General features: G+C 63.3%; 52 protein-coding genes (2 of these 52 only partly in view). 19 read left to right on the top strand and 33 right to left on the bottom strand.

Annotated features, from left to right (window positions below; genetic code table 11):
* The 5 genes from uppS to rpsB all read right to left on the bottom strand — a co-directional run.
* Positions 1-583: the 5' portion of a polyprenyl diphosphate synthase gene (gene uppS, locus AA098_RS06300; RefSeq protein ID WP_003252299.1), read on the bottom strand. Its footprint begins 173 nt before the window's first position; only the first 583 of its 756 coding nucleotides appear in the window; its start codon is at positions 581-583; the stop codon falls past the left edge of the window.
* A gap of 15 nt (positions 584-598) precedes the next feature.
* Complete coding sequence (gene frr / locus AA098_RS06295; RefSeq protein WP_003252296.1) at positions 599-1,156, bottom strand: ribosome recycling factor; 558 nt, start codon at positions 1,154-1,156, stop codon at positions 599-601.
* Positions 1,153-1,896: a UMP kinase gene (pyrH, locus tag AA098_RS06290; protein WP_003252294.1), complete on the bottom strand. Its 744-nt coding sequence runs from the start codon at positions 1,894-1,896 to the stop codon at positions 1,153-1,155. The genes frr and pyrH overlap by 4 nt, the downstream gene beginning before the upstream one ends.
* 181 nt (positions 1,897-2,077) lie before the next feature.
* Positions 2,078-2,941 (bottom strand): translation elongation factor Ts, encoded by an 864-nt coding sequence (gene tsf, locus AA098_RS06285; RefSeq protein ID WP_003252290.1) that lies wholly within the window; start codon positions 2,939-2,941, stop codon positions 2,078-2,080.
* A 185-nt stretch (positions 2,942-3,126) separates the two neighbouring features.
* On the bottom strand, positions 3,127-3,864 hold the full coding sequence (rpsB, locus tag AA098_RS06280) for a 30S ribosomal protein S2 (RefSeq protein ID WP_003252287.1): 738 nt from the start codon (positions 3,862-3,864) through the stop codon (positions 3,127-3,129).
* 346 nt (positions 3,865-4,210) lie between these two features.
* On the opposite strand from rpsB, the gene map reads away from it, so the two are divergent.
* From map to dapC, 3 genes are read left to right on the top strand one after another with little or no spacing between them, the layout of a single operon-like run.
* Complete coding sequence (gene map / locus AA098_RS06275) at positions 4,211-4,993, top strand: type I methionyl aminopeptidase (protein ID WP_003252286.1); 783 nt, start codon at positions 4,211-4,213, stop codon at positions 4,991-4,993.
* Between the two features lie 41 nt (positions 4,994-5,034).
* Positions 5,035-7,737, top strand: a complete 2,703-nt coding sequence (locus tag AA098_RS06270; protein WP_003252283.1) for a [protein-PII] uridylyltransferase — start codon at positions 5,035-5,037, stop codon at positions 7,735-7,737.
* A gap of 30 nt (positions 7,738-7,767) precedes the next feature.
* Positions 7,768-8,964 carry a succinyldiaminopimelate transaminase gene (dapC, locus tag AA098_RS06265; protein WP_004574730.1) on the top strand — a complete coding sequence of 399 codons (1,197 nt, stop codon included), beginning with the start codon at positions 7,768-7,770 and terminating at the stop codon, positions 8,962-8,964.
* Between the two features lie 119 nt (positions 8,965-9,083).
* Here dapC and AA098_RS06260 read toward each other — a convergent pair whose 3' ends face one another.
* Together AA098_RS06260 and AA098_RS29090 are read right to left on the bottom strand one after the other, a co-directional pair.
* A complete protein-coding gene (locus AA098_RS06260; protein ID WP_060546238.1) occupies positions 9,084-10,730 on the bottom strand; it encodes a Na+/H+ antiporter in 1,647 nt (548 codons plus the stop codon).
* Positions 10,731-10,870: 140 nt separating this feature from the next.
* Complete coding sequence (locus AA098_RS29090) at positions 10,871-11,650, bottom strand: hypothetical protein (RefSeq protein ID WP_156747512.1); 780 nt, start codon at positions 11,648-11,650, stop codon at positions 10,871-10,873.
* Positions 11,651-11,918: 268 nt separating this feature from the next.
* Between AA098_RS29090 and AA098_RS06255 the strand changes: the two genes are divergently transcribed.
* The 4 genes from AA098_RS06255 to AA098_RS06240 all read left to right on the top strand — a co-directional run bounded on the left by AA098_RS06255 (position 11,919) and on the right by AA098_RS06240 (position 15,026).
* Entirely contained in the window at positions 11,919-12,266 is a 348-nt protein-coding gene (locus tag AA098_RS06255) for an ArsC family reductase (protein WP_003252272.1), read from the top strand.
* A 31-nt stretch (positions 12,267-12,297) separates the two neighbouring features.
* Positions 12,298-13,332, top strand: a complete 1,035-nt coding sequence (gene dapD, locus AA098_RS06250) for a 2,3,4,5-tetrahydropyridine-2,6-dicarboxylate N-succinyltransferase (RefSeq protein ID WP_004574732.1) — start codon at positions 12,298-12,300, stop codon at positions 13,330-13,332.
* 81 nt (positions 13,333-13,413) lie between these two features.
* Positions 13,414-14,619, top strand: coding sequence for a cysteine desulfurase (locus AA098_RS06245; RefSeq protein WP_064613939.1), 1,206 nt, complete (start codon positions 13,414-13,416; stop codon positions 14,617-14,619).
* Positions 14,616-15,026 (top strand): SufE family protein, encoded by a 411-nt coding sequence (locus tag AA098_RS06240; RefSeq protein WP_003252266.1) that lies wholly within the window; start codon positions 14,616-14,618, stop codon positions 15,024-15,026. The genes AA098_RS06245 and AA098_RS06240 overlap by 4 nt, the downstream gene beginning before the upstream one ends.
* Before the next feature lie 108 nt (positions 15,027-15,134).
* Here the strand turns inward: AA098_RS06240 and tcdA are convergent, their stop codons facing one another.
* Positions 15,135-15,944, bottom strand: coding sequence for a tRNA cyclic N6-threonylcarbamoyladenosine(37) synthase TcdA (gene tcdA, locus AA098_RS06235; protein WP_003252264.1), 810 nt, complete (start codon positions 15,942-15,944; stop codon positions 15,135-15,137).
* A gap of 119 nt (positions 15,945-16,063) precedes the next feature.
* Between tcdA and AA098_RS06230 the strand changes: the two genes are divergently transcribed.
* The 4 genes from AA098_RS06230 to AA098_RS06215 all read left to right on the top strand — a co-directional run bounded on the left by AA098_RS06230 (position 16,064) and on the right by AA098_RS06215 (position 21,142).
* Positions 16,064-18,655, top strand: coding sequence for a glycosyltransferase (locus tag AA098_RS06230; RefSeq protein WP_003252262.1), 2,592 nt, complete (start codon positions 16,064-16,066; stop codon positions 18,653-18,655).
* Between the two features lie 128 nt (positions 18,656-18,783).
* The gene (dapE, locus tag AA098_RS06225) at positions 18,784-19,935 is read left to right on the top strand and encodes a succinyl-diaminopimelate desuccinylase (protein ID WP_004574734.1); all 1,152 of its coding nucleotides are present in this window, start codon (positions 18,784-18,786) and stop codon (positions 19,933-19,935) included.
* Positions 19,935-20,747: a putative RNA methyltransferase gene (locus tag AA098_RS06220; protein WP_003252259.1), complete on the top strand. Its 813-nt coding sequence runs from the start codon at positions 19,935-19,937 to the stop codon at positions 20,745-20,747. Before dapE ends, AA098_RS06220 begins: the two co-directional genes overlap by 1 nt.
* Positions 20,748-20,764: 17 nt before the next feature.
* A complete protein-coding gene (locus tag AA098_RS06215; RefSeq protein ID WP_010952612.1) occupies positions 20,765-21,142 on the top strand; it encodes a hypothetical protein in 378 nt (125 codons plus the stop codon).
* 122 nt (positions 21,143-21,264) lie between these two features.
* Here the strand turns inward: AA098_RS06215 and AA098_RS06210 are convergent, their stop codons facing one another.
* On the bottom strand, positions 21,265-21,474 hold the full coding sequence (locus tag AA098_RS06210; RefSeq protein ID WP_003252255.1) for a cold-shock protein: 210 nt from the start codon (positions 21,472-21,474) through the stop codon (positions 21,265-21,267).
* A gap of 233 nt (positions 21,475-21,707) precedes the next feature.
* On the opposite strand from AA098_RS06210, the gene plsB reads away from it, so the two are divergent.
* From plsB to AA098_RS06195, 3 genes are all read left to right on the top strand, one after another.
* A complete protein-coding gene (plsB, locus tag AA098_RS06205; RefSeq protein WP_004574735.1) occupies positions 21,708-24,194 on the top strand; it encodes a glycerol-3-phosphate 1-O-acyltransferase PlsB in 2,487 nt (828 codons plus the stop codon).
* A gap of 76 nt (positions 24,195-24,270) precedes the next feature.
* The gene (locus AA098_RS06200) at positions 24,271-24,669 is read left to right on the top strand and encodes a YbaY family lipoprotein (RefSeq protein ID WP_003252249.1); all 399 of its coding nucleotides are present in this window, start codon (positions 24,271-24,273) and stop codon (positions 24,667-24,669) included.
* A 33-nt stretch (positions 24,670-24,702) separates the two neighbouring features.
* Positions 24,703-25,389, top strand: coding sequence for a DUF4197 domain-containing protein (locus AA098_RS06195; RefSeq protein WP_003252248.1), 687 nt, complete (start codon positions 24,703-24,705; stop codon positions 25,387-25,389).
* Between the two features lie 180 nt (positions 25,390-25,569).
* On the opposite strand, the gene AA098_RS06190 is transcribed toward AA098_RS06195, so the two are convergent.
* Both AA098_RS06190 and AA098_RS06185 read right to left on the bottom strand, forming a co-directional pair.
* A complete protein-coding gene (locus tag AA098_RS06190) occupies positions 25,570-28,635 on the bottom strand; it encodes an efflux RND transporter permease subunit (RefSeq protein ID WP_047604490.1) in 3,066 nt (1,021 codons plus the stop codon).
* 6 nt (positions 28,636-28,641) lie between these two features.
* Positions 28,642-29,742, bottom strand: a complete 1,101-nt coding sequence (locus AA098_RS06185; protein ID WP_060537764.1) for an efflux RND transporter periplasmic adaptor subunit — start codon at positions 29,740-29,742, stop codon at positions 28,642-28,644.
* Positions 29,743-30,018: 276 nt separating this feature from the next.
* Here AA098_RS06185 and AA098_RS06180 point away from each other — a divergent pair, with 276 nt between their 5' ends.
* Positions 30,019-30,660 carry a TetR/AcrR family transcriptional regulator gene (locus tag AA098_RS06180; RefSeq protein WP_014860594.1) on the top strand — a complete coding sequence of 214 codons (642 nt, stop codon included), beginning with the start codon at positions 30,019-30,021 and terminating at the stop codon, positions 30,658-30,660.
* Positions 30,661-30,775: 115 nt separating this feature from the next.
* On the opposite strand, the gene AA098_RS06175 is transcribed toward AA098_RS06180, so the two are convergent.
* Both AA098_RS06175 and AA098_RS06170 read right to left on the bottom strand, forming a co-directional pair.
* A complete protein-coding gene (locus tag AA098_RS06175; protein WP_240635053.1) occupies positions 30,776-31,738 on the bottom strand; it encodes an RHS repeat-associated core domain-containing protein in 963 nt (320 codons plus the stop codon).
* A 198-nt stretch (positions 31,739-31,936) separates the two neighbouring features.
* A complete protein-coding gene (locus AA098_RS06170) occupies positions 31,937-32,713 on the bottom strand; it encodes a class I SAM-dependent methyltransferase (protein WP_054889491.1) in 777 nt (258 codons plus the stop codon).
* A 104-nt stretch (positions 32,714-32,817) separates the two neighbouring features.
* Here AA098_RS06170 and AA098_RS06165 point away from each other — a divergent pair, with 104 nt between their 5' ends.
* Positions 32,818-33,438: a hypothetical protein gene (locus AA098_RS06165; RefSeq protein ID WP_033725782.1), complete on the top strand. Its 621-nt coding sequence runs from the start codon at positions 32,818-32,820 to the stop codon at positions 33,436-33,438.
* A 2-nt stretch (positions 33,439-33,440) separates the two neighbouring features.
* On the opposite strand, the gene AA098_RS06160 is transcribed toward AA098_RS06165, so the two are convergent.
* The 7 genes from AA098_RS06160 to ppc all read right to left on the bottom strand — a co-directional run bounded on the left by AA098_RS06160 (position 33,441) and on the right by ppc (position 40,765).
* Positions 33,441-34,130 (bottom strand): extensin family protein, encoded by a 690-nt coding sequence (locus tag AA098_RS06160; RefSeq protein WP_064613938.1) that lies wholly within the window; start codon positions 34,128-34,130, stop codon positions 33,441-33,443.
* Positions 34,130-34,960 (bottom strand): oxaloacetate decarboxylase, encoded by an 831-nt coding sequence (locus AA098_RS06155; protein WP_054889489.1) that lies wholly within the window; start codon positions 34,958-34,960, stop codon positions 34,130-34,132. Before AA098_RS06155 ends, AA098_RS06160 begins: the two co-directional genes overlap by 1 nt.
* Before the next feature lie 28 nt (positions 34,961-34,988).
* The gene (locus AA098_RS06150) at positions 34,989-35,858 is read right to left on the bottom strand and encodes a DUF72 domain-containing protein (protein WP_064613937.1); all 870 of its coding nucleotides are present in this window, start codon (positions 35,856-35,858) and stop codon (positions 34,989-34,991) included.
* A gap of 3 nt (positions 35,859-35,861) precedes the next feature.
* Entirely contained in the window at positions 35,862-36,152 is a 291-nt protein-coding gene (locus AA098_RS06145; protein ID WP_064613936.1) for a hypothetical protein, read from the bottom strand.
* Positions 36,153-36,283: 131 nt separating this feature from the next.
* Positions 36,284-36,958 carry a tRNA (adenosine(37)-N6)-threonylcarbamoyltransferase complex dimerization subunit type 1 TsaB gene (tsaB, locus tag AA098_RS06140; RefSeq protein WP_003252230.1) on the bottom strand — a complete coding sequence of 225 codons (675 nt, stop codon included), beginning with the start codon at positions 36,956-36,958 and terminating at the stop codon, positions 36,284-36,286.
* Positions 36,959-37,229: 271 nt separating this feature from the next.
* Complete coding sequence (gene adk / locus AA098_RS06135; protein ID WP_004575467.1) at positions 37,230-37,880, bottom strand: adenylate kinase; 651 nt, start codon at positions 37,878-37,880, stop codon at positions 37,230-37,232.
* A 257-nt stretch (positions 37,881-38,137) separates the two neighbouring features.
* Entirely contained in the window at positions 38,138-40,765 is a 2,628-nt protein-coding gene (ppc, locus tag AA098_RS06125) for a phosphoenolpyruvate carboxylase (RefSeq protein WP_003252227.1), read from the bottom strand.
* 260 nt (positions 40,766-41,025) lie between these two features.
* Between ppc and AA098_RS06120 the strand changes: the two genes are divergently transcribed.
* The 3 genes from AA098_RS06120 to AA098_RS06110 all read left to right on the top strand — a co-directional run bounded on the left by AA098_RS06120 (position 41,026) and on the right by AA098_RS06110 (position 42,902).
* Entirely contained in the window at positions 41,026-41,370 is a 345-nt protein-coding gene (locus AA098_RS06120; RefSeq protein WP_003252225.1) for a hypothetical protein, read from the top strand.
* A gap of 276 nt (positions 41,371-41,646) precedes the next feature.
* On the top strand, positions 41,647-42,060 hold the full coding sequence (locus AA098_RS06115; protein WP_003252223.1) for a DUF4398 domain-containing protein: 414 nt from the start codon (positions 41,647-41,649) through the stop codon (positions 42,058-42,060).
* Between the two features lie 50 nt (positions 42,061-42,110).
* The gene (locus AA098_RS06110; protein WP_003252221.1) at positions 42,111-42,902 is read left to right on the top strand and encodes an OmpA family protein; all 792 of its coding nucleotides are present in this window, start codon (positions 42,111-42,113) and stop codon (positions 42,900-42,902) included.
* A gap of 177 nt (positions 42,903-43,079) precedes the next feature.
* On the opposite strand, the gene AA098_RS06105 is transcribed toward AA098_RS06110, so the two are convergent.
* From AA098_RS06105 to AA098_RS06045, 13 genes are all read right to left on the bottom strand, one after another.
* Positions 43,080-43,406 carry a hypothetical protein gene (locus AA098_RS06105; RefSeq protein ID WP_003252219.1) on the bottom strand — a complete coding sequence of 109 codons (327 nt, stop codon included), beginning with the start codon at positions 43,404-43,406 and terminating at the stop codon, positions 43,080-43,082.
* Positions 43,403-44,326 (bottom strand): alpha/beta hydrolase, encoded by a 924-nt coding sequence (locus AA098_RS06100; RefSeq protein WP_064613935.1) that lies wholly within the window; start codon positions 44,324-44,326, stop codon positions 43,403-43,405. Before AA098_RS06100 ends, AA098_RS06105 begins: the two co-directional genes overlap by 4 nt.
* A complete protein-coding gene (locus AA098_RS06095) occupies positions 44,298-45,575 on the bottom strand; it encodes a flavohemoglobin expression-modulating QEGLA motif protein (RefSeq protein WP_003252215.1) in 1,278 nt (425 codons plus the stop codon). The genes AA098_RS06100 and AA098_RS06095 overlap by 29 nt, the downstream gene beginning before the upstream one ends.
* Before the next feature lie 65 nt (positions 45,576-45,640).
* Positions 45,641-46,189 carry a hypothetical protein gene (locus tag AA098_RS06090; RefSeq protein ID WP_064613934.1) on the bottom strand — a complete coding sequence of 183 codons (549 nt, stop codon included), beginning with the start codon at positions 46,187-46,189 and terminating at the stop codon, positions 45,641-45,643.
* Positions 46,190-46,219: 30 nt separating this feature from the next.
* Positions 46,220-46,924 carry a TetR/AcrR family transcriptional regulator gene (locus AA098_RS06085; protein WP_003252210.1) on the bottom strand — a complete coding sequence of 235 codons (705 nt, stop codon included), beginning with the start codon at positions 46,922-46,924 and terminating at the stop codon, positions 46,220-46,222.
* A 179-nt stretch (positions 46,925-47,103) separates the two neighbouring features.
* Positions 47,104-48,606, bottom strand: coding sequence for a lysine--tRNA ligase (gene lysS / locus AA098_RS06080; RefSeq protein WP_010952588.1), 1,503 nt, complete (start codon positions 48,604-48,606; stop codon positions 47,104-47,106).
* A gap of 93 nt (positions 48,607-48,699) precedes the next feature.
* A protein-coding gene (gene prfB, locus AA098_RS29085; protein WP_098089306.1) for a peptide chain release factor 2 occupies positions 48,700-49,795 on the bottom strand; the annotation gives its coding sequence in 2 pieces (ribosomal slippage) (positions 48,700-49,722 and positions 49,724-49,795; 1,095 coding nt in all).
* A 137-nt stretch (positions 49,796-49,932) separates the two neighbouring features.
* A complete protein-coding gene (wspR, locus tag AA098_RS06070) occupies positions 49,933-50,937 on the bottom strand; it encodes a Wsp signal transduction system regulator diguanylate cyclase WspR (protein WP_004575465.1) in 1,005 nt (334 codons plus the stop codon).
* Positions 50,938-50,988: 51 nt separating this feature from the next.
* Positions 50,989-52,002: a Wsp signal transduction system protein-glutamate methylesterase WspF gene (gene wspF, locus AA098_RS06065; protein ID WP_003252202.1), complete on the bottom strand. Its 1,014-nt coding sequence runs from the start codon at positions 52,000-52,002 to the stop codon at positions 50,989-50,991.
* Positions 51,999-54,296, bottom strand: a complete 2,298-nt coding sequence (locus tag AA098_RS06060) for a hybrid sensor histidine kinase/response regulator (RefSeq protein ID WP_014860540.1) — start codon at positions 54,294-54,296, stop codon at positions 51,999-52,001. The genes wspF and AA098_RS06060 overlap by 4 nt, the downstream gene beginning before the upstream one ends.
* On the bottom strand, positions 54,293-54,958 hold the full coding sequence (locus AA098_RS06055) for a chemotaxis protein CheW (RefSeq protein WP_054889480.1): 666 nt from the start codon (positions 54,956-54,958) through the stop codon (positions 54,293-54,295). The genes AA098_RS06060 and AA098_RS06055 overlap by 4 nt, the downstream gene beginning before the upstream one ends.
* Positions 54,955-56,238: a protein-glutamate O-methyltransferase CheR gene (locus tag AA098_RS06050; RefSeq protein WP_054889479.1), complete on the bottom strand. Its 1,284-nt coding sequence runs from the start codon at positions 56,236-56,238 to the stop codon at positions 54,955-54,957. Before AA098_RS06050 ends, AA098_RS06055 begins: the two co-directional genes overlap by 4 nt.
* Positions 56,235-56,454: the end of a chemotaxis protein CheW gene (locus tag AA098_RS06045; protein WP_004575463.1), read on the bottom strand. Its footprint extends 287 nt past the window's final position; the window shows 220 of its 507 coding nt (coding positions 288-507); its start codon lies beyond the right edge, outside the window; it ends in the stop codon at positions 56,235-56,237. The genes AA098_RS06050 and AA098_RS06045 overlap by 4 nt, the downstream gene beginning before the upstream one ends.

The raw sequence follows: 56,454 nt of genomic DNA, 5'->3' as shown, positions 1-56,454 counted from the left end.
GGTGCTCGCCACCGGTGCGAATACAAAGGTCTGGTAACGGCAGCTCGCCGGTTGCCAGACAGGTCTGCAGCAGGCCCGGCGTGATGTCTTCCGGGCGCAGGTGCCCGGCTTGCACTTCCCGCGCCAGCCGCTGGGCAGCCTGGGCGATGTCCCACTGGCCACCGTAGTTGGCTGCTATCTGCAGAATGAAACGGTTGTTGCCAGCGGTCACCGCCTCGGCCTCGCGCATGGCGGCCTGCAGCTCAGGATGGAAACGCGAACGGTCGCCGATGATGCGCAGGCTGATATTGTTCTCGTCAAGGCGCTTGGCCTCACGGCGCAGCGCCGAGAAGAACAGCTCCATCAGCGCACCGACCTCTTCGGCAGGGCGCTGCCAGTTCTCGCTGGAGAAGGCGAACAGGGTCAGTACCTCGACCCCGGACTTGGCACAGACTTCGATGACCGCGCGAACGGCGTCCACACCCGCCTTGTGCCCGGCCACGCCGGGCAGCAGGCGCTTTTTCGCCCAGCGGTTGTTGCCATCCATGATGATCGCGACATGACGCGGCACCGAGGACGGCGCCGCTGGCTTGGTCTTTTCCATTAAAAAACCCCGGCCTTAGACGGCCATCAGGTCCTTTTCCTTGGCTTTGAAGGCAGCATCGACTTCGGCGACGAACTTGTCAGTCAGCTTCTGGATCTCGTCCGCGGCGCGACGCTCTTCGTCTTCGCTGATTTCCTTGTCCTTGGTCAGCTTTTTCAGGTCAGCCAGGGCGTCGCGGCGCACGTTGCGCACGGCTACCTTGGCATCCTCGGCAACACCGCTGGCCTGCTTGGTGTAGCCCTTGCGGGTTTCCTCGGTCAGGGCCGGCATCGGGACACGGATGGTGGTACCGGCGCTGGACGGGTTAAGGCCCAGATCGGAGGTGAGGATGGCCTTTTCGATGGCAGCGCTGAGGTTCTTGTCGTGAGCGACGATCTTCAGGGTGCGGGCATCTTCGACGGTGATCGCGGCGACCTGGTTCAACGGCATTTCGCTGCCCCAGGCGGTAACCTTGACGCTGTCCAGGATGCTTGGGTGAGCGCGACCGGTGCGGATTGCAGCCAGGTTGCGGGACAGGGCTTCGATGGACTTGCCCATGCGCTCCTGCGCGTCTTTCTTGATGTCGTTGATCATGCTTGGCCTTCCTCGATCAGTGTGCCTTCAGCGCCACCCACCACGATGTTCAGCAGGGCGCCAGGCTTGTTCATGTTGAATACCCGCAATGGCATCTTGTGGTCACGGCACAGGCAGATTGCGGTCAGGTCCATCACACCCAGCTTGCGATCCAGAACCTCATCGTAGGTCAGGTGATCGAATTTCTCGGCATGCGGGTCCTTGAATGGATCGGCAGTGTACACGCCATCGACCTTGGTCGCCTTCAGCACCACGTCAGCATCGATTTCGATGGCGCGCAGGCAGGCCGCGGAGTCGGTGGTGAAGAACGGGTTGCCGGTACCGGCGGAGAAAATTACCACATCCCCGGAGTTGAGGTGACGAATAGCTTTGCGGCGATCGTAATGATCGGTGACACCCACCATGGAAATGGCCGACATGACCAGGGCCGGGATGTTCGAGCGCTCCAGCGCATCGCGCATGGCCAGGCCGTTCATCACGGTAGCCAGCATCCCCATGTGGTCACCCGTGACGCGATCCATGCCGGCTGCGCTGAGCGCGGCGCCGCGGAACAGGTTGCCACCACCGATCACCAGGCCGACCTGGACGCCGATCCCTACCAACTGGCCAACTTCAAGCGCCATGCGATCCAGCACTTTCGGGTCGATCCCGAAGTCTTCCGAGCCCATCAGGGCCTCGCCGCTAAGTTTGAGCAAAATGCGTTTATAGCGAGGTTGGCGACCACTCACCTGCTGAGCCATTGCGAGTCTCTCCTGCGGCGTACTTTTAGAAAATTCGTGCGGGCTGTTTGCAGCCTGCTAACTGTAGCGTGGCACCGCTTCGGTGCCAGCGAAGAGGGAGTCGTATAAACCCCTCTCCGTTTTGACAAAGAGGCTGCGCGCGTGAGCGGGCAGCCTCTTTGGGGCGACAGACGGGGCTGTCTTACTGCTTGGCAGCAGCTACCTGAGCGGCAACTTCAGCAGCGAAGTCGTCGACTGGCTTCTCGATGCCTTCGCCTACTTTGAAGTAGGTGAAGGAAACGATTTCAGCACCGGCTTTCTTGGCCAGCTCGCCAACCTTGACTTCCGGGTTCATGACGAAGGCTTGCTCTTTCAGCGAGGCTTCGGCTTTGAACTTGGTGATACGACCGTTGATCATGTTCTCAACGATGTTTTCCGGCTTGCCGGCGATCTTGTCGGCGTTCAGCTGCAGGAAGACATTCTTCTCGCGCTCGATGGCCTCGGCGGAGATTTCCGACGAATCCAGGAACTCAGGGTTCGAAGCCGCAACGTGCATGGCGATGTTCTTCGCCAGCTCCACGTCACCGCCTTTCAGAACGACGACAGCGCCGATCTTGTTGCCGTGCAGGTAGGCACCGACAACGTCACCCTCAACGCGCACCAGGCGACGGATGTTGACGTTCTCGCCGCACTTGGCAACCAGGGCTTCACGAGCAGCTTCACGCGAGGCGATCAGCGGAGCGGCGTCGGTCAGCTTCTGGGCGAAGGCTTCTTCGAGGCTTTCAGCCACGAAGTTCTTGAAGTCGTCTTGCAGGGCCAGGAAGTCGGTCTGCGAGTTCACTTCCAGCAGGACGGCGGATGTACCGTCGGTCTTGACGGCGATAGCGCCTTCAGCAGCGACGTTGCCAGCCTTTTTGGCGGCCTTGATGGCGCCCGAGGCACGCATGTCGTCAATGGCTTTCTCGATGTCGCCGCCGGCCTTTTCCAGGGCCTTTTTGCAATCCATCATGCCTTCGCCGGTACGCTCGCGCAGTTCTTTTACCAGCGCTGCAGTAATTGCTGCCATTTCAAAATCCTCTTGGAAAGTTTTTCAACCATTCCACCCGTCAATCACGGGCGTTCAATTCTGCAAATCCGCTGTTTTCATTTCAGCAGGCCCATGATGCGGGGCCGATGCTGACAGCAGGATTTCAAGGTGGCAAAAAGGGGGCAAAGCCCCCTTTTTGCGTGCCAAGTAGACGCTAGCGCCTATTACTCAGCAGCAGGTGCAGCCGCTTCTTCAGCGTAAACTTCGGTGCCGCCGGCAACGTTGTTGCGGCCGCGGATGACTGCGTCAGCCATCGAAGTCATGTACAGCTCGATAGCGCGAATGGCGTCATCGTTACCTGGGATGATGTAGTCAACACCTTCCGGGCTGCTGTTGGTATCGACAACGCCGATAACCGGGATACCCAGCTTGTTGGCTTCGGTGATCGCGATGCGCTCGTGATCAACGTCGATAACGAACAGAGCGTCTGGCAGACCGCCCATGTCCTTGATGCCACCCAGGCTGCGATCCAGTTTTTCCAGGTCGCGGGAGCGCATCAGGGCTTCTTTCTTGGTCAGCTTGGCGAAAGTGCCGTCTTCGGCCTGGGTTTCCAGGTCGCGCAGACGCTTGATCGAAGCGCGGATGGTCTTGTAGTTGGTCAGCATGCCGCCCAACCAACGGTGGTCAACGTACGGCGAACCGCAACGAGCTGCTTGCTCGGCGACGATCTTGCCGGCGGAACGCTTGGTGCCGACGAACAGGATCTTGTTCTTGCCCTGGGCCAGGCGTTCTACGAACGACAGAGCGTCGTTGAACATTGGCAGGGTTTTTTCCAGGTTGACGATGTGGATCTTGTTACGCGCGCCGAAAATGTACTTGCCCATTTTCGGGTTCCAGTAACGGGTCTGGTGGCCGAAGTGCACACCGGCCTTCAGCATATCGCGCATGTTGACTTGGGACATGATAGTTCCTTGATAAGTCGGGTTGGGCCTCCACGTATCCCAATGACCAACCCGCGAATTCTGCAACTCGGGGCACCCAGGTCATCGTGTCGACACGTGTGTGGGTTAAGTGCTGACGGGGTCGTCCCCGAAAGCGGCGCATTTTATACCACAGACCGCGAGCGAACGGAACCCGGATACTGTTGCGTCTGTCAGCACTTTTTGCAGCACCCCGGCTTTCGCGCCAGAATGCCAGCTGTAGACAACAGCATGGCCGCCTTTATCCCGACCGATCGGCGCCCTGCTCTGCTAGAATCCGGCCTTTCCCGTTTGTTCGCGCCGTGCACGGCGCCGTAGAGAGCCTGTAATGACCGTCACCATCAAGACCGCAGAAGACATCGAGAAGATGCGCATCGCTGGCCGCCTGGCCGCCGAAGTGCTGGAAATGATCGAAGAACACGTCAAGCCCGGTGTCACCACCGAAGAGCTCGACCGCCTGTGCCACGATTATATCGTCAACGTTCAGCAGGCCATCCCGGCACCGCTCAACTACAAGGGCTACCCGAAGTCGATCTGCACCTCGATCAACCATGTGGTCTGCCACGGCATCCCCAACGACAAGCCGCTCAAGGACGGTGATACGCTCAATATCGACGTCACCGTGATCAAGGACGGCTACCACGGCGACACCAGCCGCATGTTCCACGTCGGTAACGTGCCGGTCTGGGCCGAGCGCCTGTCCAAGGTCACCCAGGAATGCATGTACAAGGCCATCGAGCTGGTCAAGCCGGGCTGCCGCCTGGGCGACATCGGTGAAGTGATCCAGAAGCACGCGGAAAAGAACGGCTTCTCGGTGGTGCGCGAGTTCTGCGGTCATGGCATCGGCAAGGTGTTCCATGAAGAGCCGCAGATCCTCCACTACGGCCGCGCGGGCACGGGCATGGAGCTGAAGGAAGGCATGACCTTCACCATCGAGCCGATGATCAACCAGGGCAAGGCCGACACCAAGGTGCTGGGCGACGGCTGGACCGCCATCACCAAGGACCGCAAGCTCTCGGCCCAGTGGGAACACACTTTGGTGGTGACTGCGACTGGCTACGAGATCTTCACCCTGCGCAAGGACGACACCATCCCGCGCACTTCGGCCTGACCGCACTCCGACAGGCCACCCCACGACAGGAACGTGACGCGATGCCCCAGGTGGATCCCGAGCTGTTCGACCGTGGCCAGTTCCAGGCGGAACTGGCCCTCAAGGCGAGCCCCATCGCCGCCTTCAAGAAAGCCATCCGCCTGGCCGGCGAGGTGCTCGACAAACGTTTTAGCGCCGGCAGCGACATCCGCCCGCTGATCGAGGCCCGCGCCTGGCTCGTCGACAATATCCTGCAACAGGCGTGGAACCAGTTCGACTGGGGCGACCAGAGCGGCATCGCCCTGGTTGCGGTGGGCGGCTACGGGCGCGGTGAACTGCACCCGCACTCGGACATCGACCTGCTGATTCTGCTGGGCGCTGCCGAGCACGAGCAGTACCGCGACGCCATCGAGCGCTTTCTGACCTTGCTGTGGGACATTGGCCTGGAAGTCGGCCAGAGCGTGCGCACCGTCGACGAGTGCGCCGAACAGGCCCGCGCCGACTTGACGGTAATCACCAACCTGATGGAAAGCCGCACCATCGCCGGCCCCGAGGCCTTGCGTCAGCGCATGCTGGAAGTCACCAGCACCGCGCACATGTGGCCGAGCAAGGAGTTCTTCCTGGCCAAGCGCGCCGAACTCAAGGCCCGCCACCACAAGTACAACGACACGGAGTACAACCTCGAACCCAACGTCAAGGGTTCGCCAGGTGGCCTGCGTGACATCCAGACGGTCCTTTGGGTGGCCCGCCGCCAGTACGGGACGCTCAACCTGCATGCACTGGCCGGCGAAGGCTTCTTGCTGGAAAGCGAGAATGAACTGCTGGCTTCGTCCCAGGACTTCCTCTGGAAAGTCCGTTATGCCCTGCACATGCTGGCCGGACGCGCCGAAGACCGCCTGCTGTTCGACCACCAGCGCAGCATCGCCACGCTGCTGGGCTACAGCGATGAAAACCCCAAGCGGGCGATCGAACAATTCATGCAGCAGTACTACCGGGTGGTGATGAGCATCAGCCAGCTGTGCGACCTGATCATCCAGCACTTCGAAGAGGTTATCCTCGCCGATGAGGAAAGTGGCAGCACCCAGCCGCTGAACGCGCGGTTCCGCCTGCATGACGGCTACATTGAGGCCGCCCATCCGAACGTGTTCAAGCGCACGCCATTCGCCATGCTGGAAATCTTCGTGCTGATGGCCCAACACCCCGAGATCAAGGGCGTGCGTGCCGATACCGTGCGCCTGCTGCGCGAACACCGCCACCTGATCGACGACACGTTCCGCACCGACATCCGCAATACCAGCCTGTTCATCGAGCTGTTCAAGTGCGAAATCGGCATCCACCGCAACCTGCGCCGGATGAACCGCTACGGCATTCTCGGCCGTTACCTGCCAGAATTCGGCCTGATCGTCGGGCAGATGCAGCATGACCTGTTCCACATCTATACGGTCGACGCGCATACCCTCAACCTCATCAAGCACCTGCGCAAGCTGCAATACACGCCGGTGTCCGAGAAATTCCCGCTGGCCAGCAAGCTCATGGGGCGCCTGCCCAAACCCGAGCTGATCTACCTGGCCGGCCTGTACCACGACATCGGCAAGGGTCGCCAGGGCGACCACTCGGAAATCGGTGCAGTGGACGCGCAGAAGTTCTGCGAACGGCACCAGTTGCCGGCCTGGGACAGCCGCCTGATCGTCTGGCTGGTGCAGAACCACCTGGTGATGTCGACCACCGCTCAGCGCAAGGACTTGTCCGACCCGCAGGTGATCAACGACTTTGCCCTGCACGTGGGCGACGAGACGCGCCTTGACTACCTGTACGTACTGACCGTGGCCGACATCAACGCCACCAACCCCAGCCTGTGGAACTCGTGGCGGGCCAGCCTGCTGCGCCAGCTGTACACCGAAACCAAGCGCGCCCTGCGCCGCGGCCTGGAAAACCCGCTGGACCGTGAAGAGCAGATTCGCCAGACCCAGTCTTCAGCGCTGGATATCCTGGTGCGCGAGGGCACCGACCCGGATGACGTCGAGCAGCTATGGGCGCAACTGGGCGATGACTATTTCCTCAAGCACACCGCCGCCGACGTGGCTTGGCACACGGATGCGATCCTGCAGCAACCGGCCGATGGCGGGCCGCTGGTGCTGATCAAGGAAACCACCCAGCGCGAGTTCGAAGGCGGCACGCAGATCTTCATCTATGCCCCCGACCAGCACGATTTCTTCGCCGTGACGGTGGCGGCCATGTCGCAGTTGAACCTGAACATCCACGACGCACGAATCATCACGTCGAGCAGCCAGTTCACCCTCGACACCTATATTGTGCTGGACAACGACGGCGGCTCGATCGGCGACAACCCGCAGCGGGTCAAGCAGATTCGCGACGGCCTGACCGAAGCGCTGCGCAACCCCGAGGACTACCCGACCATCATCCAGCGCCGGGTGCCGCGGCAGCTCAAGCACTTCGACTTCCCACCGCAAGTGACCATCCTCAACGATGCCCAGCGGCCGGTGACCATCCTCGAAATCACCGCGCCAGACCGCCCGGGCCTGCTGGCCCGGCTGGGGCGGATCTTCCTGGAGTTCGACCTGTCACTGCAAAACGCCAAGATCGCCACCCTCGGCGAGCGGGTAGAAGACGTGTTCTTCATTACCGATGCCGACAACCAGCCGCTGTCAGACCCGCAGCTGTGCAGCCGCCTGCAGGAAGCCATCGTGCAGCAACTGCAGGCCGGCCAAGGTAGCGACACCAGCCAGACCCGCGTGACCTTTTAACGATTAGACGATTGACGAGACCTTGCGCCGATGAACCATGCCTTGACCCAGCTTCAGCCCTATCCGTTCGAAAAGCTTCGCGCCCTGCTGGGCAGCGTGAAGCCTGCGGCGGACAAACGCGCCATCGCCCTGTCGATCGGTGAGCCGAAGCACGAATCGCCGGCGTTCGTTGCCCAGGCCATGGCCGACAACCTCGACAAGCTGGCGGTTTACCCCAGCACCCTTGGTTTGCCAGCCCTGCGCCAGGCCATCGGCCAGTGGTGCGAACGACGCTTTGGCGTGCCCGCCGGCTGGCTGGACGCCGACCGCCACATCCTCCCGGTCAACGGCACCCGTGAAGCGCTGTTCGCTTTCACCCAGGCCGTGGTCAACCGCGCCGATGACGGCCTGGTGATCAGCCCCAACCCGTTCTACCAGATCTACGAAGGCGCAGCGCTGCTGGCCGGTGCCACCCCGCACTACCTGCCGTGCCTGGAAAACAACGGTTTCAACCCGGACTTCGACGCCGTACCGGCCGAGGTGTGGAAGCGTTGCCAGATCCTGTTCCTGTGCTCGCCGGGCAACCCTACCGGTGCGCTGGTGCCAATGAACACCCTGAAGAAGCTGATTGCCCTGGCTGACGAACACGACTTCGTGATCGCCGCCGACGAGTGCTACAGCGAGCTGTACTTCGACGAGGACGCGCCACCGCCAGGCCTGCTGTCGGCATGCGCCGAGCTTGGCCGCAGCGATTTTGCGCGCTGCGTGGTGTTCCACAGCCTGTCCAAGCGCTCCAACCTGCCTGGGCTGCGCTCGGGCTTCGTCGCGGGCGATGCCCAGATCATCAAGCCGTTTTTGCTGTACCGCACCTACCACGGCTGCGCGATGCCGGTGCAAACCCAGCTGGCCAGCATCGCTGCCTGGCAGGACGAGGCGCATGTGCGCGCGAACCGCGACCAATACCGAGCCAAGTACGATGCCGTGCTGGATATTCTGCAGCCGGTACTGGACGTGCAACGCCCGGACGGCAGTTTCTACCTGTGGGCCAAGGTACCGGGCGACGATGCCGAGTTCACCCGCGACCTGTTCGAAGCCCAGCATGTGACCGTGGTGCCGGGGTCGTACCTGTCGCGTGAAGTGAATGGCGTGAACCCGGGTGCCGGGCGCGTGCGCATGGCCCTGGTTGCACCGCTGGCCGAATGCATCGAGGCGGCCGAGCGGATTCGCACCTTCCTGCAAAACCGCTGATCTGGCAGGGGCCTGTGGGAGCGGGTTACCAGCGCGGCACGGCCGGTGCCATTTACCGCGCTGGATTCTTCGCGGGTAAACCCGCTCCTACAGGGGCTGCAACGCAGCCCTCTTGGGATCTACTTGACTGAACCCAGGTTCGCCTCACTCATATCCAGCTCACCCAGTACTTGCCGCACCACCTCATCCCCCACCAGGTGCTGGCGATGCAGGTTATACAATTCCAGCCGCTGCGCCCTCAGGGCACGCAAGCGTAAACGCCGCTCCAGCAAGTCCATCTGTGCGGCCAGGGCCTTGGCTTCAGCACTGTCGTCGTAGCTTTCCAGCTCATCCCGGTACTCAGCCATCAAGCGCGCCTTCAACTCGGTCGCCAACGTTGCCTGCGCAGCATCCTGCGGTGCGTTGCTGTCGATCACCTCTTCTGCCTCCAAGGCATGAATCGCCGCCTCGGCTGTGCGCCGCCAGGCTTCCTGCACCTCTTGGTGCAAGCGCTCGTCAGGGCTCTTGGTCACCCCGCGCAGTAATATCGGCAGCGCGATGCAGGCGCTGATCAACGACAGCAGGATTACCCCCGCAGCAATGAAGATAAGCAGGTCACGCTCCGGGAACGCTGTACCAGCCCCTATCAGCAACGGGATCGACATGACACCCGCCAGGGTGACAGCGCCGCGCACACCCCCCAAGGTCAGCAACCAGCAGGAACGCGCCGTAGGCATCAGCACCAGTGCCGGCTTGCCGCGCCAGCGACGGACCACACCGATCGAGCGCCAGATACTCTGGACCCAGATGAACCGCAACAGAATCAGTGCGGCAAAGATCGCCACCACGTCCAGGCAGCGGTAGGCCAATGTCGGCCAGAGGGTCGCTTCGTGGCTGACCACGGCCTTGATGATGTCTGGCAACTGCAAGCCCAACAACAGGAAGATCAGGCCATTGAAGGCAAACTCCAGCAACGACCACACACTGCGGTTGAGCAGGCGGGTACTGGTCTGACGCGGCAGCAGGTCGAGCCAGCTCTGCATCATGCCGGCCGCCACTGCCGAGAGAATACCCGAAACGCCCAGGCGCTCGGCCAGCACGTAGGCTGCGAACGGCAGCAGCAACATGAACACCACATGGGTAGCCGGATCGTCCCAGCCCCGGGTGATCATCCACATGCGCAGGCGACCGATCAACCAGCTCAGTACCACGCCCACCGCAAGGCCGCCCAGTGCGACCAACACGAAGCTGAAGCTGGCGTCAGCCAACGAAAACACCCCGGTGATCGCCGCCGCCAAGGCGAACTTGAAGGTTACCAGGCCTGACGCGTCGTTCATCAGCGCCTCGCCCTGCAGCATGTGCATCAGGGGAGTCGGCAGGCGGTCCTGGGCAATGGCCGAAACGGCCACGGCGTCGGTCGGCGAAAGCACTGCGGCCAGGGCGAAGGCCACCGGCAACGGGATGCTCGGCAGCAACCAGTGGATGAAGTAACCGGCCCCGACCACGGTGAACAACACCAGCCCCACGGCCAGCGCCACTACCGGGCCACGAATGCGCCATAACTCACGCTTGGGGATGCGCCAGCCGTCGGCGAACAGCAGCGGAGGCAGGAACAGGAACAGGAACAATTCGGGGTCAAGGGCTACATGCAGGCCCAGCGTCGGCCACGCCAGCAAGGCACCGGCGGCAATCTGTACCAGCGGCAATGGCAGCGGGATCACACGGCCGACCAGCTTCGACAGGCTGACCAGGGTCAGCAGGATGAGGACGGTGTAGGCGGACTGCATCCGGTAAGGCTTCCTTTGTGAACCAGAAACGACAACGGGGCGAAACATCGCCATTGAAACAATATGTTAGCGGCGATCGGCGAGCTGGGGCCGCTGCACGATAGTCGCAGGTGGAGGTTGAATATGTAACATGATGATACTTAGGTTTGATGGTAGGGCCTGCCTTGAGTCTTGTAGCGCCTTTGAGATCGAGCGCCGCCAGGTTCCCGGCTTAAGACATTCAGCGCCTGCGAGAACGAGCGCCGCCCGCGCGGCGCTTCGCGGGTAAACCCGCTCCTACGTTTGTTTCGGGCCAGTATCGCCTGTGCCAGACCCGCGCGACCGCCTTGTTTGTACGACGCGATATCGAGGCGTGCGCCAAGAGATCGAGCGCCGCCAGGTTCCCGGCTTAAGAGATTCAGCGCCTGCGAGATCGAGCGCCGCCCGCGCGGCGCTTCGCGGGTAAACCCGCTCCTACATTTGTTTCGGGCCAGTATCGCCTGTGCCAGACCCGCGCGACCGCCTTGTTTGTACGACGCGATATCGAGGCGTGCGCCAAGAGATCGAGCGCCGCCAGGTTCCCGGCTTAAGAGATTCAGCGCCTGCGAGATCGAGCGCCGCCCGCGCGGCGCTTCGCGGGTAAACCCGCTCCTACATTTGTTTCGGGCCAGTATCGCCTGTGCCAGACCCGCGCGACCGCCTTGTTTGTACGACGCGATATCGAGGCGTGCGCCAAGAGATCGAGCGCCGCCAGGTTCCCGGCTTAAGAGATTCAGCGCCTGCGAGATCGAGCGCCGCCCGCGCGGCGCTTCGCGGGTAAACCCGCTCCTACATTTGTTTCGGGCCAGTATCGCCTGTGCCAGACCCGCGCGACCGCCTTGTTTGTACGACGCGATATCGAGGCGTGCGCCAAGGCGTTCGCGCGCAAATGCCACAGGCATAACTGGCCCGAAACAAACGTAGGAGCGGGTTTACCCGCGAAGCGCCGCGCGGGCGGCGCTCGATCTCAAAGGCGCTGAATCTCTTAAGCCAGGAACCTGGCGGCGCTCGATCTCAAACGCGCTACAAGACTCAAGGCAGACCTAACCACGCCCCACCAACCCCCAAGACTTGCACACCCGTGGCGCTCCCAGTCTCGTTCCCGCATAATCCCGCGACTGACATCGAAAAACGGAGAGATTGGGGCAACCTGTATCCCCAATGTACACAATGACCTACACGCTCTACGGCATCAAAGCCTGTGACACCATGAAAAAGGCGCGTACCTGGCTCGAAGACAAAGCCATCGCCTACGAATTCCATGATTACAAAACCCAAGGCATCGACCGTGACAGCCTGAACCGCTGGTGCGACGAACACGGCTGGGAAGTCATCCTCAACCGTGCCGGCACCACCTTCCGCAAGCTGGACGACGCCAGCAAGGCAGACCTCGACCAGGCCAAGGCCGTCGAGCTGATGCTGGCCCAGCCGTCGATGATCAAACGCCCGGTGCTCGACCTTGGCGCGCGTACCCTGGTTGGCTTCAAGCCCGACCTGTACGCCGCTGCCCTGGCCTGAGCCCCCACCCTATTTCGCACGAGGTAATCACATGTCCAATACCCTGTTCAGCCTGGCCTTCGGTGTCGGCTCCCAGAACCGCCAGGGCGCCTGGCTGGAAGTGTTCTACGCACAACCGCTGCTCAACCCAAGCGCCGAACTGGTTGCTGCAGTAGCCCCTGTTCTCGGTTACGAAGGTGGCAACCAGGCCATCGCCTTCAGCAACGCCCAGGCCGCACAACTGGCCGAAGCCCTGAAGGGCGTGGACGCTGCCCAGGCCGCCCTGCTGACCCGCCTGGCAGAGAGCCACAAGCCGCTGGTCGCCACCCTGCTGGCCGAAGACGCTGCCCTGAGCTCGACCCCAGAGGCCTACCTCAAGCTGCACCTGCTGTCGCACCGCCTGGTCAAGCCGCATGGCGTAAGCCTGGCCGGTATCTTCCCGCTGCTGCCGAACGTGGCCTGGACCAACCAGGGCGCGGTCGACCTGGGCGAACTGGCCGAGCTGCAACTGGAAGCACGCCTGAAGGGCGAGCTGCTGGAAGTGTTCTCGGTGGACAAGTTCCCGAAAATGACCGACTACGTGGTCCCGGCCGGCGTGCGTATCGCCGACACCGCCCGTGTGCGCCTGGGCGCCTACATTGGCGAAGGCACCACCATCATGCACGAAGGCTTCGTCAACTTTAACGCGGGTACCGAAGGCCCGGGCATGATCGAAGGCCGCGTTTCCGCTGGCGTATTCGTCGGCAAGGGCTCGGACCTGGGCGGCGGCTGCTCGACCATGGGCACCCTGTCCGGTGGCGGCAACATCGTCATCAAAGTCGGCGAGGGCTGCCTGATCGGCGCCAACGCCGGTATCGGTATTCCGTTGGGCGACCGCAACACCGTCGAAGCCGGCCTGTACATCACCGCGGGCACCAAGGTGAACCTGCTGGACGAGAACAACGAACTGGTCAAAGTGGTCAAGGCCCGCGACCTGGCCGGCCAGACCGACCTGCTGTTCCGCCGCAACTCGCTGAACGGCGCGGTAGAGTGCAAGACCCACAAGTCGGCCATCGAGCTGAACGAAGCGCTGCACGCTCACAACTGAGAACCCTACCGGGTTTGAGGTGTTAAGATCGGGTCTGGCGCCAATGCACCAGACCCGATTTTCATTCCAGGCCTCGCAAACATGTTCCAGCCCTCTCCCTGGCGTGCCGACTTCCCCGCCATCGCCGCCCTGCAACGGCAGCACCAGACCTATCTGGACAGCGCCGCCACCACCCAGAAGCCGCAAGCCCTGCTCGATGCCCTGGGCCATTACTACGGCCATGGCGCAGCCAACGTGCACCGTGCCCAGCATTTGCCGGGTGCGCTGGCGACCCAGGCCTTCGAAACCAGCCGCGACAAGGTCGCCGCCTGGCTCAATGCCGCAGACTCGCGACAGATCGTGTTCACCCACGGCGCCACCTCGGCACTGAACCTGCTGGCCTATGGCCTGGAGCACCGCCTCGAGGCCGGTGACGAAATTGCCATCAGTGCCCTGGAGCACCATGCCAACCTGCTGCCCTGGCAACAGCTGGCACACCGGCGCAACCTGCGCCTGGTGGTGCTGCCACTGGACGCCCAGGGTCGTATCGACCAGGACCAGGCACTGCAACTGATCGGCCCGCGCACCCGAGTGCTCGCCATCAGCCAGCTGTCCAACGTGCTGGGTACCTGGCAACCGCTGCCAGCGCTGCTGGCCCATGCCCGCGCCCAAGGCGCGCTGACGGTGGTCGATGGTGCCCAGGGCGTGGTGCATGGTCGCCAGGACATGCAGCAACTGGGCTGCGACTTCTATGTGTTTTCCAGCCACAAGCTGTACGGTCCGGACGGCGTCGGCGTGCTCTATGGCCGCGCCCAGGCCCTGGAGCTGTTACGCCACTGGCAGTTCGGTGGCGAGATGGTGCAGCTGGCCGAGTACCACAGCGCCAGCTTCCGTCCCGCGCCCCTGGGCTTCGAAGCGGGTACGCCGCCGATTGCCGGGGTGATCGGCCTGGGTGCAACGCTGGACTACCTGGCCAGCCTCGATGCCCATGCGGTGGCAGCGCATGAAGCCAGCCTGCACCAGCACCTGCTGCGTGGCTTGGGCGACCGCGAGGGCGTGCGGGTGTTGGGCACACCGCAGACGGCCCTGGCCAGTTTCGTCATCGAGGGCGTGCACAACGCCGATATCGCTCACCTGCTGACTGAACAGGGCATTGCCGTGCGTGCCGGTCACCACTGTGCCATGCCACTGCTGAAGGGGCTGGGGCTGGAGGGCGCGATACGGGTGTCGCTGGGTTTGTACAACGACAGCGATGACGTGCAGCGTTTCTTCGACGCGCTGGACCAAGGCCTGGAGCTGTTGCGATGAGCCTGCCGGAACAGGCGCACCAAGCGCTGGAAGCGTTTCAACAGGGCAAAGGCTGGGAACAGCGTGCGCGGCTGTTGATGCAGTGGGGTGACCGCCTGGAGCCGCTGGCAGACGCCGAAAAGACCGAGGCCAACCGGGTGCATGGCTGCGAGAGCCTGGTGTGGCTGGTGGCCGAGCAGATCGAGGGCGTGTGGCGGTTCAAGGCCAGCAGCGATGCCCGCTTGTTGCGTGGGCTGCTGGCGCTGTTGCTGGTGCGGGTGCAGGGACTGGCCAGTGAGGAGCTGGCCGGGATTGATCTGCGCGAGTGGTTTACCCAGCTCGGGCTGGAGCGCCAATTGTCGCCGTCGCGCAGCAATGGGCTGCATGCGGTGTTGCAGCGGATGGCGGAGTTGGCGTCCAACCGCTGAATCGGCGCTGGTTGCTTCGCGGGCCTGCCCGCTCCCACAGGTACGGCATCATGCTTGGAAGAGATGCAATACCTGTAGCGGGCGGGCCCGCGAAGACGCCCACGCGGTCTATTCAGGCTTGACCCGTTCCGACGGCCGGCGCGCTCCAGCCACCAGTTTTTCTATCGCCTTGCTCGCCGCTACCATGCCAAAGGTCGCAGTCACCATCATCACCGCGCCAAAGCCACCCGAGCAGTCCAGCCGCACGCCTTCACCGACAAAGCTTTTCTGCAGGCAAACACTGCCATCACCCTTGGGGTAACGCAGCTGTTCACTGGAGAACACGCACGGCACGCCATAGTTACGGCTGACATTACGCGAGAAGTTGTAGTCGCGGCGCAGGGTGGAACGCACCCGTGAAGCCAACGGGTCGTTGAAGGTCTTGTTCAGGTCGGCGATCTGGATCTGCGTCGGGTCGATCTGCCCACCCGCGCCACCGGTAGTGACAATGGCAATCTTGCGCCGCCGACACCAGGCGATCAGCGCCGCCTTGGCCATGACGCTGTCGATGCAGTCGATCACGCAGTCGAGGTGCTCGGTGATGTACTCGGCCATGGTCTCGCGGGTGACGAAGTCGGCCACCGCATGCACCGTACACCCTGGGTTGATCGCCCGCAGGCGCTCGGCCATGACCTCGACCTTGGGCCGCCCCACCTGCCCTTCCAGCGCATGGGCCTGGCGGTTGGTGTTGCTGACGCAGACATCGTCCAGGTCGAACAGGGTAATCTCGCCCACGCCGCTGCGTGCCAGGGCTTCGGCCACCCACGAGCCCACCCCGCCAATACCGACCACAGCCACATGGGCCTGGCCCAGACGTTGCAGCCCCTGGTCGCCATACAGCCGGGCAACGCCGGCAAAGCGTGGATCTTCTGTGCTCATGTTCATACCCCAAAAAACCGGCGCGCATTATATGCCAGTGAACCCTTGGCCTGCATCGTTAGGAAAGAGACTGCCAACCCTGCTTTAATGTCCTATCACTTCCACATGAATGGACGACGATGTCTTCACGTAAATTCGGCCTGAACCTGGTAGTGGTGCTGGCCATCGCCGCACTGTTCACCGGGTTCTGGGCACTGATCAACCGCCCGGTCTCCGCCCCCGCCTGGCCAGAACAGATCTCTGGCTTTTCGTATTCGCCGTTCCGCCTGGGCGAAAGCCCACAGAAGGGTCAGTACCCCACCGACGACGAAATGCGCCAGGACCTGGAGCAACTGAGCAAACTGACCGACAGCATCCGTATCTATACCGTGGAAGGCACCCAGGCTGACATACCGCGCCTGGCCGAGGAGTTCGGCCTGCGGGTGACGCTGGGGATATGGATCAGCCCGGACCTGGAGCGCAACGAGCGCGAAATTGCCACGGCCATCCAGCTGGCCAACACGTCGCGCAGCGTGGTGCGGGTGGTGGTCGGCAACGAGGCGCTGTTCCGTGAAGAAGTCACACCGGAAAACCTGATCAAATACCTGGACCGGGTACGCGCAGCCGTGAAGGTGCCTGTGACCACCAGTGAACAATGGCACATCTGGAAGGAACATCCTGAGCTGGCCAGGCACGTCGACCTGATTGCCGCGCACATCCTGCCCTACTGGGAGTTCGTGCCGATGAAGGATTCGGTCGAGTTCGTCCTCGACCGCGCCCGTGAACTGAAGCACCAGTTCCCGCGCAAACCCCTGCTGCTGTCGGAAGTCGGCTGGCCGAGCAACGGCCGCATGCGCGGTGGTGCCGATGCCACACAGGCCGACCAGGCCATCTACTTGCGCACCCTGGTCAATACCCTCAACCGCCGTGGCTACAACTACTTTGTCATTGAAGCCTATGACCAACCCTGGAAGGCCAGCGACGAAGGGTCGGTAGGCGCCTACTGGGGCGTCTACAACGCCGAGCGCCAGCAGAAGTTCAACTTCGACGGCCCCGTGGTGGCGATCCCGCAGTGGCGGGCCCTGGCAGTGGCGTCGGTGGTGCTGGCAATGATCGCCCTGATGGTGCTGTTCATCGATGGCTCGGCCCTGCGCCAGCGTGGCCGTACCTTCCTGACGTTCATCACCTTCCTGTGCGGGTCGGTACTGGTGTGGATCGCCTACGACTACAGCCAGCAATACAGCACCTGGTTCAGCCTTACCGTGGGCGTGCTGCTGGCCCTCGGCGCGCTGGGCGTGTTCATCGTGCTGCTCACCGAGGCCCACGAACTGGCCGAGGCGGTCTGGATACACAAGCGCCGCCGCGAGTTCCTGCCCGTGCAGGCCGACAGTGCCTACCGGCCCAAGGTGTCGGTGCATGTGCCGTGCTACAACGAGCCACCTGAGATGGTGAAACAGACCCTGGACGCCCTGGCCGCCCTGGACTACCCCGACTACGAAGTGCTGGTGATCGACAACAACACCAAGGACCCGGCCGTGTGGGAGCCGCTCAAGGCCCACTGCGAAAAGCTTGGCGAGCGCTTCAAGTTCTTCCACGTCGCGCCGCTGGCCGGCTTCAAGGGTGGCGCGCTGAATTACCTGATCCCGCACACGGCAAAGGACGCCGAAGTGATCGCGGTGATCGACTCGGACTACTGCGTCGACCGCAACTGGCTCAAGCACATGGTGCCGCACTTCGCCGACCCGAAAATTGCCGTGGTGCAGTCACCGCAGGATTACCGTGACCAGCACGAAAGCGCCTTCAAGAAGCTGTGCTACAGCGAATATAAAGGCTTCTTCCACATCGGTATGGTTACCCGCAACGACCGTGACGCGATCATCCAGCACGGCACCATGACCATGACCCGGCGCAGTGTGCTGGAAGAACTGGGCTGGGCCGAGTGGTGCATCTGCGAGGACGCCGAACTGGGCCTGCGTGTGTTCGAGAAAGGCCTGTCCGCCGCCTACGCCCACAACAGCTACGGCAAGGGCCTGATGCCCGACACCTTCATCGACTTCAAGAAACAACGCTTCCGCTGGGCCTATGGCGCCATCCAGATCATCAAGCACCACGCCGGCGCGCTGCTGCGCGGCAAAGGCAGCCAGCTGACCCGTGGCCAGCGCTACCACTTCCTGGCCGGCTGGCTACCGTGGATCGCCGATGGCATGAACATCTTCTTCACCATCGGCGCGCTGTTGTGGTCGGCGGCGATGATCATCGTGCCGCATCGGGTCGATCCGCCCCTGATGATCTTCGCCATCCCGCCGCTGGCGCTGTTCTTCTTCAAGGTCGGCAAGATCATCTTCCTGTACCGCCGAGCGGTGGGGGTGAACCTCAAGGATGCCTTCGCAGCTGCGCTGGCCGGGCTGGCACTGTCGCACACCATCGCCAAGGCGGTACTGTATGGTTTCTTCACCAGCAGCATGCCGTTCTTCCGCACGCCGAAGAACGCTGACAGCCATGGGTTGCTGGTGGCGATTTCCGAAGCGCGGGAAGAGCTGTTCATCATGTTGCTGCTGTGGGGCGCGGCGTTGGGCATCTACCTGGTGCAGGGGCTGCCGAGTTCGGACATGCGCTTCTGGGTGGCGATGTTGCTGGTGCAGTCGTTGCCTTATGTAGCAGCGCTGGTGATGGCGTTCCTGTCGTCGCTGCCCAAGCCCGCAGAAAAGGCTGCCGAAGCGCAGCAGGCTTGAAGTTGCCTGGGCTGACCTGTGCAGCCCATTCGCGGGCATGCCCGCGAATGGGCCGTGCTGCCCGAAACCATTTGATATAAGATAACGCCCCTCAGATTTCCCCGCCTTGCCTTGCCCCGGAGTCCCCCATGACGGCCCCTGCCGAGCTCTCGCCTACCCTTCAACTGGCCTGCGACCTGATCCGTCGCCCCTCGGTCACCCCCGTCGACGCCGATTGCCAGGCGCAGATGATGAACCGTCTGGGCGCCGTCGGTTTCCAGCTGGAGCCGATGCGCATTGAAGACGTCGACAACTTCTGGGCCACCCACGGCAGCCAGGACGGCCCGGTACTGTGTTTTGCCGGCCACACCGACGTGGTGCCTACCGGCCCGGTCCAGCAATGGCAGCATGAACCCTTCGAGGCACTGATCGACGCCGACGGCATGCTCTGTGGCCGTGGCGCCGCCGACATGAAGGGCAGCCTGGCGTCCATGGTCATCGCCAGCGAGCGCTTCGTGCAGGACTACCCGAACCACCGCGGCAAGGTCGCGTTTCTGATCACCAGCGACGAGGAAGGCCCGGCTCACCACGGCACCAAGGCGGTGGTCGAGCGCCTGAAAGCGCGCAACGAGCGTTTGGATTGGTGCATCGTCGGCGAACCGTCCAGCACCACCTTGCTGGGTGACGTGGTCAAGAACGGTCGCCGTGGTTCGCTGGGCGCCAAGCTGACCATACGCGGCAAACAGGGCCATGTGGCCTACCCGCACCTGGCGCGCAACCCGATCCACCTGGCCGCCCCGGCCCTGGCGGAACTGGCTGCCGAGCACTGGGACGAAGGCAATGCGTTCTTCCCACCCACCAGCTTCCAGATCTCCAACCTCAATTCCGGCACCGGCGCCACCAACGTGGTCCCGGGCGAGCTGACCGCGCTGTTCAACTTCCGCTTCTCTACCGAGTCCACCGTCGAAGGCCTGCAGGCCCGAGTGTCGGCGATTCTCGACAAGCATGAACTGGACTGGTCGGTCGACTGGGCACTGTCGGGCCTGCCGTTCCTGACCGAACCAGGCGAGCTGCTCGACGCCGTGGCGGCCAGCATCAAGGGCGTCACCGGTCGCGATACCCAGCCATCCACCAGCGGCGGTACCTCCGATGGCCGCTTCATCGCAACCATGGGCACCCAGGTGGTCGAACTCGGCCCGGTCAACGCCACCATCCACCAGGTTGACGAGCGGATCCTGGCCAGCGACCTCGATCTGCTGACCGAAATCTACTACCAGACCCTGGTCCGGTTGCTCGCCTGATGCTTGCCTGCCCGCTTTGCCAGGCGCCGCTGAGCCGGCTCGATAATGGTGTGGTGTGCCCGGCCGGCCACCGCTTCGACCGCGCCCGCCAGGGTTACCTGAACCTGCTGCCGGTGCAGCACAAGAACAGCCGCGACCCCGGTGACAACCAGGCGATGGTCGAGGCACGCCGCGACTTTCTCGACGCCGGCCATTACGCGCCAGTCGCCCGCCGCCTGGCCGAACTGGCCGCCGAGCGCCAGCCTGGCGCCTGGCTGGACATCGGCTGCGGCGAGGGTTACTACACCGCACAGATCGCCCAGGCCTTGCCGGCCGCCGACGGCTATGCGCTGGACATCTCCCGCGAAGCGGTCAAGCGCGCCTGCCGCCGAGCACCGGCGGTCACCTGGATGGTCGCCAGCATGGCCCGCGTGCCGCTGACCGACGCCAGCTGCCAGTTCATCGCCAGCGTTTTCAGCCCGCTGGACTGGGCCGAGGCCAAGCGCTTGCTCAGCCCCGGCGGCGGCCTGATGCGGGTCGGCCCCACCAGCGGCCACCTGATGGAACTGCGTGAAGTGCTCTACGATGAAGTACGCCCTTACGCCGACGACAAGCACCTGGCCCTGGTCCCTGAAGGCATGGCCCACGCCCACAGCGAAACCCTCGAGTTCCGCCTGAGCCTGGCCGCGCCCAAGGCCCGCGCCGACCTGCTGGCCATGACCCCACACGGCTGGCGCGCCAGCGCCGAAAAACGTGCCCGGGTGATCGACCAGCCCGAGCCGTTCGAGGTCACGGTTTCCATGCGTTATGACTATTTCGTGCGCCAAGACTGAGCACACCCGGAGCCCTTATGCGTCAACCTGATATCGAGATCTACCTGAAGGACGCCGACGTCGACCACAAGCAGATTGCCGAGTGGCTCGCCCAGGCAATCGGCCCGTGCACCGAGTGGAAGCAGAAAGGCCATACCTTCAAATGCCAGGCCGGTAACATTCCGGTCACTTGGTTACCCAAGGCTGTAGGGAAATGGAACAGCCTGTACCTGGAAAGCGACCAGACGCCGTGGGCGGATGACGTTGCCTGCGCCCGCGCCGCATTTGCCGCGCTGGGTGTGGAAGTGCGCTGTGCGCCGGGTGGCTGGGTCGAGGAAGACGGGGAAGAAGATGCCGACCGCTGGGTCCGCATCAGCGCCGACGGTGAAGAGGAAATCACCTGGCGTACATCATGAAACGGCAGGCTTGCTCGTTTCTGTAGCAGCGGGCTTACCCGCGAACACGGGCCACGCCCGTGGCAGCCACCGTGGTGGCTGCTTCGCGGGCAAGCCCGCTCCTACGGCTTGAAACCAGAGGCTCAGAGGCCCACTACGTCTTCGGCTTGCAGGCCTTTCTGGCCCTGCACGCAGGCGTACTCCACCCGCTGCCCTTCGACCAGGGTACGATGCCCCTCACCGCGGATCGCCCGATAGTGGACGAACACATCCGCACCACCTTCGCGCTGAATGAAGCCATAACCCTTGGCATCGTTGAACCACTTTACATTCCCAGTCTCACGAGACGACATCTGAACTACTCCGGATTTTTATTGTGAAGATCGCCTTGCAGGCATGAGGTCACCTGCCCCGTGCCAACGCCGCTTGCCGAAATATCCTGCAAGTGGCAGGCCGAGTATATGACACAGAACAAAAAAAATTGATGACGGTCCCGTCGTTGGCCGAATTTTGCTGAACTTACGCCGATACGGCAGACTAAATAGCAGAATACTCACCTGAACATCACACCCAGGGCACACACCCCATGACCCGTTCCCCCCTGCACCGCCTGATATTCGGCGGCCTGCGTCGCCTGTTGTACCTGTGGGTGCGCTCCGAGACCATCAACCAGTCTTCCATGACCCTCAACCTCGACCGCAGCCGGCCGGTGTTCTATGCGCTGCCCTCGCCCGCGCTCACCGACCTGGCCGTGCTCGACCACGAGTGCACCAAGGCGGGGCTACCGCGCCCGGTGCTGCCGGTAGCTGTCGGCCCACTGCAGGAACCCGCCGCGTTCTTCTACCTGACCCCCGACCCGGACTGGCTCGGCCGCCAGGACAAAAGCGGCGCACCGCCCACCCTCGAACGCCTGGTGGCTGCTGTCAGCCAGCATGCTGAAGAAGATGCGCAGATCATTCCTGTCAGCGTGTTCTGGGGCCAGACCCCGGCCAGCGAGTCCAGCCCCTGGAAGCTGCTGTTCGCCGACAGCTGGGCGGTAACCGGGCGCCTGCGCCGGCTGCTGACCGTACTGATCCTGGGGCGCAAGACCCGGGTACAGTTCTCCGCGCCAATCCACCTGCGCGAGCTGGTGCAGCACAACAAAGGCCACGAGCGCACCGTGCGCATGGCCCAGCGCCTGATGCGCGTGCACTTTCGCAACCTCAAGACGGCCGTCATCGGCCCGGACATCTCGCACCGACGCACCCTGGTCAAAGGCCTGGTCCATGCCCCGCAAGTGCGCCAGGCGATTGCCGACGAAGCGCAGCGCGAGAACCTGCCGCTGGCCAAAGCCGAGGCCCAGGCACTGCGCTATGGCAACGAGATAGCCTCGGACTACACCTATACCGCCATCCGCTTCCTCGAAGTGGTGCTCAGCTGGTTCTGGAACAAGATCTACGACGGCATCAAGGTCAACCACATCGAACAGGTGCAGGGTATCGCCCCTGGCCATGAAGTGATCTACGTGCCGTGCCACCGCAGCCACATCGACTACCTGCTGCTGTCGTACCTGCTGTTCCGCAACGGCCTCACTCCGCCGCACGTGGCTGCAGGCATCAACCTCAACATGCCGGTGGTGGGTAACCTGTTACGCCGTGGTGGCGCCTTCTTCATGCGCCGCACGTTCAAGGGCAACCCGCTTTACACGGCGGTGTTCAATGAGTACCTGCATACCCTGTACACCAAGGGCTTCCCGGTCGAGTACTTCGTCGAAGGCGGCCGCTCGCGCACCGGGCGCATGTTGCAGCCGCGCACCGGGATGCTGGCCATTACCCTGCGCAGCTTCCTGCGTTCGTCGCGTACGCCAATCGTGTTCGTGCCGGTGTACATCGGCTACGAGCGCGTGCTTGAAGGCCGTACCTACCTGGGCGAACTGCGCGGCGCCAGCAAGAAGAAGGAGTCGGTGCTGGACATCTTCAAGGTGTTCGGCGCACTCAAGCAGCGCTTTGGCCAGGTCTACGTCAACTTCGGCGAACCCATCCGCCTGGCTGGCTTCCTCGACCAGCAGCAGCCCGGCTGGCGTGAACAGGATCACGGTCCGCAGTACCGGCCGGACTGGCTCAACGCCGCCACCGCCCGCCTGGGAGAAACCGTGGCCCGCCACCTCAACGAGGCGGCGGCCATCAACCCGGTCAACCTGGTGGCCCTGGCACTGCTGTCCACCAGCCGCCTTGCCCTGGACGAGCGCGCCCTGACCCGCGTTCTCGACCTGTACCTGGCGCTGCTGCGCCAAGTGCCCTACTCGCCGCACACCACCCTGCCCGAGGGCGACGGCCAGGCACTGATCGAACATGTGCGCAGCATGAACCTGGTGGCCGAGCAGAAGGATGCCCTGGGCCGCATCCTCTACCTGGATGAAGGCAACGCGGTGCTGATGACCTACTACCGCAACAACGTGCTGCACATCTTCGCCCTGCCGGCGCTGCTGGCCAGCTTCTTCCTCAGCAGTTCCCGCATGAGCCGTGAACTGCTGGGCCAGTATGTGCACGCGCTTTACCCCTACCTACAGGCCGAACTGTTCCTGCGCTGGACGCCAGAACAGCTGGACGAGGTCATCGACCAATGGCTGGTCGCGCTGGTGGAACAGGGCCTGCTGCGCCAGGACAACGACCTGTACGTGCGCCCGGCGCCCAGCTCGCGGCAGTTCGTGTTGCTGACCCTGCTCGCCCGCACCATCACCCAGACCCTGCAGCGCTTCTACATGGCCACCTCGCTGCTGATCAACAGCGGGCAGAACAGCCTCAGCGCCGAAGCGCTGGAAGACCTGTGCGTGATGATGGCCCAACGCCTGTCGATCCTGCATGGCCTGAACGCACCGGAGTTCTTCGACAAGACGCTGTTCCGCCACTTCATCCAGACCCTGCTCCAGCAAGGGGTGCTGCACGCCGATGCGCAAGGCAAGCTGGGTTATCACGACAAGCTCGGCGAGCTGGCCGAGGGCGTGGCCAAGCGAGTGCTGTCGGCCGAGCTGCGCCTGTCGATCCGCCAAGTGGCCCTGCACCGTGACGACGGGTTGGAAACTTCGACCCTCTAACGGTTCATCGGTCGGCAAAATCCGCTAAAGTCCGTGGGGTTGGCCACAAGCCAGCTCCAAGGACACCGGAGATTCCATGAAAAAGCTCTTTATGCTGTGTTGCGCATCCCTGCTTGCAGCCTGCTCCAGCCAAACCCCACCCAACCAGGCCAGCCTGGACGGTGAAGTCTTCTACCTGCAGCGCATTGCCCTGCCGCCTGCCGCCACCCTGAGCGTGGAACTGCAGGATGTGTCGCTGATGGACGCCCCTGCCGTGACCCTGGCGCGCCAGGCCGGCCCGGTCAAAGGCAACGTGCCGCTGCCGTTCCATCTCACCTATGACCCCGCGCAGGTCAAGCCTGGCCACCGCTATGCGGTGAGCGCGCGCATCGAGCTGAATGGCAAGTTGCTGTTCATCAATACCGAACACCACGGTGTCGCGCTTGATGGCAGTGACCCGCAATCGGTACGCATCAAGGTAGATCAGGTTCGCTGATACCCGTACTCATCCGTTTACAAGGAAAGCTTCATGATCCGCACTTCCCTGCGCTTCACCACCCTGTGCGCCGGCCTGCTGCTGTCGGCCAGTGCCCTGGCCCTGTCGCTGGGCGACCTCAGCCAGAAAGACGCCACCGGCGGCCTGAAAGATGCCCTGACCCAAGGTGCGCAGCTGGCCGTCAAGCAACTGAGCACCCCAGGCGGCTTCAGCAACAACCCGGACGTGCGCATCGAGCTGCCAGGCAACCTGGGCAAAGCCGCCAAGGCGATGAAAATGTTCGGCAAGGGTGAACAGGTCGAAGCCCTGGAAACCAGCATGAACAAAGCCGCCGAGGCCGCCGTGCCGCAGGCCCAGGCGATTCTGGTGGATGCCGTGAAGAACATGAGTGTGACCGACGCCAAAGGCATCCTCAGCGGCGGTGACGACTCGGCCACCCAGTACCTGAACAAAAGCAGCCGCGAGCAGATCCGCGCCAAGTTCCTGCCAATCGTCAAGCAGGCCACCGACAAGGTTGGCGTGGCCCAGCAGTACAATGCCTTCGCCGCCCAGGCCAAAGGCCTGGGGCTGGTCAAGGATGACGCCAATATCGAGAACTACGTGACCGAGAAGGCGCTGGATGGCTTGTTCGAGATGATCGGCAAACAGGAGCAGAGCATTCGCCAGAACCCGGCAGCTGCGGCTACCAGCCTGGCCAAGAAGGTCTTCGGCGCGCTGTAGGAGCGGGTTCACCCGCGAAAGGGCCGGGCCTGCTGGCCAATTTTCACCAGCCGCTCACCGTTGCTGCCGCTACCGTATTCGCGGGTAAACCCGCTCCTACACGGCGGCGGGGTTGGACACAGGCCGTCGTAGGAGCGGGTTTACCCGCGAAGGGAGGGCTAAGCCCTCCCCCTGCGGTCTTCAGCCCTTCTTCACCCTGAACCAAGCCGCATACAACGCCGGCAGGAACAGCAGTGTAAGCACCGTGGCCACGATCAACCCGCCCATGATCGCCACCGCCATCGGCCCGTAGAACACGCTACGCGACAACGGGATCATGGCCAGCACCGCCGCCAGCGCGGTCAGCACGATCGGCCGGAAGCGCCGCACCGTAGCCTCGATGATCGCCTGCCAGCGCTCCATCCCCGCTGCGATGTCCTGCTCGATCTGGTCCACCAGGATCACCGAGTTGCGCATGATCATCCCCGCCAGTGCAATGGTGCCGAGCATGGCGACAAAGCCGAACGGCTGGCGGAACACCAGCAGGAACAGGGTCACACCAATCAGCCCCAGCGGCGCGGTGAGGAACACCATCACCGTGCGCGAGAAACTGCGCAGCTGGATCATCAGCAAGCTCAGGACTACCACGATGAACAGTGGCATGCCGGCATTCACCGATTTCTGCCCCCGTTCGGAGTCCTCCACCGTGCCGCCCACCTCCAGCAGGTAGCCATCGGGCAGCTTGGCGCGGATGTCCTGCAGGGTCGGCAGAATCTGCTTCACCAGCGTCGCCGGCTGCTCCTGGTCGTAGATATCGGCACGCACGGTCACCGTCGGCAAGCGGTTGCGGTGCCAGATAATGCCTTCTTCAAAGCCGTATTCCAGGGTTGCCACCTGCGACAACGCCACGCTCTGGCCATTGTCGGTGGGCAACGCCAGGCTACCCAGGTTGCCCAGCTCGCTGCGTTCCTGCCGGGTGCCGCGCAGCAGGATCTCGATCAGTTCGTTGTCCTCGCGGTACTGGCTGACCGTGGTACCGATCAGCGAGCTTTGCAGGAAGCTCGCCAGGTGCGAAGTGCTCACGCCCAGCGCACGGGCGCGGTCCTGGTCGATTTCGAGGAACACCGCCTTGCTGGGTTCCTCCCAGTCCAGGTGCACGTTCACCACATGCGGGTTCTCGCGCACCTTGTCCGCCACTTCACGGGCCAGTGCACGGGCCTTCTCGATATGCTCGCCAGTGACCCGGAACTGCACCGGGTAACCCACGGGTGGGCCATTTTCCAGACGCGTGACCCGGGCGCGCAGGTCGGGGAACTGCTGGTCCACCGTGCTGATCAGCCAACTGCGCAGGCGTTCGCGGTCTTCCATCGACTTGGCCAGCACCACGAACTGGGCAAAGCTGGCTGCCGGCAGTTGCTGGTCCAGCGGCAGGTAGAAGCGCGGCGAGCCGGTGCCCACATAGGCCACGTAGTTGTCGATACCGTCCTGCTGCTTGAGCAGCGCCTCCAGCTGCTTGACCCGCTCGGCGGTATTGGCCAGCGAGGCGCCTTCGGCCAGTTTCAGGTCAACCATCAGCTCCGGGCGCCCGGAGGCCGGGAAGAACTGCTGGGGTACGAAGCGGAACAGCAGGAGGCTGCCGACAAAAGCGGCAACGGTCAGCAGGATTACCGTCTTGCGCCGCCGTACGCACCACTCCACCAGCCGTCGCACGCGCTGGTAGAACGGGGTGGCGTAGGGGTCGGGCGCATGGCCGTCCTTGCCATGGCGCGCGGCATGCAGCTTGGCCAGGTCGGGTAGCAGGCGCTCGCCCAGGTAAGGCACAAACACCACGGCCGCCACCCAAGAGGTCAGCAAAGCGATGGTGACCACCTGGAAGATCGACCGGGTATATTCGCCGGTGCTGGAGGCCGCGGTGGCAATTGGCAGAAAGCCTGCTGCCGTGATCAGCGTCCCGGTGAGCATCGGGAAGGCCGTACTCGTCCAGGCATAGCTGGCTGCCTTGAGGCGGTCATAGCCCTGCTCCATCTTGATCGCCATCATCTCCACGGCAATGATCGCGTCGTCCACCAGCAAGCCCAGGGCCAGCACCAGCGCGCCAAGGGAAATCTTGTGCAGGCCGATGCCGAAGTAATGCATGGCGGCAAAGGTCATGGCCAACACCAGCGGAATGGCCAGCGCCACCACCAGGCCAGTGCGCAGGCCCAGCGAGAAGAAGCTCACCAGCAGCACAATGACCAACGCCTCGACCAGCACCTGCACGAACTCGCCCACGCCGGCCTTCACCGCCGCCGGTTGATCCGAAACCTTGCGCAGCGCCATGCCGGCAGGCAGGTTATGCGCCAGGCGCTCGAACTCGCCTTCCAGGGCCTTGCCCAGTACCAGGATGTCGCCACCGTCTTTCATCGACACCGCCAGGCCAATGGCATCCTCGCCCATGAAGCGCATGCGCGGTGCAGGTGGGTCGTTGAAGCCACGGTGCACCTCGGCGACATCACCAATCCGGAAGGTGCGATCCCCCACGCGAATGGGGAACTGGCGGATCTGCTCGACACTGTCGAAACGCCCGCTCACGCGCAGTTGCAAGCGCTCGCTGGGCGTCTCGAAGAAACCGGCGGTGCTCACCGCGTTCTGTTCTTGCAACGCCTTCTGCACGGCTTCCAGGGGCACGCCGAGGGTGGCCAGCTTGAGGTTGGACAGCTCAATCCAGACTTTCTCGTCCTGCAGGCCGATCAGCTCGACCTTGCCCACATCCTTGACCCGCTGCAGCTGGATCTGGATACGGTCGGCGTAGTCCTTGAGCACCGCATAGTCAAAGCCTTCGCCAGTCAGCGCATAGATATTGCCGAAGGTGGTGCCGAACTCGTCGTTGAAGAACGGGCCCTGGATCTCCGGCGGCAAGGTGTGGCGAATGTCCGCAACCTTCTTGCGGATCTGGTACCACAACGCGGGGATGTCCTTGGAGTGCAGCGAGTCACGGGCCATGAAAGTAACCTGCGATTCGCCGGGGCGAGAGAACGAGACGATTCTCTCGTACTCACCGGTTTCCATCAGCTTCTTTTCGATGCGCTCGGTCACCTGTCGCGACACTTCTTCAGCGCTGGCGCCTGGCCACAGGGTGCGGATGACCATGGCCTTGAAGGTGAATGGCGGATCCTCGCTCTGGCCAAGCTTGGTGTACGACATGGCGCCAATGACGGCCAGCAGGATCATCAGGAACAGGACGATCTGGCGGTTGCGCAGCGCCCAGGCAGAAAGGTTGAAACCCATCGGGACTTACTCCTTGGCCGTCAGGTTCACTACACGGTTGCTGCGGTCCACGGGGCGTACCTCCTGGCCCTCGCGCAGTACATGGCCACCAGCGGCAACCACCCAGTCACCCGGGTCCAGGCCTTCGAGCACCGGCACGCTGTCGCTGCCATAAGCCCCCAGGCGCACGGTCGCCCGCTCCAGGCGGCTTTCCTTGTTCACCCGCCAGACATAGGCCTGACCGTTTTCCGCAGTCACGGCCGACAGCGGTACCGCCAGCGGGATCAGCCCGTCCTTGGCGATGAACACCCGGGCGCTCTGGCCCAGCTCGGCCGGTACGGCGGCCGTGGTAAAGGCGATGCGCGCCGCGAACGTGCGCGAGCGCGGGTCGGCGGCCGGTGACAGCTCGCGAATGCGCCCCTGGAAACGCGCCTGCGGGTGCGACCACAGCTCCACGCTCACCGGTTGGCCCACAGCGAAGCGGGCGAACTGCTGCTCCGGCAGGCCGATGGCCACTTCTCGCTCGCCATCGGCGGCAAGGGTAAACACGGTCTGCCCGGCGGCGACCACCTGGCCCACTTCAACCTGGCGCTTGGCAATCACCCCGGCCTGCGGCGCACGCAATACGGCATATTCGGCCTGGTTGCCCGCCACCTCGAACTCGGCCTTGGCCTGCTTCAGACGGGCAAGGCCGGCGCGGTAGAGGTTTTCGGCGTTGTCGAACTGGGAGTGGCTGACCATCTGCCGCTCCAGCAACTTCTGGTAGCGGTCGCGCTCGGCGCGCACCAATGCCAGATTGGCCTCGGCAGCCGCCAGCTGGGCGCGATTGGCTTCAAGTTGCAGGCGCACGTCCTGCGGGTCCAGCTCGGCCAGCGGCTGGTCGGCCTTGACCCGCTGCCCCTCCTCCACCAGTCGCTTGCTGACCTTGCCGCCAATGCGGAAGGCCAGCTCCGGCTCGAAGCGCGCGCGCACTTCGCCAGGGTAACTGTCGGCAGCGGCTTCGGCAGGCTGTGGCTGCACCACCAGCGCCGGGCGCGGCGCGGCGGGTGGGGCGGCTTCCTGACCACACGCCGCCAGAAGCAGGGCAGCGGCGGCGGGCAGAGCGATGGACAAGGCATGGCGCAACATGATGAATCCTTTCGCGGAGTGCACATTTAATATTTGTACTGGCTGGTATATTAAATCAGCGCAACGATGCCGGGAAGGGTATGCGCGGGTTTTTCGAGGGTGCGGTTTGAGCCCATTACCCCCCCGCGTTTCGCGCCTGGGTGCGCAGTGGGTGGTCAACGGCACCTTCGCAACGACATTCTTGTCAATCAACTGTCCACTGGCAGACAGCAGATAATGCAGCCTGGCTTTAGCCGGATGGCGCGTGACCCGTTAAGATGGTGAACCTTCAACCAGATGCAGACCACAATGTCCAACGACGCACCCATCGGCCCGGGCCGGCCCAAGGACCTGGCCAAGCGCGAGGCGATTCTCGAAGCGGCCAAGGCGCTGTTCCTCAGCCTTGGCTACGCCAACACCAGCATGGATGCGGTCGCTGCGGCGGCAGGTGTTTCAAAGCTCACCGTGTACAGCCACTTCACCGACAAGCAGACCCTGTTCTGCTCGGCGGTCATGGCCACCTGCCAGATCCAGTTGCCTGACCTGCTGTTCGAGTATCCCGAGGGGGTGCCGGTGGAAGACGTGCTGCTGACCATTGCCCGCAACTTCCAGGCGCTTATCAGCAGTGACGAAGCGGTCAAGCTCAGCCGCCTGATCATGGCCCAGGGCAGCCTGGACCCGAGTTTTGGCGAGTACTTCTACGAAGCCGGGCCCAAGCGCGTGCTCGCAGGCATGGAAGCGCTACTGCGCGGGGCACATGAGCGCGGACTGCTGCGCATCGACAACCCCTTGAGGGCGGCGGAGCATTTCTTCTGCCTGGTCAAGGGGGCGCCAGATTACCGCTTGCTGCTGGGTTGTGCGGGGCCGCTAGAGGGCGATGAAGCCGAGGCGCATGTGCGCGAGGTGGTAAAAGTGTTCTTACGGGCGTTTAGGGACTGAGAAAAATCTTCATTAATACTTTTTCAATCACTCACTAGCCAAACTTCTGCCTTCTGCCTTCTACGTGAGTGCACGCAGAAGGCAGCTGATATAGAGCTCATCACACCCAAGCCATTTATGCGGGACGCCTTCTGATCTCTGCTATTAACGCGGCTTGAATCATTAGGTCTCGCGAGGATCCCGCTGCGGACATACGAGCATTAACCGCATCCAAATCACTTAAAAGATCTTTCAAATCACGCGCTTTGATTTCACTTTCGAGCGAGTCCTTGTGTACATTCAACGATTGAGCATAGCGCTTTCCGGCTTCAACATCCGGACCTGAATCATGCGATTGGAAGAATACTTTCTTGCTTTCTGAAGATGTTCTCGTAGGTGCGTTAAACTGCGCAAACAAACGATGCTGCTCAGCGATTTCGTGCGAATTGAATAATGACTCAAATGAAACATCCTCTCCAACCCCTGCTCTACTCTCTGGTATGATACGATCAGCCCCATTACGCTTATAGATTCTTTCCTTCGACACTAGAGAGTTAGACTCCATTACTTTCTGCACGGGTCTATTTGGCCTTGATTGTTTTCTTTGAATTGTCACCCTAACTCCAGCATGCCCCGTCGGGTCAATACGGTTCACAGGATCTCCCACACAATACGCATACGCATTAAAACTACCTGCACCGAATGGGCTCCAACTGTCCGGGCTGCAAAAGCGCATCATGACCGGGCTGAATTGCCTGTAACCATTCCCCAGATGGTAAAGCCCCGAACTCGCATCCAGCCGCTCGCCACTGAAGGCAAGCAACGACAGCAAGCCGCTACCCTGATTGTGATGCCCATAGGGCGAGTAAGCCTGTGATTCCAGGCGTTTCTTTTCATAAATGAATAGGACCGAGCGCTGCTGGTCGGATGCCGCCAGCATGCTGGACAAGCCCGAGGACTGGTGATCTTTCTGAGCCAGCGCCAGGCCATTAGCCTGAAAGAAACGCCAGCGGGCATCGCCATTCAATTCAGCAACTATCTTGCCGTTACAGTAAAAAAACTGGCGGCCAGCTTGCCGGGCATAAGGAGCAGGCGACATCAACATTACCCTCCATCAGGATCAAATGTCCGTTAGGATCGCGCCCTTAGCCAACTAATGACTACTGGCAGAAATAACAGGTCATTGTGGGAGCGAGTTTCCCGCGCAGGAGGCGCCGCAGTGGATGGCACCGGCGTTGCCGGTATTCGCGGCTAAAGCCGCTCCTACAATCGTGCTAGCCGGCCAGATAGGGGCAGGTCAGGCCTTCAAAGCCTTCTTCGGATAGATGTCATACCGGCTCGACTTGCCTTCCAGGCTATGACTGGGCTTCGGCCCATCGATGATCGGTGCCTTGCGTGGGCGCTTCACCACCACACGGTGGCTGGCCAGCGCCAGGGCGGCTTCGAGCAGGGCCGGGGCATCCAGGTCATCGCCCACCAAAGGCCGGAACACGCGCATTTCCTTTTTCACCAGGGCGCTCTTGTCCCGGTGCGGGAACATCGGGTCGAGGTAGATCACCTGCGGCGCCTCCCCTTCCCAGGCGCGCATGCGCTCGATGGCGTTGCCGGTCAGCAGGCGCATGCGCCCGACAATCGGGCCCACCTCTTCATCCGCCCGCGCCCGCGCCAGGCCGTCCTCCAGCAGCGCGGCAATCAGCGGCTGGCGCTCGATCAGGGTCATCTGGCAGCCAAGGCTGGCCAGCACGAACGCGTCCTTGCCCAGCCCCGCCGTGGCATCCAGCACCTGCGGCCGGATACCTTGGGCAATGCCCACAGCCTTGGCGATCATCTGCCCGTTGCCACCGCCAAACTGGCGGCGATGCGCAGCCTGGCCTTCGACGAAGTCTACACGCACCGGCCCGGGCGCTTGCGGGCCAAGCTGCTGAATCTGCAAGCCGTCGGCGCCCACCTGCACCGCGAAGGCGGCGGTATCGTCCTGCAGCGGCAGGCCCAGGCGTTCAGCCCACACCCTGGCCTGTTGCGCATACTCAGCTGTCATCGCCTCGACCCTGATACCCGTGCCTTGCTCTTCCATCGTTCACACCCGAAAAATCAAACCAAGCCCTTAATGAATCGGCAGCCACGGCCGATACAGGCAATATCCCGCTATTCTGCCAGAGCACAGCGCGCACGACTGCCATGTCAGATACTCTTCCCATCGGCTTGACCTATTTGTCGCCTGTCGGCAACTACAGTCAGCACAACACCCAGGCACTTGGGGGCGTCAGCCACCTGTGGCAGGATTTCTTTGCCCGGGCGATGGCCGAGCAGCAGGAAGAGCCCGTAGACGGCGTCAGCCAGTCGTTCGTGCAGTACGACCAGGACAGCGGCGAACCCATCGGCGGCGCCCGTGCACTGGCGTTGATCGACGCCCAGCGCGCCTGCCCGGTGCACGACACCATCGTGGCGCCGCCCGAACCGTTGTTTCTGCCCAAGGCCGAGCTTGAAGCCAAGCTGCTGCCGCCGGCCCCCGAGCCGTTCAGCGCCATGGAACTGATCGAGCAGCAGCGTCAGCTCGACATCAACAACAGCTGGCTGCGCCCGGTGGTGATGAGCCAGGGTCAGCCGATCGCCGAACCCGGCCCTGGCCCCACGCCGCGGTCGCTGTTCCTGCCCATCGCCGAGCTGGAACGCAACCTGCTGGACCCGGCCCCGGAACCGTTCGACGACCCCACCCTGGCCAAGCAGCAGAATGACCTGGCGTTCGACATCCACTGGGCGCGTCCAGTGGTGCTGAACAACGTGCGCGCTCACGCCTGAGGCTAGCGGCACACCTGCCAGCGCCCCATGTCCGGGTGAAAGTGATTGTGGTGAGCCGCGTTGTAGTCCGGCCCCAGCACCGTGCTGAAGCTCTCGCAAGCCGCCCGCTGCACCCGACGCAGGAGTTCGGCCTTCTGCCCACCCGCCTGCCAGTCACGCGCCAGCACGATCCGCTGGCCGTCCTGAAGGCGGAAACCGCTGATGTCCAGGGCATTGGCCGTGGCGTGCTGGCTCAAACGGCCCTGCTTGCGGTGGTAGACATTGCGGCAGGCAAAGCTGCCCAGGTGATCGACCTGCGTCACCGGTTGCCCAAATACCTCCTGCGCCGCCGGCTGCAACCCATGGTTTTCGAACAGTGCATAGGCCACCGCCAACGGGCAACTGGCCAGAAAGCTGCTGCTCAGCCGCGCCAGGCCGCCCTCGATACGCCATACGTTCTGCAGCGGGCAGTTGGCCGACGCCGGGCTGTCGGCTTGTGCCCGGTAACGCAGGTGGCTGGTTTCAAGCGCCTGCCGGCACAGCGCTGGGTCATCGCGCAGGCGCGACAGTTTGTAGGGGGTCAGCAGGTTGGGCGGCTGGCGTACGTCCAGCGGCGCCCAGGGGTTCCATGCGGCAGGCAGGCGCCAGCCGAAGTGCCAGGCCAGGCCGGCCACCGTCAGCAGGCTGGCCAGTAGCGCCAGCAATGCCCTCATCAGCGGCGGAACAGGTCGTTCAGTTGGGCAAACGGCATGGCCTGCTCACCGTAGCCGAACGTGCCCTCACCGCGAATTTCCTGCGCGGCCCGGTACAAGGCCCCGAGCGCAGCACGGGCCAGCGACGAGCCAACGCTGACGCGGCGCACGCCCAGGTCCTGCAACTGGTTGACGCTCAGCGGCACGCCCGCCATGCCCATCAGCACATTCACAGGGCGCGGTGCGACTGCCTGCACCACGGCACGGATTTCCTCCACGGTGCGCAGCCCGGGGGCGTAGAGCACGTCGGCACCGGCTTCGGCATAGGCTTGCAGGCGCAGGATGGTGTCGTCGAGGTCCATGCGCCCGTGCAGCAGGTTTTCTGCACGGGCGCACAAGGTGAACGGGAATGGCAGGCTTCGCGCAGCCTGTACGGCAGCGCGCACGCGCTCCACAGCCAGCCCGAAGTCATAGATGGGCGCATCACTGCGGCCACTGGCATCTTCGATGGAACCGCCCACCAGGCCAATTTCGGCGGCACGCAGAATGGTCTGGGCACAGTCTTCGGGCAAGTCGCCAAAGCCGTTTTCCAGATCGGCGGCCACCGGCAGCGCGGTGGCATCGACGATCTCGCCGGCATTGTCCAGTGTATCGTCCAGGCTCAAGGCGCCTTCGGCGTCTGGCCGGCCCAGGCTGAAGGCCAGGCCTGCACTGGTGGTAGCCAGCGCCTCGAAACCCAGGCTGGCGAGCAACTTGGCGGAGCCGGCATCCCACGGGTTGGGGATGACGAACGCGCCGTCGCGCGCGTGTAACGCCTTGAAGGCCTCAGCTCGCAGGGTTTGCACATCCATGGTTCAACCTCCGGCAGTCAGGGAAAGGTCAGAGTAGCCCCAATTGTTCGACCTCAGGGGCGCGCGGCAATTCCGGCAAAGGTGCCAGACCCGGCAGCCGTGCCATCAGGCGCTGATGGAAACGCTGGGCCAGCGCCGTAGCCAGGCGATTGTCCGAGGTGTGCAGGAAGATATAGGGATTGCGGCCTTCCTCGATCCAGGCGGCGACTTTTTCTACCCAAGGGCTGAGGAAGGTGTGGTTGGCCTCCAGTTCCGGATGGCCAATGAAGCGAACCTGCGGGTGCTGGCTGAAGGCTGCCGGCCGCGGTGGCACCTTGGGCTTCTTCGACTGCGCATGCAGCACGGCAGGGTCGCGCGAGGTACAACTGAACAGCGCACGCGGGTCGAGGCAGATGCGCTCCACACCGCGTTCGTGCAGCAGGCGGTTGAGCAGGCGTTCTTCCTCACCCTTGGCAAAAAAGGCCTGGTTGCGCACTTCCACAGCCACGGGCACGGCAATCTGATCGAGGAAGTGACAAAGCTCACCCAGCCGCGCCGGGCCGAACTGGGCCGGCAACTGCAGCCAGTAGGGTGATACGCGCTGGCCCAGCGGGGCCATCAGCCGGGTGAAATCGAAGGCAGGCTCAAGCTGGTCACGCAGGTCGCCCTCATGGCTGACATCCCGCGGAAACTTGGCAGTGAAGCGAAAGTGCTCTGGCATGACCTGCGCCCAGCGGGCAATGGTGCCGGGAGCGGGACGTGCGTAGAACGTGGTGTTGCCTTCGACGGCGTTGAATACCTGGCTGTAGAAGCCAAGCATTTGATTACTGTTGGCGTCAGCGGGGTACAGGTAGTCGCGCCAGGCGTTTTCGCTCCACGACGGGCAACCGAGAAAGTAAGGCAGTGGTAGGGGATTCATCCATCAAATGTACAGGTCGAGCCCCAGTACTTCCATGTCCCAGTCAGTAAAGCCTGCAGTGCTCAGGTAGCTGGCCAGTGCGGTGGCGGTGCGGCGGTCACGGGCGCGAGGGAAAACCATGTCCTGCTGGCGGGCTGGCAGGCCACCACCAGGGCGGCGGGCGGTGGCTTCCTGCGGGGCGGCTACTGCCTCCTCGATCACCTCGGCGTCGTCGATGGCCTCGTCACGCACCGCTGCTTTGCGCGAGAGGCGCTTGAGCGGGTAGGACTGCGATGAGAAACCGTCGATACGCATGGCATGAGCACTCAGGACCAATGATGGCAATTTAGCAGCATCAGAGTTCCGTCGCTAATGCTTGAGTGATAACTGGACCACAGATCGCGCAAAAGGTTTTAGCGTGTTCGGCGATAATCGACGAACAGCACTCAGTGCTTCTTGGGCGTGGCTACATTATCGCGCAGATAAACCGGTTGCGCCTGCTCGGCGACGATTGCCTCGCCACGGGCCCAGGCAAAGGTGGCCAGGCTGAGGACGTCCAGGGCGTTGGGCAAGGCACCCGGGTTGCTAGCCGCCACCTGTACCGCCAGGCGCTCGGCATAGCCCCATCCGGTACCGGCACCGAACCACTCGCCATTGCTGCCTGCCGGTAGCGCCACCTGCTCGGGCGGCAACACGGCTTCACGGCCGACCAGGCGCATTTCGCCCGCCGTGGCTTGGTAGCAGCCCCAGTACACTTCATCCATGCGCGCATCGATGGCAGCTGCCACCTGCTGCACGCCATGCTCGCGCAATGCACCCTGGGCCAAAGCGGCCAGGTTGGACACCGGCAGCACTGGGCGTTCGAGGGCGAAGGCCAGGCCTTGCACAACCCCGATGGCAATACGCACGCCGGTGAACGCGCCCGGGCCACGGCCAAAGGCAATGGCATCCAGCGCATTCAGTGCCACGCCAGCGTCGGCCAGCAGTTGCTTGATCATCGGCAGCAGCTTCTGGGCATGCATGCGCGGGATCACCTCGTAATGGCTGGTTACCTTGCCGTCATGCAGCAGCGCGACGGAACAGGCTTCGGTGGCGGTATCCAGGGCCAGCAGGGTGGTCATCGAACGGGTATCCAGATGCGAATGAAAAAGAGCGGCAGTATAGAGCAGCAGCGGCGTTGTGTCCCGAGGGGGCCGCTGTGCGGCCCATCACGCTGATTTCAAAGCCTGCACTGGCCCTGGAGGAGCGACCTTGCGTCGCGAAAAGGGCCGCAAAGCGGCCCCAGGGTTTCAGCGGTATCACACCATTGTCTGGGGCTGCTCTGCAGCCCTTTCGCGACACAAGGCCGCTCCCACAGAAGCGGGCCGTTGTCGAGGTGCGTCAGGCGCCGGATCAGCTCAGGGCTGCCAGGACCTTGGCGGTGATGGCTTCAACCGAGCCGACACCTTCGATGTGGCTGTACTTCGGCTTGCCGCCATTGGCAGCCGACAGCTTCTGGTAGAAATCCACCAGCGGCTTGGTCTGGCTGTGGTAGACCGACAGGCGATGGCGAACGGTTTCTTCTTTGTCGTCGTCACGCTGGATCAGGTCTTCACCGGTCTCGTCGTCCTTGCCTTCCACTTTCGGCGGGTTGTACTGAATGTGGTAGGTACGGCCCGAGGCCAGGTGCACGCGGCGGCCAGCCATGCGGCCGACGATTTCTTCGTCGTCCACGGCAATTTCGACCACGGCATCAATGTCGACACCGGCAGCGACCATGGCTTCGGCCTGCGGGATGGTGCGTGGGAAGCCGTCGAACAGGCAGCCGTTGGCGCAATCAGGCTGAGCGATGCGCTCCTTCACCAGGCTGATGATCAACTCGTCGGAGACCAGCTGGCCGGCATCCATGACTTTCTTCAGTTCCAGGCCCAGCGGGGTGCCGGCCTTGACGGCGGCACGCAGCATGTCACCGGTGGAGATCTGTGGAATACCGAACTTTTCGGTGATGAACTTTGCCTGAGTACCTTTACCGGCCCCGGGAGCTCCCAGCAGAATTACGCGCATCTTGTGCTCCTCAAATTTTTGTATGAAATTCAATGGATTCGGCGACCAGGGCCAAGTCCGGATAATCGGGTATGACCATAAATCGGTCAGAAGGCTGCTCAAGATACACAGCGCCCGGCAGCCAGACAAGCGTCCCAAAGTTGCAGGAATGCGCCACTTGCGGCTGACCGGGCAGGCGGTTGCGCCTGGCGCAACCGCCCTCCCCGTCATTGTGCCGGGCCTGTATGGCCGTCACCAGACATGACCCGGGCTTGCCCTTAGCCGGTGTTGCGCAGCCCGGCGGCAATACCCGCCACGGTCACCAGCAAGGCCTGCTCCAACGGGCTGTCCAGAGCGGCTTCGCGGCTGCGCGAGCGGGCCAGCAACTCTGCCTGCAGGCGGTGCAACGGGTCCAGATAGGTATTGCGCAGGCTAATGAATTCCAGTGTCTCGGGGCTGTGCGCCAGTAGCACCGGCTGCCCGGTCAGACCCAGCACGACCTGGCATGACTGCGACAATAGGTCGCGCAGGTGCGCACCTAAAGGACGCAAGTGCGGTTGCACCAGACGTTCGTCGTAGGCCTCGGCAATTTGCGCATCCGCTTTGGCCAGTACCATTTCCAGCATGTCGATGCGGGTGCGGAAGAACGGCCATTGCTCGCGCATTTGCGCCAGCAACTCTCCCTGACCACGGGCCAAGGCATTGGTCAGCGCCGTTTCCCAGCCCAGCCAGGCCGGCAGCATCAGCCGGGTCTGGGTCCAGCCGAAGATCCACGGGATGGCCCGCAGGCTTTCGATGCCCCCGGCACGACGCTTGGCCGGGCGGCTGCCCAACGGCAGGCGCCCCAGCTCCTGTTCTGGCGTCGACTGGCGGAAGTACTCGACGAAATCGGGATTCTCCCGTACCACGCTGCGGTAGGCCTGGACACCATCGGCGGCCAACTGGTCCATCACCTCACGCCAGGCCGGCTGCGGGGGCGGTGGTGGCAACAGCGTGGCTTCAAGCACGGCAGCCAGGTACAGGTTGAGGTTTTGCTCGGCGATGCCCGGCAAACCGAACTTGAAGCGAATCATTTCACCCTGCTCGGTGGTGCGGAAACGCCCCGCCACCGAACCCGGCGGCTGCGACAGGATCGCGGCATGGGCCGGGCCGCCGCCTCGCCCGACCGTACCGCCACGGCCGTGGAACAGCAGCAGCTCGACCTGATGCTCGGCACAGATACGCACCAGGTTTTCCTGAGCCCGGTACTGCGCCCAGGCAGCAGCGGTGGTGCCGGCGTCCTTGGCCGAATCGGAGTAGCCGATCATCACTTCCTGCGGGCCGCGCAGGCCCGCGCGGTAGCCCGGCAGGCCAAGCAGGCGCTGCATGACCGGGCCGGCGTTGTCGAGGTCGGCCAAGGTCTCGAACAGTGGCACCACACGCATGGGGCGGGTCAGGCCGGCTTCCTTGAGCAACAGTTGCACCGCCAATACATCCGAGGCGGCACCGGCCATGGAGATGACGTAAGACCCCAGCGAGGCGGCCGGCGCAGCGGCCACTTCCCGGCAGGTCGCCAGCACTTCGGCGGTGTCCGCTTGCGGCTTGAAATGCGCAGGTAACAGGGGCCGGCGGTTTTTCAGCTCGGCCTGGAGGAACGCGATGCGCTGCTCCTCATCCCAGTCGGCGTAACGCCCCAGGCCCAGGTAATCGGTAATCTCGGTCAGCGCATCACGGTGGCGGGCAGCGTCCTGGCGTACGTCCAGGCGGCCCAGGAACAGGCCGAAGGTCACCGCACGACGCAGGCAGTCAAGCAGCGGCCCCTCGGCGATCACGCCCATGCCGCATTCGTGCAGTGACTGGTAGCACAGCTCCAGCGGCGCGATCAGCTCGCGGTTGTCCACCAGCACGTCTGCACCGGCCGGTTGCTTGCTGGTCAAGGCCGAATGCGCCCATGCGCGTGTCGCACGCAGGCGGTCGCGCAGTTGCTTGAGCACAGCGCGGTAGGGTTCGGCACTGTCGCCAACCTGTTTGCGCAGGGCGTCGTTGGCCTGCTGCATGGACAACTCGGCGGCCAGTGCATCGATGTCGCGCAGGAACAGGTCGGCGGCCATCCAGCGCGCCAGCAGGAGTACTTCGCGGGTGACGGCAGCCGTTACATTGGGGTTGCCATCACGGTCCCCACCCATCCACGAGGCAAAGCGAATCGGCGCGGCCTCCAGCGGCAGGCGCAGGCCAGTGGCCTCCAGCAGGGCCTTGTCGACCTTGCGCAGGTGGCTGGGGATGGCATGCCACAGTGAATGCTCGATCACTGCGAAACCCCACTTGGCTTCGTCTACCGGCGTAGGCCGGGTACGGCGGATTTCCTCGGTGTGCCAGGCCTCGGCGATCAGCCGGCGCAGGCGTTCACGCACTTGCTGGCGTTCTGCCGAGGTCAGGTCACGATGGTCCTGCGCGGCCAGTTGGCCGGCGATCGCGTCGTACTTCTGGATCAGCGTGCGACGGGCCACTTCGGTGGGATGTGCGGTGAGCACCAACTGGATATCGAGCTTGGCCAGTTGCCGGGCCAGGGCATCGTTGCTGTGGCCGGCCTGCTTCAAGCGCCCCAGCAGCTCGGGCAGTACCTGCGCTTCGAACGGCTCGGGCTGGTCAGCGTCGCGGCGGCGGATCAACTGGTACTGCTCGGCCATGTTGGCCAGGTTGAGGAACTGGTTGAAGGCCCTCGCTACGGGCAGCAGGTCTTCTTCGGCCAGGTCCGCCAAGGTTGAGCTCAGCTGCTCACCCGGGCCACGGCGGTCGGCCTTGGCACTGTGGCGGATGTCCTCGATTTTCTGCAGGAACGCATCGCCGTGCTGCTGGCGAATGGTTTCGCCAAGCAGCTCCCCCAACACATGGACATCTTCACGCAAACGCACATCGATATCGGTCACTGGCGCTCTCTCCGTTGCATCCCTCTCAGCCTTGGCGCGCCCTGTGCCAGAGCGGGTTAACCCGTGAAGAGCCCAATGCGGTGCCTGGCACCGGCGTTGCCGGTGTTCGCGGGTAAACCCGCTCCTACAGGGGGGCGGTATCCCCCAAGAGTGCCCACAGCCGGGCGACGATGGCAAGCCGTGATCGGCCAAACCAAACTAAAGTGAAAGCACAGCACTCCCATGCAGTGCAGCCTTTCCAGGCGTCAACAGAGGTCATCATGAAAATCCGTGAACTCGCCCAGCACTGGGAACAGAATGCCGCCGGTACCCTCAGCCGTACCGGCCATGTCCTGCATCTGGACCTGGAGTCCGAAGCGCGCCTGGCCGCGCTGATCGACATGTACCCCAAGCGCACCGCCGAAGAACTGCTCGGCGAACTGGTCGCCGCCGCCCTTGAAGAACTGGAAGCCAGTTTCCCCTATGTGCAGGGCCGCCAGGTCATCGCCACCGACGAAGAAGGCGACCCGCTGTACGAAGACGTTGGTCCTACACCGCGCTTTCTCTCCCTGTCCCGCCAGCACCTGCACAACTTGAGCAACGCGACAGTCGACACCGACAAATAATCCTGCGCCCCAGCATTCCGGGCCTGCTCAAGGCCCGGAATACCGCTCCAGCCTGGGAAAGTTCCAGGTAAATCGCACTGACCGATCAGTCAGAAATAGTTATTCGATTACAGCGCTTTTTTCTGAACTATTCGAAAAACGTTCGAGTCGGAGCCAATAGCCATCACGCTAAAACCCTGCACACTGCCCTCGTGCACCGTTGAGCTGAAGCGCGCGGTTTTGTCAGGGATTGAGCGATGGACTGCTACGGACATCGTCGTTATCAGGAGTGATCCAATGGAGCTGACCACCATGAAGACCCGCACTAGCCAACTGTCATCCACTCATGTGCGCGGGTTCAAGCTGGCCGCGCTGGCGCTGGGCAGTAGCCTGGTCCTGGCCGGCTGTGCGGGCAATCCGCCCACCGAGCAGTATGCCGTTACCCAGTCCGCCGTGAACTCCGCCGTCAGCGCTGGCGGTACCGAGTTCGCCGCCGTGGAAATGAAAGCGGCTCAGGACAAGTTCAAGCAAGCCGAAATCGCCATGCATGACAAGAAGTACGACGAGGCCAAGCGCCTGGCCCAACAGGCCGAATGGGATGCACGCCTCGCCGAACGCAAGGCCCAGGCAGCTAAAGCCCAGAAGGCCGTGCAGGATGCCCGCCAGGGCGTTCAGGACGTACGTGAGGAAGGCCTGCGCAGCGCTCAATAAGCCCTGCCCCGCCAACCTTAGCCTTCGCACACGATCAAAGGATGAACACTATGCGCAAACACGTCATGATTCCCGCCCTGCTGGCCCTGAGCGTCGGTCTTGCTGCCTGCTCGCACGATCCGAATGCCAACCTGGAATCGGCCCGCACCAACTTCTCTTCGCTGCAGAGCGACCCGCAAGCGAGCAAAGTCGCGGCACTGGAGACCAAGGACGCTCAGGACTGGCTGAACAAGGCCGACAAGGCCTACATGGACCGTGAAGACGAGAAGAAAGTCGACCAATTGGCCTACCTGACCAACCAGCGCGTCGAAGTGGCCAAGCAGACCATTGCCCTGCGCACCGCCGAAGCTGAACTGAAGAATGCCTCGGCCCAGCGCGCCCAGGCCAAGCTGGATGCCCGCGACGCGCAGATCGCCAAGCTGCAGGACAGCCTCAACGCCAAGCAGACCGACCGCGGAACGCTGGTGACCTTCGGCGACGTGCTGTTCGACTTCAACAAGGCCGAACTCAAGAGCAGCGCTTACCCGAACATCACCAAGCTGGCCCAGTTCCTTCAGGAAAACCCGGAACGCAAGGTGATCGTCGAGGGCTACACCGACAGCGTCGGCTCGGCCAACTACAACCAGACCCTGTCCGAGCGCCGTGCCAACAGCGTGCGCATGGCACTGGTGCGTGCCGGGGTAGATCCGGCGCGTATCGTTTCCCAGGGCTATGGCAAGGAGTACCCGGTAGCGGACAACTCGAGCAACTCGGGACGTGCGCAGAACCGTCGGGTGGAGGTGACCATCTCCAACGACAACCAGCCGGTGGCACCACGCTCGGTGAGCCAGGTTCAGCGCTAAGGCTGGCTAGCTGAAAGGACAAGCCCCGCGATCGACGCGGGGCTTTCTTTTGCCTGTTCGGGCCTCTTCGCGGGCACGCCCGCTCCCACAGGTACGGCGCCAGTTTCGAGTTTTGCGCGACCCTGTGGGAGCGGGCGTGCCCGCGAAGAGGCGAGTTCAGGCAGCAGGGATAATGGCTCACTGCACCTGCTGCGGTGTTTCCTCGCCCATGCAGCGCACCGCGCGCTTGCGGTTGTCCACCAGCACGCCGGTCAGGCCTTTCTGCTGGGTGTCGAACAGCACCAGCACGCCGTCGACGCACTGGGCCACTTGCGGCGCCGGGTCCAGCGATACCTTGTAGTCCTCGCCGGGGATGGTCTTGAGCATGGTGAAATCCTGCAGCAGCAGGGCATCTTCGGGCTTGGCGAAATGCAGGTAACCGTAATACCACAAGGCCCCCACCGTCACGATGATGCTGCCGACGCCGGTCAGGATCAGCGGGATGGCGTTGCGTTCTTCACTCATTGCTTGTTCTTCTCGTCAGGGAAATTGGGCACTTCGGCAAGCCGCCGCAGGCCGTTGAAATGGCTGGGGTCATCGAGGAACCGCAGCATCACCTGGCGCCAGGTAGGGTCGGCGAAGGTCTGCACGTGCCCCCCCCGGGTCAGTTGCAGCACCCGCGGTGGTGGCGCGTGCTGATACAGGCGGATGCCGTTGTCCATCAGCACCAGGTTGTCGTCGATGCTGTGGAAAAACAACTTGGGCGGGCTGCTCAATCGCTCGATCGAGTGGATCGCGCTGTCGCCGTCCGGCACTAGCCACGACAGCGGAACCTGCAATGGCCAGGTCATCCAGGAGGTGCTGAGCGCAAAGCGCCCCACCGCGCGGTAACTGGCCGGCACGCCATCGAACACCAGGGCGCTGAAGCGCTGACGCTGCTCGGGGTGGGCCGCCAGGTAATGAATGGCCATGGCACCGCCCAGGCTCTGCCCCAGCAGTACCAGCGGCTTGCCCTTGACCTCGGGCGCCTGCTGCAGCCAGGCCATGGCTGCAGCAATGTCCTGGTACACCTCCGGCAGGCTCGGCTGGCCCTGAGACAAGCCATAGCCGCGGTAATCGATCATGAACACCTGGTAGCCCTGCTCCGGCAACCAGTAGCTCCCCCCCAGGTGCCCTGGCAGGTTACCGCCGTTGCCGTGCAGGTGCAGCACCGTGCCCTTGACCTCGACCCCGGCCTTGGCTGGCAGCCACCAACCGTGAAGGCGGATGCCATCAGCAGTGGTCAGCGTGACATCGCGGTATTCCAGCTTGGCACGCTCAGGGGTGAAGGCCTGACCACGCTCGGGGTAGAACAACAGGCTGCTGCAGCCGCCAAGGCTCACCAGGGCCAGGCCGAGGACGAGCAGGCGGCAGTGCTCAGAGAATGTTCGCGTAGTCGGCTTCAATGCGATCCAGGCTCAGGTGGTTGAGGAAGTTGGAGAAGCACATCCAGGCCGACAACGCACTCAGGTCGCGGAACTGTTCAGGCAGGTACTTGGGCGGCTCGACCAACCCTTCCTCGACAAGTTGGCGCAGGGTGCGCATGTCTTCCAGCGTGGTCTTGCCACAGAACAGCAACGGGATCTGTTCCAGTTTGCCCTTCTTCACGGCCAACTGAATGTAGTTGTAAACCATGATGAAGCCCTTGAGATAGGACAAGTCCTTGGTGAATGGCAGGCCGTTGGGTACCGACCCGCGGAACACCCGGCTGGCGTTGCTGTAGCTCTGCGCCATCTCAAAGCCCTGCTCGCGGAAGAAACCGTAGACCTGCATGAAGTCTGCACCCTCCTCGACCATGTGGATGGCACGGGTGCGGTTGGTGAGCTTGCGCAGGCGGCTGGGGTAGGAGGCAAAGGCGATCACCTCCATGAGAATCGCCAGGCCCTCCTGGGTTACCGTCGATGAGGGCGGGCCTTTGGCCAGGAAGGTGCAGATCGGCTGGTTCAGGCCATTGAGCGTGGTGCCGACATGCACCAACCCTTCATGCACCTCCAGGGCGCGCACATCGCGGGCGTTGAACATGGCATCGGCACGCACCTTGATGTAGTCGGCACCGGCTGCGGCATCGGCGACGATACCGTCGGACTCGAACACGCGAATGGTCCCTTCAGCCTCGCCGAACACGTTGTTCAGCCGGTGCTGGAGGATCTCCACCGCCTCCTTGGCGGTGAGATTCTTTGGCTCATCCTTGAGGTCACCACGGCCATCGATGTTGTTCAGGTAGTCCGACAGCATCAGGCCAAGGTCGGCCAGGGTCGGATCACCGGCGTGGAAAGCATCCGAGGCGGCGCCGTACAGCTCCTGGGAGATCAGGCCGAAGTCCTCGGTACCGCGCGCTTCAAGCATGCGCACCACCATGCGGTATTCGCGGCACATGCGCTTCATGATCTGCCCGACCGGGTTGAACTGGCCCAACTGGCGAATGATGTCGCGCTCGATGCCCTGGAACTCGGCCTTGACCGCGCTGGAGTCGAACGACAGCGGACGCGATTGGTAGTAGGCTCGATCAACCGCCGGCGGCTCCTTGCCCTTGGCCTTGAGAAAGCCCTGGCGGATGTTGTCGTCCCACTTCACCGCGTCCAGGACCCGGATAGGCGTCTGTGCCGCGACGATGCGGTCGGACAGGGCGCGGATGGTTTGCTGGTATTCGTCCACCGGGGACTCCTTTCTAGTACACGAAACCTGTACCGGCCTGCCCGCAAAGAGGCCGGTACAGGCAACTACTTGCCGGAACGCTGGAACCGCGCCACTTCGACGAACAGGTCGGAGTTGGCCGGGTCGTCCAGGTAGGCCAGCACCCTCGCCGCCGGGCTGTCGATCAGCACGCCGTCGCCGTTGTCCTCCGGCACCTCGGTACTGCGACCAATCAGTTCCTTCTTGTCCACCGCCTGCTGTACCTGCTCGACATCCAGGTTGTAGACCACCAGTTCCTTGCCATCGACGATATCGAAGCCGCCAATCAGGAAATTGCCACCCAGGCGCTTGGGCACGCCGGCCGACAAGTACCAGCGGTTGCCGTGACGCGACACGGTGAACACGTATTCTTCAGGGGCCTTGCCCTTGGCCGTGGCCACCGCCTTGTAGGCGTCGCCACCGCTACGGCTGATCACCAGTTTCAAAGGCTCTCCCCAGGCGTCCTTGCTACTCCACTTGCCGAGCAAGGCCTTGGGAGCTGCCTGGTTGCTGGGCAAGGGCTCATGGAAAGTCACCAGACAACCGCCCAGCAGCAGGAATGACAAAGTCAACAACACCACACGCCAGGCTTTCATCAGGTTCTCCTTGAAAAGGTCGTTCTCGGCTCAGGCCGATGCCAGCACCAGCTGCAGGTATCGGGTAAGCATAGCGAGCATCTGCCCATCGGCTTGCGCATTCGCTTGCTTGAGCAGGCCTTGATATTCCAACTGCTCGATAATCGCCGTCAACATCTGTGCATCCTGCTCCGGCTGCCGCGAGCCCACGACCTGCAGCAATTGCCGGGTGCCGTGCAGCAGGATCTGCTCATGAGCGCACACCAGCTCAGCCAGTCGCGGGCACAGCAATGCTTCCTGGCGGAAAGCCTGCTCGGCCATCAGGAAGTCACGGCGGTTCAGCAGTTGCCGCTGAACGTAGTCGGCGGTCATGCGCGCCACCTCGTCAGCCAGCCGCGCCCGGGCCTGCGGGCTGCCATCGCCCTGTGCCAGCAACTGGCGCAACACCACCTCGGTGTTGGCCCACAGCTTGGCCATGTAAGCCGCACTGCGCTCGACGTACTGGGCAAAGGTATCGGTGAGCAGGTCCTCGATGTCCTTGAAGTAGTAGGTGGTGGCCGACAATGGCACGCCGGCCTCGGCGGCCACTGCCCGGTGGCGCACACCGCGCACGCCATCGCGCACGACAATGCGCATGGCGGCATCGAGAATCAACTGGCGACGCTGTTCGCTGCCTTGGCGGGCAGTCTTGCGGCCTTGGTATTGCACGCTTTCGGCGACGGCGGTGGCGATGCCGGCGGCGCCTTGGTCAGGCATGGCGGGTGTCACAGGGGATACCTCATGGGCGGTGTTTCGTCAGTGCTGGCCCCTTCGCGGGTAAACCCGCTCCTACAAGGCCTTTGTAGGAGCGGGTTTACCCGCGAAGAGGCCGGTACTGACAACATAAAGCTTCAGGCAAGAAAAAGCCGCCTCGAAAGGCGGCTCGTTCAGCTCACTCAGGCCTGCGGACGCATGTGCGGGAACAGGATGACGTCGCGGATCGACGGCGAGTTGGTCAGCAGCATCACCAGGCGGTCGATGCCGATACCTTCACCGGCGGTCGGCGGCATGCCGTACTCCAGCGCACGAACGAAATCGGCGTCATAGTGCATGGCTTCATCGTCACCCGCGTCCTTCTCGGCCACCTGGGCCAGGAAGCGCTCGGCCTGATCTTCGGCATCGTTGAGCTCGGAGTAGGCGTTGGCGATCTCGCGGCCACCGATGAACAGCTCGAAACGGTCGGTAACGGCCGGGTTGTCGTCGTTGCGACGGGCCAGCGGCGACACTTCGAACGGGTACTCGGTAATGAAGTGCGGCTGTTCCAGCTTGTGCTCGACCAGCTCTTCGAAAATCATCACCTGCAGCTTGCCCAGGCCTTCATGGCCCAGCACCTTGGCGCCAGCCTTCCTGGCAATCTCACGGGCGCGGTCGACGTCCTGCAGGTCGGCGGCGGTCAGCTCCGGGTTGTACTTGAGGATCGAGTCGAACACCGACAGGCGTACGAACGGCTCGCCGAAGTGGAAGACCTTGTCGCCGTACGGTACGTCGGTAGAGCCCAGTACCAGTTGCGCCAGCTCGCGGAACAGTTCCTCGGTGAGGTCCATGTTGTCGCGGTAGTCGGCGTAGGCCTGGTAGAACTCGAGCATGGTGAATTCAGGGTTGTGACGAGTCGAAACGCCTTCGTTGCGGAAGTTACGGTTGATCTCGAACACTTTTTCGAAGCCACCCACGACCAGGCGCTTGAGGTACAGCTCCGGCGCGATACGCAGGAACATGGCCATGTCCAGGGCGTTGTGGTGGGTTTCGAACGGCTTGGCAGCGGCGCCGCCCGGGATGGTCTGCAGCATCGGCGTTTCGACTTCAAGGAAGTCACGCTCGATGAGGAACTTGCGGATGTGCGAGATCACCTGCGAACGCACACGGAAGGTGTGGCGGGTTTCTTCGTTGACCATCAGGTCGACGTAGCGCTGGCGGTAGCGCTGCTCGGTGTCGGTCAGGCCGTGGTGCTTGTCGGGCAGCGGGCGCAGCGACTTGGTCAGCAGGCGCACGTTGGTCATTTCGACGTACAGGTCGCCCTTGCCGGAACGGGCCAGGGTGCCTTCGGCGCTGATGATGTCGCCCAGGTCCCAGGTCTTGACCGCGGCCAGGGTTTCTTCCGGCAGGGTCTTGCGGTTGACGTAGACCTGAATACGGCCAGTCATGTCCTGGATCACCATGAACGAGCCACGGTTGAGCATGATGCGGCCGGCTACCTTGACCGGGATCGCGGCTGCTTCCAGCTCTTCCTTGGTCTTGTCCGCGTATTGCTTCTGCAGGTCGTTGCAGTAGCTGTCGCGACGGAAGTCGTTGGGGAAGGCATTGCCCTTGGCACGCTCGGCGGCAAGTTTTTCCTTGCGCAGGGCGATCAGGGCGTTTTCTTCCTGTTGCAGGTCTTGCGATTCGGTCTTCAGGTCGCTCATGTCGTCATTCTTTCCATCAGGTATTCGTTGCCCGTTCCGGGCAGGGCACGCGCTACCGGCGGCTGGCCAGGTAGCGCGGCATGGGTGTGCGGCTTACAGGCCCTGCTTGAGGCTCGCTTCCAGGTACTGGTCAAGGTCGCCATCGAGGACCTTCTGGCAGTCGCTGCGTTCGACGCCGGTACGCAGGTCCTTGATGCGCGAGTCATCCAGCACGTAGGAGCGAATCTGGTGGCCCCAGCCGATGTCCGACTTGCTGTCTTCCAGCGCCTGCGAAGCGGCGTTGCGCTTCTGCATTTCCAGCTCGTACAACTTGGCCCGCAGCATTTTCATGGCGGTGTCCTTGTTGGCGTGCTGGGAGCGTTCGTTCTGGCAGGCCACCACGGTGTTGGTAGGCACGTGGGTGATACGCACCGCAGAGTCGGTGGTGTTCACGTGCTGACCACCGGCACCCGAGGAGCGGTAGGTGTCGATACGCAGGTCGGACGGGTTGATGTCGATCTCGACCTTGTCGTCGATCTCAGGCGACACGAACACCGCCGAGAACGACGTGTGACGACGGGCGCCGGAGTCGAACGGGCTTTTGCGCACAAGGCGGTGCACGCCGATCTCGGTGCGCAGCCAGCCGAAGGCGTACTCGCCCTTGATGTGCACGGTGGCGCCCTTGATACCGGCGACCTCGCCTTCGGAAAGCTCGATGATGGTGGCGTCGAAACCACGCTTGTCGGCCCAGCGCAGGTACATGCGCAGCAGGATGTTGGCCCAGTCCTGCGCCTCGGTACCACCGGAGCCGGCCTGGATGTCCAGGTAGGCGTTGTTCATGTCCATCTCGCCGCTGAACATGCGACGGAACTCAAGCTGGGCCAGGTTTTCTTCCAGGCCTTCCAGCTCGGTCACGACGTCGCCGACGGCGCTTTCGTCATTTTCCTCGACGGCCATGTCGAGCAGGTCCTGGCAGTCACCCAGGCCGTTGGACAGCTTGTCCAGGGTCTCGACGACCTGGGCCAGCATGGCACGCTCGCGGCCCAGTGCCTGGGCGTACTCAGGCTTGTTCCAGACGTTGGGGTCTTCCAGCTCGCGGTTGACTTCGATCAGGCGGTCATGCTTGTGATCGTAGTCAAAGATACCCCCGAATTGACTGGGAACGTTCGGTGAGGTCCTTGATGGTGTTCAGGATCGGTTGGATTTCCATGGGCTGGCTACTCGCGCGAATTCGGTGAAAAGCCCGCGAGTATAACCGAGTCCGCAGCATGGCGGCAGACCCGCCGGGCGGTCGTATGTAGATAGGGCAACCTGCGCTCCCACACAGGCCGCGCCGTCTCCAGGAGCTCAGGCGATGCCGACTTGGTTACGCCCACCGTTCTTGGCCAGGTAAAGACCTTTATCGGCCGCCGAAATCAGCTGCCGGCAATGGCTGCCGATAGCCGGAGTCTGGGTGGCCAGGCCGATGCTCACGGTCAAGAACGTATCAGCCGTCGGCGCAGTATGGGGGATGCCAAGGCCCAGCACGGTCTGGCGCAGTTTTTCAGCCACCAGCCGCGCCCCGCCTGGCGAGGTATTGGGCAGCACCAGGGCGAACTCTTCGCCGCCATAGCGCGCCGGCAGGTCGGTCGGCCGCGAGCACGAGCTACGGATGGCTTCGGCGACCTGGCGCAAGGCCTCGTCACCGGCCAGATGGCCAAAGCTGTCGTTGTAGACTTTGAAGTAATCCACGTCGATCATCAGCAACGACAACTGCTGCTGTTCACGCATGGCCCGGCGCCATTCCAGCTCCAGGTATTCGTCGAAGTGCCGGCGGTTGGACAGCCCGGTCAGGCCATCGGAGTTCATCAGCCGCTGCAGCATCAGGTTGGAATCAAGCAACTGCTGCTGGCTGACGCGCAGGGCACGGTAGGCCTCGTCGCGCTGCAGCAGGGTCAGGTAGGAACGCGAGTGGTAGCGGATGCGGGCCACCAGTTCGATGGTGTCAGGCAGCTTGACCAGGTAGTCGTTGGCCCCGGCGGCAAATGCCGCACTCTTGACCAGCGGGTCTTCCTTGGTCGACAGGACGATGATCGGGATGTCCTGGGTGACCGGGTTGTTGCGGTACTCGCGCACCAGGGTCAAGCCGTCTAGGCCAGGCATGATCAGGTCTTGAAGAATGACCGTGGGCTTGATGCGCATGGCCTGGGCCACCGCCTGGTGCGGATCGGCACAAAAGTGGAAGTCGATGTTGTCTTCATCGGCCAAGCCACGCCGCACCGCTTCGCCGATCATGGCCTGATCGTCGACCAGCAGCACCATCGCCGAGTTCTCATTGGTGGTCGCGAAACCTTCGATCGGTAAATCATTCATCATTGTTCACCCGATCACTACCGGCCTGGCGGCGTGATTCAATACATTTCGTCATTTTGCGAAAAATTCAGTCAAGCGCCCGGCTATGCGTTCCAGCGGGCGAATTTCCACCGCGGCATCAATAGCCGCAGCAGCCTTGGGCATGCCGTACACCGCGCTGCTGGCCTGGTCCTGGGCAATGGTCAGAAAGCCCTGCTGACGCATCAGCTTCAGGCCTTGGGCACCGTCGCGGCCCATGCCGGTGAGCAGCACGCCCACCGCATCACCATTCCAGTAACGTGCCACGCTCTCAAAGAACACATCGATCGAGGGCCGGTAGATTTCATTCACAGGTTCGGCAGTGTAGGCCAGTTGGCCGCCCTGTAGCAGGCGAATGTGGTGGTTGGTACCGGCCAGGAGTACCTGCCCTGGCTGCGGCGGTTCGCCTTGACGGGCCAGGCGCACCGGCAGGCCTGCCGCGCTGCTGAGCCACTCGGCCATGCCTGCGGCAAACACCTGGTCCACATGCTGGACCAGCACGATGGCCGCCGGAAACGCTGCCGGCAAGCCCTTGAGCAATACTTCGAGTGCTGCAGGGCCACCTGCCGAAGACCCGATTGCCACCAACCCGCGGCGCTGGGAAGCCTCGCGCAGCGGCGCAGCGACCGACCTTGCGGCAGGTGCCCGCTGCTGGCCGACCAGCCAGCCAATATTGAGGATCTTGCGCAGCAATGGCGCCGCTGCTTCGCGGGCATCGCCAGCGCCGAGCGCAGGCGTGTCGACCACATCGAGAGCGCCATGGCCCATGGCCTCGAATACCCGGTGTACGTTCTGTTTACGGTCGACCGTCACGATGACGATGGCGCACGGGGTTTCGGCCATGATCCGCCGGGTCGCCTCGACACCGTCCATCACCGGCATGATCAGGTCCATGAGGATCAGGTCCGGTAACTGCTCGGTGCAGCGCTGCACCGCCTCGGCACCGTTGCTGGCCACCCACACAACCTGGTGTGCGGGCTCCAGGGCGACCGCCCGGCGCAACGCTTCGACGGCCAGGGGCATGTCATTGACGATGGCGATCTTCATCCCTGAGCACCTCCGATCAGCTCCACCACAGCATCCAGCAACGCATCGTCGTGGAAGCTGGCCTTTGCCAAATAGTAGTCGGCGCCAGCGTCCAGCCCGCGCCGTCGGTCTTCCTCACGGTCTTTATAGGACACCACCATCACCGGCAACGACTGCAGGCGCTGGTCGCGACGCACCAGGGTAACCAGCTCGATACCGTCCATGCGCGGCATGTCGATGTCGGTGATCAGCAGGTCGAAGTCCTCACTGCGCAGGGCGTTCCAGCCGTCCATGCCATCCACCGCCACCGCCACGTCGTAGCCACGGTTGCCCAGCAGCTTGCGCTGCAGTTCGCGCACGGTCAGCGAGTCGTCGACCACCAGGATGCGTTTGCGGACTGCGCCACGGGCTCCGCTGCTGCCGCGTTCGATGCGCTCCAGGCTGCCGGTGCTGAGCAGTTTTTCCACCGAGCGTAGCAAGTCTTCGACATCGACAATCAGGACCACCGAGCCATCATCGAGCAAGGCGCCGGAGGAAATGTCCTGCACCTTCCCCAAGCGTGGGTCGAGCGGCATCACGACCAGCACCCGCTCCCCCACCAACCGCTCCACGGCCACCCCGTACAGCTGCTCGCGCTCACGAATCACCACTACCCGCAAGCTGGCTTCGTCGCTTTGCCCCGCCGGGCGATTGAGCAACTGGCTGGCCGCCACCAGGCCAATATGCCGGCCTTCGTGCCAGAAGTGCTGGCGCCCTTCGATCTGCACGATCTGTTCGGCGGTCACTTCCAGCGTGCGTTCGATATGCGCCAGCGGGAAGGCGTAAGCCTCCCCGCCCACCTCGACCACCAGGCTGCGAACGACCGACAGGGTCAGCGGTACCTGAAGATGGAAGCGACAACCCTGCCCTGCCACCTGGGTCAATTCGATCGAGCCGCGCAGCTCGCGGATCAAGTGCTGCACCGCATCCAGCCCCACACCGCGGCCGGACACTTCGGTAACCTTGTCACGCAGGCTGAAACCGGGCAGGAACAGGAACGTCAGCAGCTCCGCCTCACTCATCCGCGTCACCGTGTCAGCGGGCGACAGGGCGCGCTCGACGATGCTGCTGCGCAGGCGCTCCAGGTCGATACCGGCGCCATCGTCGACCAGCTCCAGGCTGAGCATGCCCGCCTGGTGCGAAGCCCGCAGGCGGATCACCCCCTCGTCCGGCTTGCCCGCCAGCAGGCGCCGCTCGGGCAACTCGATGCCGTGGTCGACGGCATTGCGCAACAGGTGGGTCAGCGGTGCTTCGAGCTTTTCCAGCACATCGCGGTCGACCTGGGTCTTCTCCCCTTCCACCACCAGCCGCACCGGCTTGCCCAGCGAACGGCCCAGGTCGCGGACCATCCGGCTTTGCCCGGTCAGTACGTCGGCAAACGGCCGCATCCGACAGGCCAGGGCGGTGTCATACAACAACTGCGCACGCTGACTGGCCTGCCAGCCGAACTCATCCAGGTCGGCTGCCTGCTGCTGCAGAATCTGCTGGGTCTCTGCCAGCAGGCGCTGGGTCTGTGCCAAGGCTTCGAGCACCTCACTGCCCTGCCCCGTGCCTTCCAGTTGCATGCGCAAGCCGTCAAGCGCCTGCATACCTTGGCCGTGCATGCGCTTGAGGCGCTGAAGGGTAGCCAGGTATGGCTTGAGCCGCTGGGTTTCCACCAGCGACTTGCTGGACAGGTCAAGCAGGCTATTAAGGCGGTCAGCTGTGACACGCAGTACCCGCTCAGCACCTTCGCCAGCGCGCTTGCCAGCCTTGCGCCGCAGGGCGGGTTCGGGCTCTGGTTCCCGCGGTCCGGCTGGCATTACCACAGGTGCAGGCGGCAGGGTTGCCAGCGGCGGCTCCGGCGGCACGGATGCAGCCAGCGGCACCACAGGCATGGCAGAGGCGCCCGGGTCGAGCAGGCTGGCCATTTGCGCAAGAAACACCGGCAAGGTCGCCTGCGCACCGGCATCGCCGGGCGTGGCAATACGCATCAACAGGTCGGTACCTTGCAACAGCGCGTCAATATGCTCGGCGGTCAGCCGCAGTCGGCCTTCCTGGGCCGCCACCAGACAGTCTTCCATGACGTGGGCGACACTGACGCCAGCATCCACCCCGACAATGCGCGCTGCCCCCTTGAGCGAGTGGGCAGCGCGCATGCAGGCCTCGAGCTGGTCGGCCTGAGTAGGGTTGCGTTCCAGTGCCATCAGGCCGGCACTGAGCACTTGGGTCTGCGCCTCGGCCTCCAGGCTGAACAGTTCGAGCAACGATGCGTCGCGCATTTGCTCTGGGGTCATGACAGGCTCCGCTGCACGGCAGACAGTAAATGTTGATCGTCCAGAACCCGCACGCTGCGGCCGCGCCACTGCAAGACTGCGGCGGTGAAGCGTGTGGCGTCCCGGCCACTGCCCAGCAACTGCGGGTCGAGCCGGTGAATACCGTCGATTTCCTCGACAGCCATCACCACCGGCCCGCCTTCGGCGGCCAGAATCAGCATACGGGGCATCGCCCGTGCGCTGCGTTGCTCGTTGGAGCCGGCCTGCACCCCCAGCAAATCAGCCAGTGACAGGCACGGCACCAACGCACCGCGCACATTGGCAACCCCATGCAGCAGCCGCGAGCGCTGGTGCGGCAATGAATGCACCGCCTGCAGCGGGGCGATTTCGGCCAGGCAGGCGGTAGCCAGCGCCAGCCACTCTTCGCCCAGACGGAACAGCAGCATGGAGCGACCGGTGTTTTCCGCGTCCGGCTGCACCGCCGCAGCCTGGTGCTCCTGCACCAGCGCATAGCGGTCGAGCAAACGCGTGGCCGCAGCGGCATACACCTCGCAATTGCGGCAATGAACATGCCGCTCCAGCAGTGGGCACTGCTTGTCGCCGCGCACGCCAATGCGGTTCCAGCAGTCGTCGATGTGCGCGTCATCCTCGGCGAGCAACTGCATCGCGGATTCACTGTTCATCGTTCAGACTCCCGGCCAGCCCGCGCCGCGCGCGCCTGAAGGCGCCGAGCGCCGGCAAGGTCACCCTGGGCCGCCAGCAAAGCGGCCAGGTGCACCAGCGCCTCGGGGTGCTGTGGTTCCAGGTACAGGGCCTTGCGATAGTGGCTCAGCGCCTGCTGCGCATCGCCTTCGGTATCACTGAGCAAACCCAGCCAGTAGTACACCTGTGCCGACGGCGGGTACTGGCTCAGGTAGCGTTGGCATTCGCTACGGGCCTGCTCGCTGGCACCGGCATTGGCCAGCCGGGCAATGTCGGCCAGCAATTCGCTGGCCCCCTCGTGCCTGTGCTCGCGGGCTGGCGCTGGCCTGGCCACCACGGGCAGCACACGCAGCGGACGCAGCGGACGCGGCAACGGCACACTGGGCTGCGGATAAACCGGTGCGGGCAACGCCGTGAACGCACGCTTGGCGGGTTGGACGGGTGCCGCTGCCAAGGGGGCGCTGTCGCCTTCATGACGCACATAGGCAAACGACTGGGCGATCCCCAATGGACGCATGCCCATGCGTGCCAACAAGCTGCCTTCGGCCGGGCCGATGAACAGCACACCCTGCGGATGCAGCAAGCGCTTGAGCACTTCGAACACACGCTGTTGGGTCGGTACGTCGAAATAGATCAACAGATTGCGACAGAACACGAAGTCATACAGGCCGTCGCGGCTGGACAGCGCCGGGTCAAGCACATTGCCCACCCGCAGGCTGACTTGCTGGCGTACCCGCTCATGCAGGCGGTGGCCTTCGTCCAGAGCATCGAAGTAGCGCTCGCGAAAACCCAGTTCGCTACCCCGGAACGCATTGCGCCCATACACCGCCTGCACGGCCTTGGCTACTGAACTTGGGCTGATGTCCATTCCATCGACAAGGAATGCACCAGGCGCCATGCCGGCGTCAAACAAGGCCATGGCCAGCGAATAGGGCTCCTCGCCAGTAGAACACGGCAGGCTGAGTAATCGCAGCGGGCGCGCGCCAGCCAGTTTAGCCAGGCGTTTATGGGCCAGGCTGGCCAACGCAGTGAAGGATTCGGGGTAACGGAAAAACCAGGTTTCCGGGACGATCACCGCTTCGATCAGCGCCTGTTGCTCATCTGCCGACTGCTGCAGGCGCAGCCAGTAATCGTCCAGGTCCATCGCGCCCGCAGCCACGCAACGTTGGCGCAGCGCGCGTTCGACCATGGGCGCGCCCACCGACTCCACGTCCAGGCCAATACGCTCGCGCAAGAAGCGGAAGAAACGCTGTTCGTTCATGTTGGCATCCCTGTCGGGTCTTGCGTGTACAGCAATGCGTGCACGGTGTCGGGCAGCAGGTCATTGACTTCGATGCGCTGCAGCAGCCCCTGGGCATCCTGGCGCACCGGGCCCAGATAAGGCGCTTCACCGGTGTCCACCCCATAGGGCTGGAACTCGTCCGGTTGGCAACGCAGGGTTTCGGTGGCCTGCTCCAGGATCAGGCCAAGCTGCAGG

This window comes from Pseudomonas sp. JY-Q (assembly GCF_001655295.1).
In the GTDB taxonomy this organism is placed as follows: Bacteria; Pseudomonadota; Gammaproteobacteria; order Pseudomonadales; family Pseudomonadaceae; genus Aquipseudomonas; species Aquipseudomonas alloputida.
The sequence above is the reverse complement of the archived record's forward strand: the minus strand, read 5'-3'. Positions and strand labels throughout refer to the sequence as shown.

Bases quoted from the DNA above. Each gene is read 5' to 3' on its own strand.
- AA098_RS06210 (WP_003252255.1), bottom strand. From the start codon at position 21,474: ATGTCGTCTCGTGAGACTGGGAATGTAAAGTGGTTCAACGATGCCAAG.
- AA098_RS06245 (WP_064613939.1), top strand. From the start codon at position 13,414: ATGTTCCAGCCCTCTCCCTGGCGTGCCGACTTCCCCGCCATCGCCGCC.
- wspF (WP_003252202.1), bottom strand. From the start codon at position 52,002: ATGAAGATCGCCATCGTCAATGACATGCCCCTGGCCGTCGAAGCGTTG.
- AA098_RS06060 (WP_014860540.1), bottom strand. From the start codon at position 54,296: ATGACCCCAGAGCAAATGCGCGACGCATCGTTGCTCGAACTGTTCAGC.
- lysS (WP_010952588.1), bottom strand. From the start codon at position 48,606: ATGAGCGACCTGAAGACCGAATCGCAAGACCTGCAACAGGAAGAAAAC.
- AA098_RS06215 (WP_010952612.1), top strand. From the start codon at position 20,765: ATGCGTCAACCTGATATCGAGATCTACCTGAAGGACGCCGACGTCGAC.
- AA098_RS06050 (WP_054889479.1), bottom strand. From the start codon at position 56,238: ATGAACGAACAGCGTTTCTTCCGCTTCTTGCGCGAGCGTATTGGCCTG.
- AA098_RS06155 (WP_054889489.1), bottom strand. From the start codon at position 34,960: ATGGATGTGCAAACCCTGCGAGCTGAGGCCTTCAAGGCGTTACACGCG.
- AA098_RS06105 (WP_003252219.1), bottom strand. From the start codon at position 43,406: ATGAGTGAAGAACGCAACGCCATCCCGCTGATCCTGACCGGCGTCGGC.
- AA098_RS06170 (WP_054889491.1), bottom strand. From the start codon at position 32,713: ATGGAAGAGCAAGGCACGGGTATCAGGGTCGAGGCGATGACAGCTGAG.
- AA098_RS06150 (WP_064613937.1), bottom strand. From the start codon at position 35,858: ATGAATCCCCTACCACTGCCTTACTTTCTCGGTTGCCCGTCGTGGAGC.
- AA098_RS06185 (WP_060537764.1), bottom strand. From the start codon at position 29,742: ATGTTGCGCCATGCCTTGTCCATCGCTCTGCCCGCCGCCGCTGCCCTG.
- pyrH (WP_003252294.1), bottom strand. From the start codon at position 1,896: ATGGCTCAGCAGGTGAGTGGTCGCCAACCTCGCTATAAACGCATTTTG.
- AA098_RS06090 (WP_064613934.1), bottom strand. From the start codon at position 46,189: ATGAAAGCCTGGCGTGTGGTGTTGTTGACTTTGTCATTCCTGCTGCTG.
- AA098_RS06190 (WP_047604490.1), bottom strand. From the start codon at position 28,635: ATGGGTTTCAACCTTTCTGCCTGGGCGCTGCGCAACCGCCAGATCGTC.
- tsf (WP_003252290.1), bottom strand. From the start codon at position 2,941: ATGGCAGCAATTACTGCAGCGCTGGTAAAAGAACTGCGCGAGCGTACC.
- plsB (WP_004574735.1), top strand. From the start codon at position 21,708: ATGACCCGTTCCCCCCTGCACCGCCTGATATTCGGCGGCCTGCGTCGC.
- AA098_RS06160 (WP_064613938.1), bottom strand. From the start codon at position 34,130: ATGAGGGCATTGCTGGCGCTACTGGCCAGCCTGCTGACGGTGGCCGGC.
- AA098_RS06165 (WP_033725782.1), top strand. From the start codon at position 32,818: ATGTCAGATACTCTTCCCATCGGCTTGACCTATTTGTCGCCTGTCGGC.
- AA098_RS06220 (WP_003252259.1), top strand. From the start codon at position 19,935: ATGCTTGCCTGCCCGCTTTGCCAGGCGCCGCTGAGCCGGCTCGATAAT.
- AA098_RS06085 (WP_003252210.1), bottom strand. From the start codon at position 46,924: ATGCCTGACCAAGGCGCCGCCGGCATCGCCACCGCCGTCGCCGAAAGC.
- AA098_RS06240 (WP_003252266.1), top strand. From the start codon at position 14,616: ATGAGCCTGCCGGAACAGGCGCACCAAGCGCTGGAAGCGTTTCAACAG.
- AA098_RS06200 (WP_003252249.1), top strand. From the start codon at position 24,271: ATGAAAAAGCTCTTTATGCTGTGTTGCGCATCCCTGCTTGCAGCCTGC.
- AA098_RS06260 (WP_060546238.1), bottom strand. From the start codon at position 10,730: ATGCAGTCCGCCTACACCGTCCTCATCCTGCTGACCCTGGTCAGCCTG.
- AA098_RS06145 (WP_064613936.1), bottom strand. From the start codon at position 36,152: ATGCGTATCGACGGTTTCTCATCGCAGTCCTACCCGCTCAAGCGCCTC.
- AA098_RS06230 (WP_003252262.1), top strand. From the start codon at position 16,064: ATGTCTTCACGTAAATTCGGCCTGAACCTGGTAGTGGTGCTGGCCATC.
- dapD (WP_004574732.1), top strand. From the start codon at position 12,298: ATGTCCAATACCCTGTTCAGCCTGGCCTTCGGTGTCGGCTCCCAGAAC.
- AA098_RS06180 (WP_014860594.1), top strand. From the start codon at position 30,019: ATGCAGACCACAATGTCCAACGACGCACCCATCGGCCCGGGCCGGCCC.
- AA098_RS06175 (WP_240635053.1), bottom strand. From the start codon at position 31,738: ATGTCGCCTGCTCCTTATGCCCGGCAAGCTGGCCGCCAGTTTTTTTAC.
- AA098_RS29090 (WP_156747512.1), bottom strand. From the start codon at position 11,650: ATGCCTGTGGCATTTGCGCGCGAACGCCTTGGCGCACGCCTCGATATC.
- AA098_RS06255 (WP_003252272.1), top strand. From the start codon at position 11,919: ATGACCTACACGCTCTACGGCATCAAAGCCTGTGACACCATGAAAAAG.
- AA098_RS06195 (WP_003252248.1), top strand. From the start codon at position 24,703: ATGATCCGCACTTCCCTGCGCTTCACCACCCTGTGCGCCGGCCTGCTG.
- tcdA (WP_003252264.1), bottom strand. From the start codon at position 15,944: ATGAGCACAGAAGATCCACGCTTTGCCGGCGTTGCCCGGCTGTATGGC.
- AA098_RS06110 (WP_003252221.1), top strand. From the start codon at position 42,111: ATGCGCAAACACGTCATGATTCCCGCCCTGCTGGCCCTGAGCGTCGGT.
- AA098_RS06115 (WP_003252223.1), top strand. From the start codon at position 41,647: ATGGAGCTGACCACCATGAAGACCCGCACTAGCCAACTGTCATCCACT.
- tsaB (WP_003252230.1), bottom strand. From the start codon at position 36,958: ATGACCACCCTGCTGGCCCTGGATACCGCCACCGAAGCCTGTTCCGTC.
- AA098_RS06055 (WP_054889480.1), bottom strand. From the start codon at position 54,958: ATGAACAGTGAATCCGCGATGCAGTTGCTCGCCGAGGATGACGCGCAC.
- AA098_RS06270 (WP_003252283.1), top strand. From the start codon at position 5,035: ATGCCCCAGGTGGATCCCGAGCTGTTCGACCGTGGCCAGTTCCAGGCG.
- dapE (WP_004574734.1), top strand. From the start codon at position 18,784: ATGACGGCCCCTGCCGAGCTCTCGCCTACCCTTCAACTGGCCTGCGAC.
- map (WP_003252286.1), top strand. From the start codon at position 4,211: ATGACCGTCACCATCAAGACCGCAGAAGACATCGAGAAGATGCGCATC.
- dapC (WP_004574730.1), top strand. From the start codon at position 7,768: ATGAACCATGCCTTGACCCAGCTTCAGCCCTATCCGTTCGAAAAGCTT.
- adk (WP_004575467.1), bottom strand. From the start codon at position 37,880: ATGCGCGTAATTCTGCTGGGAGCTCCCGGGGCCGGTAAAGGTACTCAG.
- frr (WP_003252296.1), bottom strand. From the start codon at position 1,156: ATGATCAACGACATCAAGAAAGACGCGCAGGAGCGCATGGGCAAGTCC.
- AA098_RS06120 (WP_003252225.1), top strand. From the start codon at position 41,026: ATGAAAATCCGTGAACTCGCCCAGCACTGGGAACAGAATGCCGCCGGT.
- rpsB (WP_003252287.1), bottom strand. From the start codon at position 3,864: ATGTCCCAAGTCAACATGCGCGATATGCTGAAGGCCGGTGTGCACTTC.
- wspR (WP_004575465.1), bottom strand. From the start codon at position 50,937: ATGAATGATTTACCGATCGAAGGTTTCGCGACCACCAATGAGAACTCG.